Below are 57,368 nucleotides of genomic sequence, written 5' to 3' on the forward strand. Positions count from 1 at the left end.
CCCCCCCCCCCCCCCCCCCCCCCCCCCCCCCCCCCCCCCCCCCCCCCCCCCCCCCCCCCCCCCCCCGCGCCCCCCGCCGCTCGCTGCGCCCGCCGCTCGCTGCGCCCGTCGCCTGTCGCGTCCGCCTTGAGCTCGTCAGCTCACGCTGGCGGTGGCCAGCTTGATGCCGAAGCCGACAAACAACGCACCCACGCCGGTCGTAACCCCGGCCGCGAGTTTGCGGCGGCGCCGGAACTGGCCGGCCAGGAACTTACCTCCGAAGATCAGCGCGGTCAGGTAGAGCGAGCTGAAGAACTGCACCACCGCCCCGAGCACCAGGAACGACACGGCCGGATGCGAGTAGCCCGGCTGGACGAACTGGATGAAGAACGACACGAAGAACAGAATCGCCTTGGGGTTGAGCAGGCTGATCACGACCGCCCGCCGGAACGGATGGCGCAGCTCGGCTGCCCCAGCGCCGCCCCGAGCCTGCGGCGCGGCCGCTCCGGCGCCGCCCGTGACCCGCGGCGTGGCCGCTCCGGCGCTGCCCGTGACCTGCGGCGTGGCCGGTGCCGAGCGGCTCCGCAGCTTTTGCCAGGCCCCCCGGATGATGCCGAACCCGACCCAGAACAGGTAGGCGGCGCCCGCGTACTTGATGACCAGGAACAGCGGAGGGTAGGCGCGCAACAGCGATGCCACCCCCGCCGCGGACAGTGTCATCAGCACGGCGTCGCCGACGAACACCCCGGCCGCCGCCGTGTAGCCGGCCCGCACCCCACGGCGCGCACCGACCGACAGCACGAAGATCGAGTTTGGCCCCGGCAGCAGGATGATCGCCACGACACCCAGCACGTACGTCCAAAAATCGGTGATGCCCAGCACGGCGACGACTCTATGCGTTCGTCATGGCGGCCGAACCGCCGACGGCGAGCCGTTCGCGCAGCCGCGTCGCGGCGGCCGGCCACTCCTCGGACGTCATCGCGAACACCACGGTGTCGCGCCACGTGCCATCCGGCCGGAGCCGCTGCTTGCGGATCATGCCGTCCCGCGTCGCGCCTAGCCGGGCGATCGCCTGCTGGGATCGGTCGTTGCGAATGTCGGTGTACCAGAACACCTTCTCCGCGCCGAGCGTCTCGAAGGCGTGCTCCAGCAGCATCAGCTTGGCCTCCGTGTTCACCCCGGTGCGCCACCAGCGGCGGCCGACCACCGTGTGCCCGATGCCGAGCGAGCGGTTGACCGGGTCGATGTCGTGATAGCTGGTCAGGCCGATGACCGTGCCCGTGGCGGGCTCGATCTGCGCCCACGGCAGCTGGAAGCCGGCCCACTGGCGACGGTGCAGGTCATTGACGTGCTCGGCCATCTGCTCGTGGGTGCGCGGTGGCAGGGTCGGCAGGTAGCGCCACACCTCGTCGTCGGCGAGCGCGTCGAGCAGCCCGTCCACGTGCGCGTGGGCGAGCGGCTCGAGCCGGACGTGGCGGCCCTCGAGAACGACCGGCTTGACCCAGGGCGAACCGCCGCCGGGCAGGTACGCCGGGGGCGCGGCGGTGACGCCCAGGTCGGTCTGCGGCGGCCCGAAGGTGCGGGTCACCGGGAGCACGCCGGCCCAGTGGGGGAGCGAAAGGTCATCCGCCTCGTCGGCGACGCCATGCCCGCGCGCCTTCACCGCGGCCTCCTTCAGCGAGAGGGCCAGCACTGCGGTCTGGGCCAGCTCCTGCTTGCTCGGCGGGCGGCTGTCGGCGGCGCGGCCGGTGCCCACCTTGTCGGTGAGCGCGCTCATAGCGGCCAGCTTGGCGTCGGTGTCGGTGACCGGGCGAGCGACGCCGTGCACGACGACGGATCGGTAGTTGGCACTGTGGTTGGTCTGCGACCTCGCGTACACGATGCCGTCGAGGAGGGTGACGCTCACGCAGACCCGGACCCCGTCGCCTCGGGCCGTCAGGCCCATCCGGCCGCCGGAGGAGCCGTGCAGAAAGAGCGTGTCGCCGACGCGGACGTGCAGCGTGGGCAGCAGGCGAGGCTCGCCGTCGACGACGAACGCGACGGAACAGTCATACCCCTCGTCCAGGATGGCGTGGACGGCCTGGCGGTCGTAGGACATCCGGTTGCGGTAGCGGGTGGCGGTCGTGCGATCCGTCTGGGCGTAGGTGTCGGACATCCCGGCTCCTCGTGCTTGCCATCTGCTCTGTACTAGTACAGAATTTGTCTTGTGCCAGCACAGTATCAGGTCAGCGGCGACAGCGCCGCCTCTATTTCCGCCAGCATCGAGACCGGGGTCATGCGCGGCGAGTTCGTCTGGGGTGCTCCGCTGCCGCCGATCCGCGCTCTCGCCGGCGAGCTGAATGTCAGCCCCGCCACGGTGGCAAAGGCGTATCAGGAGCTGCGTCGCCGCGGCGTCGTCGAGGCCGACGGGCGGCGGGGCACGCGGGTCCGTGACCGCCCGCCAATCGCCGGCGTGCGCTCGGCGATGCGCCTGCCGATCCCCGAGGGCGTGCTCGATCTCTCCTCCGGCGAGCCCGACGTGCGACTCCTGCCACCGATCGGTCCCGCCCTGCGCCGCATCGCCGAGGAGAGTGGGCCGCCCCAGGGCTACGCGTCCGCGATCGCGATGCCCGAGCTGATCGACATCGCGCGGCCGCGACTCGCCGCCGACGGGGTGCCGATGGCCGGCGCCGCGATCGCCGCCACCTCGGGCACGCTCGACGCCATCGAGCGCCTGCTCACCGCCCACCTGCGGCCCGGCGACGCGGTCGCGGTGGAGGATCCGGGCTGGGCCAACCTGCTCGATCTGCTGGCCGCGCTCGGCATGCACGCTCTGCCGGTGACGATCGATCAGGAAGGGCCGTCCCCCGAGTCGCTGGCCACGGCGCTGCGCTCCGGCGCCCGGGCGGTCGTGGTTACCGTGCGCGCGCAAAATCCCACCGGCGCCTCCGTCTCCGCCGAGCGCGCGGACGACCTGCGCGAGGTGCTGGCCGGGCATCGTGACGTCCTGCTGATCGAGGACGATCACGCCGCCGAGCTCGCCGCCGCCCCGCTGCACTGCCTTGGCCCGGTCACCGCCGCGTGGGCGTTCATCCGCTCGGCCTCCAAGCCGTTCGGCCCCGACCTGCGCATCGCCGTGGTGGCCGGCGACGAGACCACGATCGCCCGGGTGGTCGGCCGCATGCGCCTCGGCACCGGCTGGGTGTCCACGGTTCTGCAGCGCCTGCTGCTGCGGCTCTGGCTCGACGACGAGGTGACGACCCTGGTGCGGACCGCGGCCGCGGGCTACGCCCAGCGACGCCGATCTCTCTGCGACGCACTCCAGCGACGGGGGGTCGTGGCCGAGGGTGCGACCGGCATAAACACGTGGGTACGCGTGGCCGACGAGACCCGCACGGTCGGCCTGCTGCGCGACGCCGGCTATGCGGTCGCGCCCGGCTCGCTCTTCCGGATCAACACGCCGCCCGGTGTCCGCATCACGATCAGCGCGCTGGACGAGTCCGAGATACCGGCCCTGGCCGACGCGGTGGCGACCGCCGCCCGCCCGGCCGGGTTCGTGACGCCGTCGCGATGACCGGTCGGGTCGAGGAGGTGGCCGTGGCGCAAGAATGAACAGTCCTCCGGGAGGGTGTCGCCGTTCGTGCTTCTCCCCGTTCGGGTAAAGCCGCCGTGCGTGCCTTCACCCGGTTCAGGTAAAGCCGCCGTGCGTGCCTTCACCCGGTTCGGGTAAAACGGTGGGATGCCAAGGACCGAGGCGCCGGTCGGCGCGCAGGAGTGGGTGCCGCCGCAACCGCGGAGCATCGCCGAGCTGAAGGCGGCCGCCGCCGGCTGCCAAGGCTGTGAGCTGTACGAACACGCGACGCAGACCGTCTTCGGCCGGGGCGCCGAGCACGCCCGCATCGTGTTCGTCGGCGAGCAGCCGGGCGATGTGGAGGATCAGCACGGCCTGCCGTTCGTCGGGCCGGCCGGTCGGCTCCTGCGCGAAGCGGTCGACGACGCCGGCATCGACCCGGCCGACCTCTACATCACGAACGCCGTGAAGCACTTCCGGTTCGAGCTGCGCGGCAAGCGGCGGATCCACCAGACGCCCGGCCCGGCGCACATCGTCGCCTGCCGGCCCTGGGTCGTTGCCGAGTTCGCGCTGCTCGAGCCCGAGCTGGTGGTGCTGCTCGGGGCGACCGCGGGCAAGGCGCTGCTCGGCCCGTCGTTCCGGGTCACCCAGCAGCGCGGCCGCCTGCTGCCGTGGCCGGCCTCGGCCCAGCATCCGGAGGACTTCCCGGTTGCCGAGATCCAGGCGATGGCCACCATCCACCCGTCCGCGGTGCTGCGGGCCGACAACCGCGATATCGCGTACGGCGGACTGGTCGACGACCTCAAGGTCGCCGCGGCAGCGGTGTACCGGTAGCTGAGTAGGCTCGTGAGGTGCGATTGACGGACTTCTGGGCGCGGCTCGATCAGGCATTCGGCAGGACCTATGCGCGGAGCATGGCGGCCGATCACTCCTTCGCCGAGCTCGGGGACCGGACGATCGATCGGGCCATCGCGGACGGTATCGATACGGCCACTATCTGGCGGGCCGTGGTGGCGGCGTATCCCGATCGGGTGCCTTCCCGCCTGCGCTGATCAAAATTTCGTACGCTTGTTCTGGCGTGTCGCTTCGATCTAGTACAGGTGTTCGGCTATTGTCCACACCGGCCCGGTCATCCACAGCTCACGGCAGGGCGGCGGATTTTTGTCATACCCACCGCCTACCTTGTAGCCCGTGGTGAATAGAGGCTCATCGGCGAAGACGCCTGCAAAGTCGAATACAGGGGTGGCGGACATGGTGGCAGGACCCGACCGAGACAAAGCGCTCGATCTGGCACTGGCTCAGATCGACAAGCAGTTCGGCAAGGGCTCGGTGATGCGGCTCGGGGAGCGGCCGGTCGTGCAGACCGCCATCATCCCGACCGGCTCCATCGCCCTCGATGTGGCGCTCGGCGTCGGCGGCCTGCCGCGTGGCCGGGTCATCGAGGTCTACGGGCCGGAGTCCAGCGGTAAAACGACGGTCGCCCTGCACGCGGTGGCCAACGCGCAGCGCAACGGCGGCATCGCGGCGTTCATCGACGCCGAGCACGCGCTCGACCCGGACTACGCAAAGGCGCTCGGCGTCGACACCGATGCCCTGCTGGTTTCCCAGCCCGACACGGGTGAGCAGGCGCTCGAGATCGCCGACATGCTGATCCGCTCCGGCGCGCTCGATGTCATCGTCATCGACTCGGTGGCCGCGCTCGTGCCGCGCGCCGAGATCGAGGGCGAGATGGGCGACAGCCACGTCGGCCTTCAGGCCCGCCTGATGAGCCAGGCGCTCCGCAAGATCACCGGCGTGCTCAACAACTCCGGCACCACCGCGATCTTCATCAACCAGCTCCGCGAGAAGATCGGCGTCATGTTCGGCTCGCCCGAGACGACGACCGGTGGCCGCGCGCTGAAGTTCTACGCGTCCGTGCGTCTCGACGTGCGCCGCATCGAGAGCCTGAAGGACGGCACCGACGTCGTCGGTAACCGCACCCGGGTCAAGGTCGTGAAGAACAAGGTGGCGGCCCCGTTCAAGCAGGCCGAGTTCGACATCATGTACGGCAAGGGCATCTCCCGGGAGGGCTCGCTCATCGACGTCGGTGTCGAGCAGAGCATCATCCGCAAGTCCGGCGCCTGGTACACGTACGACGGCGACCAGCTCGGCCAGGGCAAGGAGAAGGCGCGGGAGTTCCTCAAGGAGAACCCGGACGTCGCCGCCGAGATCGAGAAGAAGATCCTGGAGAAGCTCGGCGTCGGCCAGACCACGGGCGACGCGGCCGGCGGCCCCGAGCTGCCCCCGGTCGATTTCTGATCGCGGATTCCCGATCGAGGTGACGCCAGATGGCCGGTCGGCGCGGCGCGCGGTCCGGGCGCGGGTGGGATGCCCTCCCTCCTCGCCCACCGCGCCACCCACCCGATGAGCACCCGCCCGGCGGGGCCGTCGACGGCGAGGCGGAACGCGGCAACGTTCCCGCCCGCCGTCGCCGACCCTCGCCGGGCGGCTACCCCGCCGCGCCCGGCGAGACCCTCTGGGGTGCGCCCGTCCGTGGCGAGACTGTCCGGGGTGCGCCCGTCCGTGGTGAGGGCGTCCGGGGTGTGCCGGGTCGGGGCGAGATCGCTCGGAGTGTGCCCGAGCAGAGCGAGTCGGAGCGGGCACGGGAGATCTGTCTGCGGCAGCTGTCGGCCCGGCCACGCACCCGAGCCGAGTTGGCGAAGGCGCTCACCCGCGGGCAGATCTCCGCAGAGGTGATCGACGAGGTCCTCGACCGCTATGACGAGGTCGGGATCATCGACGATGCCGCGTTCGCCCGAGCGTGGGTCTCCAGCCGGCATCACGGCCGCGGGCTCGCCCGCCGGGCACTGGCGAACGAGCTTCGGCAGCGTGGCGTCGACACCGAGGTGGCGAGCGAGGCACTCGAGACCCTCGACGACGAGGCGGAGGCCGCGACCGCCCGGGCCCTGGTGGATCGGAAGCTGCGCTCGGCCGCCGGCCCGCCCGAGGCCGTCTTCCGCCGGCTCGTCGGGATGCTGGCGCGCAAGGGCTACCCGCCCGGCGTGGCGATCCGCGCGGTCAAGGACGCGCTGGCCGCCCGGGATGCCGAGGCCGCCGAGTTCGCCGACCAGATCGACCCCGACGCCCTGGCCGACGAGGCCGGCGACCCGTCGTAGCCGGACCGCCGCTTGGTCGGCGGGCGTGACGGCGGCCCGTTGTGGCCGGACGACCGTTTGGTCGGCGGGCGTGACGGCGGCCCGTTGTGGCCGGACGACCGTTTGGTCGGCGGGCGTGACGGCGGCCCGTTGTGGCCGGACGACCGTTTGGTCGGCGGACGTGACGGCGGCCCGTTGTGGCCGGACGACCGTTTGGTCGGCGGACGTGACGGCGGCCCGTTGTGGCCGGATCGCCGCATGGTCGGCCGATGAGGGCGATGCTGCCTGCGGCGGGAAGTGGCGAGCTGCTGCGCCCATCCTGACCTGCGTTGCAGGCCCTATCAGCCATCCATGGTCGGCGATGATGGAGATCGACACTCGCCACTGGCTGCTAGCGTGAGGTGCCGTGACCGAGGACTCGCGGAACCACATGCGGGGCTACGGTTCCTTCCCGGAGGGTGCCGAGCCGACCGAGGAGATCGCCACGTTCGGCGATCCGTCGGCCGAGGTGCCCACGTCAAGGTCGTCCGCCCCCAGCATCCCCAGCCAGCAGCCGACCCCCGCGGCAGCCCGGCCTTCCCATCCGTGGAGCGCCCCGCCGCCGGCCTTTGCCCGCTCCAACGTCTCCCACGCCGAGCGTCCCGCGCCTGCCGCACCTCCCGTGCCGCCTGCGGCCGCCGTGCCGCCTGCGGCCGCCGTGCCGCCTGCGGCCGCCGCGCCGTCCGCGCATGCCGTGCCGCCGCCCGCGCTTGCCGTGCCGCGCGCGGCCGCCGTGCCGCCCGCGATGCCGCCTGCGCCCGCCGCGCCGCCCGCGCCGCCTGCGCCCGCGCCCGCCGCGCCGCCCGCGCTCGCGCATGCCGTGCCTCCCGCGCATGCCGGGCCGCCCTTGCGGGTTGAGCCGTCCTCGCGGGCGCAGCCGCTCGCCGGCGTCAGCTCTCCCGTCCGGCGTCCGCTCTACGGTGGAGTGCGTCCCACGACCATCGAGCCGCCTGCCGTCAGCGGCCCCGAGCCGTGGCACGACGAGCCCGCGTCATTCCCGCGCGAAGAGGATCCGGACCTCGATGCCCAGTTCGGCGGGGATCCGGCTCCTCAGGCCGCCGCCGAGCCGCACGACGAATACCCGGTCTGGCCGGCGAGCGTGGAGAAGCCGGACGGCCACCCGCCCGTGCCGCAGGCTGCGCGGTCTGCCCCACCGTGGAACGCCGCGGCCACCGACTGGCCGGACGAGGCCCCCTCCTACCCGGGCGGCCGTCCCGAGGCGGCGGCCGAGGAGACTGCCTACCCCGCGGCCGCCCCGTCCGGCCCGTTCTTCGCCCCGACAAGACCCGACGTCGATGGTGAGTGGGCCCCCGAGGCGCCGTCCGCCCCCAGCGGCGAGTGGTTGCCCACCCCCGGCGATGAGTGGCCTGCCGATCCCGGGCAGGCGACAGGTGGTGAGTGGTCCGCCGATCCCGGGCGGCCCCCGAGCGACGAGTGGTCCGCCGGCCCGGGCCAAGCGCCCAGCACTGGACGGCCACCAAACCCGGAACATGACCATCCCCACACCGACGACCGCCGCCACCTCCGCGACCGCCACGGCCTCCCCGCCTCCCCCTCCAGGCGTATCGCTCCCACCCCCTCCGACCCGCCTCCGACCCGCCTCTTCGCCGGCCTTCTGATCGGCCTGCTCGCAGGCCTCCTACTCTTCGGCACCGCGGGTTGGTTCGCCGGCCGCGCCACCGCCTCCCGCCCGACCCGCCCCTCACCCACCCCGGCAGGGGCGACGACGGCACCCGCCCTGGGCCTCTTCGAGCGGACCCAAGCCACCCTCAACGCCGCCCACTTCAAAGGCACCGCCCTCGCCCCGCTAGCCCAGCCCTGGTTGCCCCACCTGGCCAACTGCGCGAAGGCGACCCCGGCCCAGGCCGACGGCGAGAAGGCGCGAGTTCGTTGCACCATCGACGGCATGAGCGCCTTCTTCGTCGAGTATCGATCGACCGCCGAGCGGGACAAGGCGCGTGGCGCACTGCAGCCCCAGGTCCGCGACGCAAGCACCCTCGCGCCGGGTGCCAAAACGCCCGGCAAAACGCCGGGCAAAACGCCGGGCAAAACGCCGGGCGACACCGCGGGCAAGACCCCGGGCAAGACCGCCGACGGCAACTACGTTGAGTACGCATACCGCCTCACCGAGGGTGGCGTCACAAGGACCGTCGCCGGGATCTGGTGGGATGACGCGCAAAGGCCCATCGCCGCCTATCTCCTGGCGTACTGGAAAGATGGTCTGGGCGAGCGCTGGGAACCGATGCGAGATCTCTGGTCCCGGTACGCCTGAAATGCCCATCCCGTTCGTGAGCTGCGCGTAAGCGGGTCTGTGCCCTAAGTCCCATCCGGGGCGAAATCATGGATCCTTGACCGAAGTGGCACTCGCGACCTAGCCTCGCGTTACACAAGGTGTGCTCGACCATCGCATGCAACACGCACAACATAGATCGCATTACATTACGGCATCACTTGTGACCTGCACCGTCACCGATCGGGAGCCACCCGAACGACGACGGAGGGTCACCGAAGAGAACTTGAGACCAGGCGTGCCAACCGATCGGCATGTCGCGGTTCGATGTTTCCTGCATTCTTCCAGCCTTGGTCGGGCATCCCGCAGACAGCCCGCGCGCACACAATGCGCCGGGCGGCGAAGGGAGACGCGGCGAGATGACCGCCCTGGACTGGGTGCTGGTGGTGGCGATCGTCGTGCTCGGTGCCCTGGTGGTGACCGGGCTGGTGCTCGGCGCCCGCGCGTTGCGCCAGCTGCAGACCCAGCGGGCCGATGCTCAGGAGCGTGAGGACCAGGCCGTCGGCGCCGCCGAGGCCAAGGTCGCCGACGCGAACGCCAAGGCCGCGACCGTACGCGCCGAGGCTGCCGCCGCCAAGGCCGAGGCCTCCGCCGCCCGCGCCGAGGCCCGCCGGGTCCTCGAGGCCGCGCACAGCGAGGCCGACACGATCCTCGAGCACGCCCACCGCCAGGCCGAGTCGGACGCCGAGCAGGTCCGCGCCGCCGCACGCCGCTCCGGCGAGCGTGAGGTCGCCCTGCTCAACGCCACCGCGAAGGAGCAGGCCGCCGAGGTCGAGCGCCGGGCCGCCCGGATCGACGAGCGGGAGCGCCTGCACGGCGACGAGGTGGAGCGCCTGGTCGAACGGGAGCGCCGGCTGGCCGCCCAGGACGCCGATCTCGCCGGCCGGGAAAACGCTCTCTCCACCCGCGAGGCGGAGCTGACCGGCGCCGAGGAGCAGAAGCGCCGCGAGCTGGAGCGGATCGCGAAGCTGACCGCCGACGCGGCCCGCGCCGAGCTGGTCGAGAGCATCGAGGCCCAGGCCAAGCGGGAAGCCGCGATCATGGTGCGGGACATCGAGAACGAGGCGAAGAGCACCGCGGACACCCGGGCCCGCCGGATCGTGGTCGACGCCATTCAGCGGATCGCCAGCGAGCAGACCGCGGAGAGCGTGGTCAGCGTCCTGCACCTGCCCAGCGACGAGATGAAGGGCCGGATCATCGGCCGCGAGGGCCGCAACATCCGCGCGTTCGAGTCGGTCACCGGCGTCAATCTGATCATCGACGACACCCCGGAGGCGGTCCTTCTCTCCTGTTTCGATCCGGTCCGCCGCGAGGTCGGCCGGCTCACCCTGGAGAAGCTGGTCCTCGACGGCCGCATCCACCCGCACCGCATCGAGGAGGTCTTCGACAGCGCGAAGAACGAGGTGGAGCTGCTCTGCGACCGGGCCGCCGAGGAGGCGCTGGTCGATGTCGGGATCACCAACATCCACCCGGAGCTGGCCAAGCTGCTCGGCCGGCTGCGGTACCGCACCAGCTACGGCCAGAACGTGCTCAAGCACCTCGTCGAGACCGCCCACATCGCCGGGATCATGGCGGCCGAGCTGGGTCTCGACATCCCGTCGATCAAGCGGGCGGCGTTCCTGCACGACATCGGCAAGGCGTTGACCCACGAGGTGGAGGGCAGCCACGCGCTGATCGGCGCCGACCTGGCTCGCAAGTACGGCGAGTCGGAGGACGTGGTCCACGCGATCGAGGCGCACCACAACGAGGTTCCGCCGCAGACCATCGAGGCGGTGCTGACCCAGGCGTCGGACGCCTGCTCCGGTGGGCGGCCGGGCGCTCGGCGGGAGAGCCTCGAGGCGTACGTGAAGAGGCTGGAGCGCATCGAGGAGATCGCGGCCGGCAAGGTCGGCGTGGAGAAGGTCTTCGCCATGCAGGCCGGCCGGGAGATCCGCGTCATGGTCCGCCCGGACGACATCGACGACATCGGCGCCGCCGTGCTCGCCCGCGACGTGGCGAAGCAGATCGAGGAGGAGCTGACCTACCCCGGCCAGATCCGCGTCACGGTCGTTCGCGAATCCCGGGTCACCGAGCTGGCACGCTAGGCGTTTCGCTCACGCCGGGTGCGGTGCTTCGCGCTTTTGCCGTACGCGGCGCAGCAGTGCCACGCCGGGAATGACGGCCAACGCGGCGCAGACAACCCTGCCCAGCGGCCGGACGCCCGATCAAGGGCGCTTGACGCCGTGCCCAGCGGCCGGACGCCCGATCAGGCGCCCGCCTCCCCGGCCGCCCCGGCCAGCACCGCGGGTGCCGGCTTGGTCGGCCGCGCCGTCCGGCCGCTGCGCCGGGAGCGCCGGGCCAGCCAGGCCGCCACCGCGGTCAGCGTCGCGTTGATCGTGATGTAGATGATCGCGGCGACGATCGCCGCCTGCAGCACGTTGCCGAAGTTGGCCGCCAGGTTGTTCACGCCCAGCTGCAGCAGCTCGCTGTAGGAGATGATGTAGCCGAGCGCGGTGTCCTTGACCAGCACCACGAGCTGGCTGACGATCACCGGGAGCATCGCGCGGGCCGCCTGCGGGATCAGGATCTGGCCCATCACCTGGCCCTTGCGCATGCCGATCGCGTACGCGGCCTCGCTCTGCCCGATCGGCACCGCGCGCACCCCGGCGCGGAACGCCTCGGCCAGCACCGATCCGTTGTAGAGGGTCAGCGCGATGACCACCGCCCAGAAGTTCGACATCGGCTGCTGGGTCACGAACGGGATCCCGAAGAAGATGAAGAACATCATCAGCAGCAGGGGTACGGCCCGGAAGAACTCGACCACGACCCCGGCCGGGATGCGCAGCCACCAGTGCTCGGAGAGCCGGCCGACCGCGAAGATCACCCCGAACGCCAGCGACAGCGCCATCGCGACGACCGCCGCGGCGAGCGTGTTCTTCAAGCCGGGCAGGATGTAGCCGGTCCAGGTGCTGGCCTGGGTGAACGGCTTCCACAGCAGGGCGGACCACTGACCCTTGTCGTCGAACTTCGTGTAGATCCAGTACAGCAGCGCGAGCAGCAGCACGCTGAAGACGACCGTGAGGATCCGGTTGCGGGCCTGGGCCCGCGGCCCGGGGTGGTCGTAGAGAACGGCGTCGGTGTTCACCGCTTCACCGCCAGTCGGTTGGCCAGCCAGCCGAAGCCGTAGCCGGTGGGGATCAGCACGACGGCGAAGGTGCCCGCAAAGACGAAGAAGATCGTGAAGACCACGTTGCCGTTGTCGTTGATCAGTTGCTTCATGGCGCTCGACGCCTCCATGACCCCGATCGTCCCGACGATCGTCGCGTTCTTGGTGAGCGCGATGAAGATGCTGCCGAGCGGCGCGACCACCGCCCGCGCGGCCTGCGGCAGGACGATCAACGACAGCGTCTGGCGGAAGGTCATCCCGATCGCGCGGGCCGCCTCGGCCTGCCCGGCCGGAACCGTGTTGATACCGGAGCGGATCGCCTCGCAGACGAACGCCGCCGTGTACACCGACAGTCCGATCACGCCGAGCCAGAAGTTGTTCAGGTCGATGTCGTTCGACGCGGTGAAGCCGAGCGTCGAGTACAGCCCGAAGTAGCAGAAGAAGATGATCAGGGTCAGCGGGGTGTTCCGGAAGATGTTCACCCAGGTCGCGCCGAAGCCGCGGAGCACCGGCACCGGCGACACCCGCATCGCGGCCAGCAGCGTGCCGAGCACCAACGCGCAGACCGACGAGGCCAGCGTGAGCTTCAGGATCCAGAGGAACCCGGTCACGTAGAGGTCCCGATTCGTTGGATCGGAAAAAACGCCCATCGTCACCCCAAAAAGGGCGGGGCCGGATCACCCGGCCCCACCGCCAATTGACCTCAGGAACAGTTGGTGAGCTTGGAGGTGTCCAGCTCGGGCGCCGGCTTGCCGCTCTTGCCGAGCGTGTCCTCCCAGGCCTTCTTGTACGACCCGTCGGCCGCCGCGGCCTTCAGGATGTCGTTGATCTTGTTGCAGCCCGCGGTGTCGTCCTTCTTCAGGCCGATGCCGTACGGCTCGGTGCTGAACGGCTTGCCGACCACCTTGAACTTGCCCGCGTACTGCTCCTGCGCGGCGTACCCGGCCAGGATGATGTCGTCGGTGGTCACCGCGTCGACCTGGCCGCCGGCGAGCGCCGTCACGCACTTCGAGTACGAGTCGAACAGCTGCAGCTGAGCGTCCTTGTAGTCGCTCTTGATGCGCTTCGCCGGGGTCGAGCCGCTCACCGAGCAGACCTTCTTGCCGGCCAGCGACTCCGGCCCGGTGATCGTCGAGTTGACCGGCACCAGCAGGTCCTGCCCGGCGATGTAGTACGGGCCGCCGAAGTTGACCTTCTGCTTGCGCTCGTCGTTGATCGTGTAGGTCGCCACCACGATGTCGACCTGCCCCTGCTGGATGTACGGCTCACGGTTGGCCGACACCGTCGTCTTCCAGGTGATGCCGCTCTCCGGCACGCCCAGGCCCTTAGCGATGATCTTCGCGATCTCGATGTCGAAGCCGGAGTACGTGCTGCCGGTCTGCAGGCCCAGGCCCGGCTGGTCGGCCTTGACGCCGAAGGTCAGCTTGCCGCTCGACGCCTTGGCGACGACCCCCGAGGTGCCGGGGCTGCTGCCGCTGCTGCCTCCGGAGTTGTTGGAGTTGCTCCCGCCACATGCGGCCCCGGCGAGCACCAAGGCCATGGCTCCGCACGTCACTGCCAATCGGGTGATGCGCATCATTACGCTCCTCGAAATAGTTTCCTGCGTTGGGACGAAAGGTGTTCGCACCGTCAATGCGTAAGGATTTTGGAAAGGAAGTCTTTGGCCCTGTCGCTTTTCGGACTCGCGAAGAACTCGGCCGGCGGCGCCTCTTCCACGAGTTGACCATCGGCCATGAACACCACCCGGTTGGCGGCGTGCCGCGCGAATCCCATCTCGTGCGTGACCACCACCATCGTCATCCCGTCGCGGGCCAGCGACGTCATCACGTCGAGCACCTCGCCCACCATCTCGGGATCGAGCGCGCTGGTCGGCTCGTCGAAAAGGAGCGCCTTCGGTTGCATCGCAAGGGCCCGGGCAATCGCCACGCGCTGTTGCTGACCACCGGAGAGCTGGGCCGGATATTTGTCCGCCTGATTGGCGATGCCGACCCGCTCGAGGAGCGCCATGGCCCGGTCGTGAACTTCGACGGATTTCTCCCTACGCACCTTGACGGGCCCGATCATGACGTTCTGCAGGATTGTCTTGTGCGCGAAGAGATTGAAAGACTGAAATACCATGCCGACCTCGCTGCGTAGTCGCGCGAGGGCCCGGCCCTCGGCCGGGAGCGGTCGGCCATCGAAGGTGATGGTGCCCGAGTTGATCGGCTCAAGTCGATTGATCGCCCGGCACAGCGTAGACTTGCCGGAGCCGGAGGGTCCGATCACGACGACCACCTCGCCGCGTGCGACGGAAAGATTCACATCGTCGAGCACGTGCAGCGGGCCGAACCATTTGTTGACGTTCTCGAGCACGATGAGGGCATCGTCGGACACTGTTGAACCCCGTCCGTTCGTTGCGGATCACCCGGATGGGCACACTCTAAGTGGACCGTAGTATCGGTTCGCGCCGAGAATGGTCACGGAGCGGTAACTTAGCGGATGAGGGGCCCGCGCATTGTCCACGATGTTCGGTATGGCTGACGGGGATCCGACACCCGGTCTGTGGAGCTGGTCCATCGGAAATCGAATTGACCCCGATCGAGTCCGAGGGGCGCTGGCCGGCGCCCTGGAGCGGTCGGTCGTCCCGCTGGGCCACCAGGGCGTGCTCTGCGACGTCTACCACGTCGGCGGCGACTTCCCCACGCTGGTCGACGTCTTCGTCGCCCCGGCCGGCTTCGCCGAGGCCACCTGCGCCAGCGCCGTCTCGGTCCGGCTGGGCGAGGCCGTCCTGCTGCCCGACGACACCCTCAATCCCACCCGGTACGTGCTCGCCGAGCCGGACGGCACCCTGCGCCCCGTGCATGTCGACGAGGTGGAGACCGACGACGGCCCCGAACGGCGGCACGTCCGCCCGTGCACCGGCGTCGACCCGGCCTGCTCGCTCGGTCCCGGCTGCGGCAGCTCACATTTCAAGCCCGCCGCCGGTTAGCAGTACCCTGTTCAATTGCCATGACTACCGAATTCGAGGGCACCCCGCGCACGTACGACGTGCGCACGTACGGCTGCCAGATGAACGTGCACGACAGCGAGCGCATCTCCGGTCTGATGGAGGATGCGGGCTACGTGCGTGCCGCCGATCCGGACGCGGCCGACGTCGTGGTCTTCAACACCTGCGCGGTGCGCGAGAACGCCGACAACCGCCTCTACGGCAACCTCGGCCACCTGCGCCCCACCAAGCTCAAGCACCCCGGCATGCAGATCGCCGTCGGTGGCTGCCTTGCGCAGAAGGACCGCGGCGACATCGTCAAGAAGGCGCCCTGGGTCGACGTGGTCTTCGGCACCCACAACATCGGCTCGCTGCCCGCACTGCTCGAGCGCGCCCGGCACAACGAGGAGGCCGAGGTCGAGATCCTCGAGTCGCTCGAGGTGTTCCCGTCGACGCTGCCGAGCAAGCGCGAGTCGACCTACGCCGGCTGGGTGTCGATCTCGGTCGGCTGCAACAACACCTGCACGTTCTGCATCGTCCCGGCGCTGCGCGGCAAGGAGAAGGACCGTCGCCCCGGCGAGATCCTGGCCGAGGTCAGGGCCCTGGTGGCCGAGGGCGTCCTCGAGGTGACACTGCTCGGGCAGAACGTCAACTCGTACGGCGTCGAGTTCGGCGACCGGCTCGCCTTCGGCAAGCTCCTGCGGGCCGCCGGCGAGGTCGAGGGTCTTGAGCGGGTGCGCTTCACCAGCCCGCACCCGAAGGACTTCACCGACGACGTGATCGCCGCGATGGCCGAGACGCCGAACGTGTGCCACTCGCTGCACATGCCGCTGCAGTCCGGCTCCGACCGGGTGCTCAAGGCGATGCGCCGCAGCTACCGCCAGGAGAAATATCTCGGGATCATCGACCAGGTCCGGGCCGCCATGCCCGACGCGGCGATCACCACCGACATCATCGTCGGCTTCCCCGGCGAGACCGAGGAAGACTTCGAGCAAACCCTTGCGGTCGTACGCGAGGCCCGCTTCTCCAGCGCGTTCACCTTCCAATACTCGATCCGCCCCGGCACGCCCGCGGCGACCATGGCCGACCAGATCCCCAAGGCGGTCGTCCAGGACCGCTACAACCGGTTGATCGCCGAGCTGGAGGCGATCACCTGGGCCGAGAACAAAAAGCTGGTGGGCGAGAAGGTCGAGGTCCTGGTGGCCGTCGGCGAGGGGCGCAAGGACGAGCGCACCGGCCGGCTGAGCGGCCGCGCCCGGGACGGCCGCCTGGTCCATTTCGCGACCGGCGACCTGGCCCCGCGCCCCGGCGACATCGTCGAGACGGTGGTCACCTACGCGGCACCGCACCACCTCAACGCCGACGGCAGCCCGCTGTCGCACCGCCGCACCCGGGCCGGCGACGCCTACGAGGCCGGCCGGGTGCCGCGCCTCAAGGGTGTCTCGCTCGGCCTGCCCACGGTCGGGGTGCCCGCCCCGCTGCCCGCCACCACCGGGGGCTGCGCGCTCTGAGCCGCCGCCCGCAGGTGGCTCAGCAGGGCCGCGGTCGCGGGTGGGTCCGGGGGCTCGCCGTGCACGGCGGCCACCACCCGGCGCGAGGAGGCGGGTAGCGGCATCGTGCGTACCCGCGGATCTTGGTGTGCCGTCAGGGCCAGCGCCGGGAGCGTGGTCACGCCGAGACCGGCCGCCACGAGGCGCTGCACGGCCACGTAGTCGTCGGTCGTGTAGCGAATGTCCGGCACGAAGCCCTCGGCCGCCGCCGCCCGCAGCAACTGCCCGCGGCAGCGCTCGCAGCCGCCGATCCACGGCCGGTCCCGGTGGTCGGCGAGCCGGTCCCCGGGCCACTCCGGCGGCGTGACCAGGTACAACGGTTCGTCCAGCAGCACCTCGTGGCGCAGCCCCGCCAGATCGGGCGTCGGTTCGTCCGGGTGCGTGAACAGCAACACCACCTCGACCTCGCCACTGCGCAACAGGCGTACCCCCTCGGGCGGCTCGGCCTCCCGGAAGCGCAGGTCGACCTCGGGGTGGGCGGCCGCGAAGCCGGCCGCCGCGAGCGGCACGAAGGTGCCGAGAGCCGACGGGAACGCCGCCAGCCGCACCCGCCCGCGGCGCAGCCCGTCGTAGGCCGCCAGCTCCTCCTCGGCCGCGTCGAGCCGCCCCAGGATCTCCTCCGCGCGGGCCGCCAGCATCCGCCCGGCCTCGGTCAGCCGGATGCCGCGCCCGGCCCGCTGCACGAGCCGGCTGCCCGTCTCGGCCTCCAGCCGTTGCAGGTGATGGCTCACCGACGGCTGGGCATAGTGCAGCGCCTGGGCCGCCGCGGTGACCGACCCGTGCCGGGCGACCGCGGCCAGCACCCGCAGCCGGGTGACGTCGAGCATCGCCCGAACCTATCAGTATCGTTGATAGGTTTCCGGAGACATTGCCATTGGACCTATGTGCCACGGGCCCTCGATGATCGGCGGCATGGAGCTCACCATCGACGACGTGCGCGCGGCCCGCGAGGTCGTCCGTCGCCACCTGCCGCCCACCCCGATGTGGTCGTACCCGGTCCTGAACGCGACGGCCGGCGCGACTGTCCTGGTCAAGCACGAGAACACCCAGCCCACCGGCGCCTTCAAGGTCCGTGGCGGGCTGGTGCTGATCGCCGCCCTGGACGGCCGCCCCACGGTCACCTACTCGACCGGCAACCACGCCCAGTCGATGGCGTACGCGAGCCACGTCGCCGGCGCCGAGTGCACGGTCGTGATGCCGGTCGGCGCCAACCCGGCCAAGGTCGCCGCCGTCCAGGCCTGGGGCGCCGAGGTGATCCTGACCGGCGCGAGCCTCGCCGACTGCGAGCGACACGCCACCGCGCTGGCCGCCTCGACCGGCGCCGCCCTGGTCAGCCCCGGCGACACCCCGTCGCTGATCGCCGGCGTGGGCACCCTCTACCTGGAGATCCTGGAGGCCCGCCCCGACCTGGACGCGATCGTCGTACCGGTCGGCAGCGGCTCGGGCGCCGCGGCCGCGACGATCGTGGCCCGCGCCCTGGCCCCGGACTGCGCCGTCATCGCCGTCCAGTCGACCGCGTCCCCGGCGGCCCACCACGCGTGGCGCTCCGGCACCCGCTCGACCCGCCCCAACCGCACCCGCGTCGAGGGACTGGCAACGGGCCGCTCGTACGACCTGCCCCAGCGCCACCTGAGCGCGTCGCTGACCGACTTCCTGCTGGTCACCGACGACCGGATAGCCGAGGCCCAGCGTCTGCTGGCAACCCAGGCCCACACCCTCGCCGAGGGCGCCGGCGCCGCCCCGCTGGCCGCCCTCCTGGCCAACCCTGACCGCTTCGCGGGCCGCGACATCGCCATCGTCTGCACGGGCGGCAACGCCTCCCCGCAGGAGCTGGCCATGGTGGGCGGCTGTTAGACGTGCACCACGGCAATCCGCTGACTCTTGGGCCGGTCCGGCTCCTCCACCAGCCTGCCCAGGTCGTCCGGGTCGCTCGTCAACAGCACGACCGGGCGAGCCAGCTCCCGTGCCGTCGCGGCTACCATCGCGTCGATGGCGTATCGATGCCCGGACAACCCGGTCGCGCCGAGCAACTCCCCGGCACGGCGGCCCAGTTCGGCGCTCACCGGCAGCACCGTGATGCGCGACAGCACCCGGTGCACGGGTGCGTCCCGGGGCCCGCCGCGGAGCACCTCCGTCAGGGTGGCGGCACTGACCACCACCCGAGCGCCACGCTCAACCGCACTCAGCAGATAGGCGCGCGCCCTTTGGTCGCCGGCCGCAAGCTTGACCAGACCCTCGCTGTCCAGGACGAGGGAGCCGCCGGCGCCTAATGCTCGTCGGGCCACGAAGTCTTCGCCTCGGCCAGTGCGTCTTCGGCGACCGGGCCGTGCTCCGCCTCCAGAATCTCGGCAAGCTCCTCGACGAGGTCGAGCTCGAGCCGGCGGGCGACCGCCTCGGTCACGTACTGACTGAACTCGCCGGGTCCCACCCGCTGTTGCACCGCGGCGGTGAGGTCCTCGGGCATCGACACGCTGACCTTGCGAGCCTTGCCGACCAGCCGAAGGCCCTCGGCCGGCCGGCCGGCCAGGAGTCTCTCGATGGCGGCACGCTCGGCGGCCGAAATCTCGCCACCACGAGTCGGCGGCAACGGCTCAGCAGTCACGCAACCATGCTACCGCTGGTAGTAAGGATCCCGCGACCAAGTCTTGGTCAGTTGGCCTGCTCGGCGAGGGCGAGGAACTGCTTCTTCGAGGAGAGCGCCTGCTCCGCCTCCTTGATCCGCCGGGAGTCGCCGGCGGCCTGGGCGCGGGCCAGTTTCTCCTCCGCCTCGGCCACCTGCTCGCGCATCTGCTGCAGCAGCGGGTTGTCCTGCGGGGTGGTCTTGCGCCACGCCGAGTCCATCGCGACCCGGATGCGCTCCTCCGCGGCCCGCCAGCGGCGGTCCAGCGAGGCGGCCGTCTCGCGCGGCACGCGGCCGGCGTCGTGCCAGGCGGCCTGGGCGTCGCGCAGCTTGTTCTGGGCGGCGCGCGGGTCGGCGTCGACGTCCACGGCCTCCAGGTCGGTCAGGATCGCCTGCTTCTTCTCGAGGTTGCCCTTGTACTCGGCGTCACGGGCGGAGAAGACCTCGCTACGCCGGGTGAAGAAGCTGTCCTGGGCGGCCCGGAACCGCTCCCAGAGGCGCTGCTCGGCCTCCTTCGCGGCGCGCGGCGCGGCTTTCCACTCGGTCATGAGCTCCTTGAGCCGGTTCGCCGTGGTCGACCACTCGGTCGACTCGGCGAGGCTCTCGGCCTCCTTGACCAGCTCCTCCTTGGCCGTCTGCGCCTGCTTGCGCTGGCCGTCGAGGGCGGCGAAGTGGGCGCCGCGACGGCGGGTGAAGCCGTCCCGGGCGGCGGCGAAGCGCTTCCACAGCTCGCCGTCGGTCTTCTTGTCGACGCCGCGGATCGTCTTCCACTCGTCGAGGATCTCCTTGAGGCGGTCGCCGGCGGTCTTCCAGCCGGTGGCGTCGGCGGCGATCGCCTCCGCCTCCTCGACCAGGGCGGTCTTGCGGGCCAGCGCCTCGCCGCGGGCGGCCTCGCGGGCCGCGCGGGCCTCGCCGGCCTTCTCGTCGGCGACGCCGGCCAGCCGGTCGAGCCGGGCCGCGAGGCCGTCGATGTCGCCGACCACGTGCGCCTCATCGAGCTGGGTGCGCAGCCGCTTCACGGTGGCCAGCGCGTGCGGCGCGTCCGCGGCGCCGGACTTGAGGCGTGCCTCGACCAGGTCGACCTCGGTGACCAGATCGGCGAATCGCCGGGCGAAGTGGGCCAGTCCCTCTTCGGGGGTGCCCGCCTGCCAGGAGCCGACCACGCGATCGCCCTCCGCGGTCTTCACGTACACGGTGCCGTCGGCATCCACGCGCCCGAAGGCCGTCCAGTCGTTCATAACCCGTCCCTCAAGTCTCCCGGTAGTCGCGACCCGGAAGGGCCGGCGACCGCCGCCACAGCGCAGCCGAACACCGAAGCTCTCATCGGCATTCTTTCTCGCGCATTGTCACAGGTCCAACCCGGTTATGGGGAAGCGCCCACCGATGACCGTGACATAACAGTGTCCTACGGTTGCTCCGTGCCGTTCGAATTGGTCCCCCGTGTCGTCACTGTCGTGGGGCCGACCGCGGCGGGCAAGTCGTCGCTGAGCATCGCTCTCGCCCACGCGCTGGGCGGTGAGGTGGTGAATGCCGACTCGATGCAGCTCTATCGGGGGATGGACATCGGCACCGCCAAACTGACCGTCGAGGAGCGCGAGGGTGTGCCGCACCACCTGCTCGACATCTGGGACGTGACGGTCCCGGCGGCGGTGGCGGAATATCAGGCGCTGGCCCGCGCGGCGATCGACGACATCCTGGCCCGGGGGCGGGTGCCGCTGCTGGTCGGCGGCTCGGGCCTGTACATCCGGGCGGTGCTCGAGGAGTTCGAGTTTCCCGGCACGGATCCGGAGGTGCGGGCGCGGCTCGAGGCGGAACTGGCGGCGAACGGTCCGGCGCCGCTGTTCGAGCGCCTGACGCACTGGGATCCGGTCGCCGCCGCGACCATTCTTCCCTCCAACGGGCGGCGGATCGTGCGCGCCCTGGAGGTGATCGAGCTGACCGGCAAGCCGTTCACCGCGACGCTGCCGCAGCCGATCCCGCACTACCCGTCGCTGCAGATCGGCGTCGACCGGGCGACCGAGGTCCTGGACGAGCGGATCGCCCGGCGGGTGGAAACGATGTGGGCCGCGGGGCTGGTGGCCGAGGTGCGCGGGTTGCTTCCGGCGGGCTTGCGGGACGGGCGTACGGCGAGCCGCGCGCTCGGCTACCAGCAGGCGCTGGCCCAGCTCGACGGCGAGCTCACCGAGGCGGAGGCGAAGGCCGCCACGGTTCAGGGCACCCGCCGCTTCGTGCGCCGGCAGCGGTCCTGGTTCAAGCGCGATCCGGCGATCCACTGGCTGGACGGGGCGTCGGACACACTCGTGGCGGACGCTCTCGCGCTTGCGGGATAATCACGGTGCTTTTTCCTCAACGAACCCGCGGCGGAAACCTCAGATGATTTTTACCAAAGGCCACGGCGCCGGCAACGACTTCGTCATCGTCCCCGACCCGGACGGCGCTCTGCTGCTGACTCCCGAGCGGGTCGCGCGGCTGTGCGACCGCCGTTTCGGCATCGGCGCGGACGGGGTGCTGCGGGTCGTGCGCGCCGCGAAGGACGAGGACGGCGCCGCTTTCGCCGCGGACGCCGAGTGGTTCATGGATTACCGCAACAGCGACGGCTCGGTCGCCGAGATGTGCGGCAACGGCGTGCGCGTCTTCGCGCGGTACCTGATGGCGAGCGGGCTCGCCAAACCCGGCCCGGCGGGCTTGCCGATCGCGACGCGAGCCGGCGTCGTGGTCGCGCTCGTCGAGGGCGACGAGATCAGGGTGCACATGCCAACCCCGCGGGTGTACGCGGCGAGCACCGCGACCGTGGGCCCGCTGACCTTCCCGGGCATGGTCGTGGACTGCGGCAACCCGCATCTGGTCTGCGGGCTGCACGACGGTCTGGAGCTCTCGTCGCTGGACCTGTCGGAGCAGCCCGACTTCGACCCGGCGCTGTTCCCCGCGGGGGTGAACGTCGAGTTCGTGGTCATGGCCGCGCCGATCGACGGCGTCGACCTGCACGTCGGGATGCGGGTCTACGAGCGCGGCTCGGGCGAGACGCTGGCCTGCGGCTCGGGCGCGCTCGCGGTCGGCGCGTCGGCCCTGCGCGACGCGGGCCTGGCGGCCGGCGTGGTGGCGGTCGACCTGCCCGGCGGGCGCCTGACCGTGACGCACGACGAGGCCGGCCGCTGGTGGCTGGCCGGCCCCGCGGTCCTGGTGGCCAACGGCGAGGTCCTCGACTGACGCGTGTCCGAGCGCCCGTCCCGACTCGTACCCGAAATGTGCTTTTAGAAGGTTTCCTCCGGTGCCCCGGCCAGGTCGGCCTCCGGCATGGCGGCCGGGTTGTGCGGGGTCGGCGTGCCGCGGACGACCGTGCGGATGGCGGCGGCGACGGCCGGCGTGACCCTGGGGTCGAAGACGCTGGGGATGATGACCGTCGGGTTGATCTTGTCGTCGCCGACGACGTCCGCGATGGCGCGCGCGGCGGCCAGCGCCATCTCCTCGGTGAACTCCTCGGCGCTGGCGTCCAGCATGCCGCGGAAGACGCCGGGGAAGGCCAGCACGTTGTTGATCTGGTTGGGCTGGTCGGAGCGGCCGGTGGCGACGACGGCGGCGTGCTTGCGGGCCTCCCGGGGGTCGACCTCGGGGTCCGGGTTGGCCAGTGCGAAGACGATCGCGCGGTCCGCCATCTTCGCGATGTCGTCGCCGGTGAGCAGGTTGGGCGCGCTCACCCCGATGAAGACGTCCGCGCCGGCGATCGCGCCCGCCAGGTCGCCCGCGTAGTTGGACCGGTTGGTGTTCTCCGCCAGCCAGTGCCAGGTCGGCGTGAGGTCCGGCATGCCGCGGTGCAGCGCGCCCTTCCGGTCGTACGCGATGATGTCGCCCACGCCCTGCCGGAGCAGCAGCTTCATGATCGCCGTACCGGCCGCCCCGGCGCCGGACACGACCACGCGCACGTCCTCGAGGTGCTTGCCGACCACCCGCAGCGCGTTGGTGAGCGCGGCCAGCACGCAGATCGCGGTGCCGTGCTGATCGTCGTGGAAGACCGGGATGTCCAGCTGCGCGCGCAGCCGCTCCTCGATCTCGAAGCAGCGCGGCGCGGCGATGTCCTCGAGGTTGATCCCGCCGTACGCGGGCGCGATCGCCTTGACGATCTTGACGATCTCGTCGGTGTCCTGGGTGTCGAGCACCACCGGCCACGCGTCCACCCCGCCGAAGCGCTTGAACAGCGCCGCCTTGCCCTCCATCACCGGCATCGCCGCGGCCGGCCCGATGTTGCCCAGGCCGAGCACCGCCGAGCCGTCGCTGACCACCGCGACCGTGTTGCGCTTGATGGTGAGCCGCCGGGCGTCGGCCGGGTTCTCGGCGATCGCCATGCAGACCCGGGCCACGCCGGGGGTGTACGCCCGGGACAACTCGTCACGGTTGCGCAGCGCGACCTTCGAGCTCACCTCGATCTTGCCGCCGAGGTGCAGCAGGAACGTACGGTCGGAGACCTTCCGGACATCGACGCCGTCCAGCTCCTCCAGCGTCTTGACGACCTGGTCGGCGTGGCTGGAGTCGGCCGTGTCGCAGGTCAGGTCGACCAGCACGCTGGCCGGGTCGGAGTCGACGACGTCGAGTGCCGTCACGATCGCCCCGGCCTCCCCGACGCAGGTCGTGAGGCGGCCGATCGACGAGGCGTCCGCGGTAACGGCGATGCGGATCGTGATCGAGAATCCTGCGCTGGGCAGGCGGGTGGTCACCACGGTGTGTCCTCCGGCGTCGACGGGTGATACCCCGCATTGTTGCTCTTCCGGAATACCCGCTTCCAATCCGGTGGTTACCCCTGAGTCAGACACTTGTCTTCAACCTGCGGCCTGGTTATGTGGATGCGCCTACCAGCGCAACGTGCCACCATCGGGCCGAGGAGGTCACTTTTTTGCGAAACACTTACCAGGCTCCCGTCCTCGACGAGCTCGAGGCGGACCCCACGACCGGCGAGCTCGAGCTCGAGGAGCGGCATTCGCTGCGACGCGTCGCCGGGCTCTCCACCGAGCTCACCGACATCACCGAGGTCGAGTATCGGCAGCTCCGGCTCGAGCGGGTGGTCCTGGTCGGGGTCTGGACCGAGGGCACCATCGCGGACGCGGAGAACTCGCTGACCGAGCTGGCCGCACTCGCCGAGACCGCCGGTTCGCAGGTGCTCGAGGGGCTCATCCAGCGCCGTGGCCGGCCCGACGCGGCCACCTTCATCGGCCGGGGCAAGGTCGACGAGCTGCGCGACGTGGTGCTCTCGACCGGCGCCGACACGGTGATCTGCGACGGCGAGCTGTCCCCGTCCCAGCTGCGCAACCTCGAGCAGCAGACCAAGGTCAAGGTCGTCGACCGTACGGCGCTGATCCTCGACATCTTCGCCCAGCACGCGAAGAGCAAAGAGGGCAAGGCGCAGGTCGAGCTGGCCCAGCTGCAATACCTCTTGCCGCGTCTGCGCGGTTGGGGCGAGACGCTCTCCCGCCAGTCCGGTGGCTCCGGTCGCGGTGGCGGCGCGGGCGGCGGCGTGGGTCTGCGCGGTCCCGGTGAGACCAAGCTCGAGACCGACCGCCGGCGGATCAACCAGCGCATCGCCCGCCTCCGGCGGGAGATCAAGGCCATGCGGACCGTACGCCAGACCAAGCGCGCGCGCCGGCATGCCAGCGGCGTCCCGGCGGTGGCCATCGCCGGCTACACGAACGCCGGCAAGTCCAGCCTGCTCAACCGCCTCACGCAGGCCGGCGTGCTGGTGGAGAACGCGCTGTTCGCCACCCTCGACCCGACCACCCGGCGCACCGCCGCCGAGGACGGCCGGGTGTTCACCCTCTCCGACACGGTCGGCTTCGTCCGGCACCTGCCGCACCACATCGTCGAGGCGTTCCGCTCGACGCTCGAGGAGGTGGCGGAGGCCGACCTGGTCGTGCACGTGGTCGACGGCGCGCACCCCGACCCGGAGGGTCAGGTCAGCGCCGTGCGCGAGGTGCTGGGCGAGGTGGGCGCCGACCGGATCCCCGAGCTGCTGGTGATCAACAAGGTGGACGCCGCCGACGAGGAGAGCCTGCTGCGGCTCAAGCGCACCTGGCCGGATGCGGTGTTCGTCTCGGCGCACAGCGGCGTCGGGATCGGCGAGCTGCACGCGGCGATCGCGCAGCGGCTGCCGCGCCCGGCCGTCGACCTGCGGGTCATCCTTCCGTATGACCGAGGTGACCTGGTCGCCCGAATTCACCGGTCCGGTCAGGTGCTCAACACCCGCTACACGGACGACGGCACCGAGTTGCAGGTTCGGGTGAACGAGCAGCTCGCTGCCGAGCTGGAGTCGTTTCGCGACGGAGAGTTGATGCGCTGACCAGCGCTGATCCATGCGTCACACCGGGACGCGACGCCGCATGCGACACTGATCGGATGCGGCGTCTCGTCTTTCCGGTCATCGCGGCCGTCGGCCTGGTGATGGTCGGTCCGTCCAGCGCGTTCGCGGACGACCCGGCACCGACCGTCAGCGTCCCCGCGACGCCGGGCAAGAAGCTGTGCAAGGTGACCGACACTCAGCTCGACGAGCTGTCCGGCATGGTGGCGACCGCGAACGGCTTTGTCGTGATCGACGACGGGTCGAACGAGTCCGCCCACAAGAAGGTCTTCTTCCTCGACACCAAGTGCCAGGTGAAAAACCGGGTGCCGTACAGCGGCGCCGGGCCCCGCGACACCGAGGACATGATCCTCTCGCCGGACAAGAAGACGCTGTGGATCGCCGACATCGGCGACAACGACTACAACAAGGACGACGGCCGGCGCGGCCGGGTCGCCGTGTGGAAGATGCCGCTCGACGGCTCCAAGCGGCCGACGCTCTACCGGCTGCAGTACCCGGAGGGCGACTTTCACGACGCCGAGGCGCTGCTGCTCACCGGCAACAACACCCCGCTGATCGTGACCAAGGAGATCGACCGCCCGGCCGGCCTGTACGAGCCCGCGAGCGCCCTGGTGGCCGGCAGCGAGCAGGGTGTCCCGCTGAAGAAGGTGGGGACGCTGACCGTCTCGGCGACCGAGACCCCCGCGAACCCGCTCGGCCGGATCGGCAACAAGACCATCGTCGGCGGTGCCATCGCCCCCGGCGGCGGCAAGGTCGTGCTGCGCACCTACACCGACGCGCTGGAGTGGGACGTCAGCGGCGGCGACGTGCTCGCCGCCCTCAAGAACAAGCCGCGGACGACCGGCCTGCCGAACGAGACGCAGGGCGAGGCGATCACCTACAGCGCCGACGGCAAGTACTTCTACACCGTGTCCGACATGTCCGGTAACCACGACGCGGCGAACTACATCCTCCAGTACACGCCGGCCACCACGATCGGGACCGAGAAGAAGGCCTCGGGCTCGTCCGCCGGTGCCGGCAAGGCCTGGTACGCCGACCTCACGGTCAACAACATCATGTACACGGTCGGCGCGGTCGGCCTGCTCGGCCTGCTGCTGGTCGGCGCCGGGGTGCTCGGCATCGTCCGGCACCGCCGCCGGCTCGCCGACCTGCCCCCGTCGGTCGAGCTGGACAGCCCGGCCGGCGACCCGGAGACCGAGCTCATCGGCGTCGGCGGCGCGCAGCAGGGCGGCGTCTACGGCGGCGCCCGGTCCGGTTCGGCCGCCGGCGTCTACGGCGGCCCGGGCGCTTCCGGCCAGCGTGGCGGCCCGGTCTACGGCAGCGGCGGTCCGCAGTACGGCCGCCCGCAGCCGGGCGGCCAGCGTGTGCCGGGCGGGGGCCAGCGCGGTCCGGGTGGTGGCCAGGGCGGCGCGGGTGGTGGCCAGGGCGGCCCGGGCGGTGGCCAGGGCGGCCAGGGCGGTGGCCAGGGCCGGCCGTCGCAGGTGCCGCGCCCGCAACAGCCCGGCGTGTATGGCGGTCAGGGCGGCAGCGGTCAGCAGTTCGGCCAGCCGCGCGGGCCGCAGCAGGGCCAGCGGCCGCAGCGGCCGGCCGGTCCGCCGCCGGGTGGCGGTCAGCAGCCTCGCCCGCAGCAGGGCCAGCGCCCGCCGCAGGGTAGTGGGCGGCCGTCGGGCACCTACGGTCAGCCGGGCGGCCGCGGCGACGGCTACGCCGACCGCGACGGTCGCTTCGACGGCCCGAGCTACCGCCGCTGACCCTCCCTCGAGCTGAGCGAGGAACCACAGCCGGCGCTGGGCGAACGACCCGGGAGCAGAGCGTCTCCGGGCCGGTGGCGCGAGCATGTCGACCAGGCGGCCGGCGGCCCCGGAAGCGCGGGCGGCCCCACGAGCGCGGCGGTCCCGTGGGCGCGGCGGTCCCGTGGGCGCGGCGGTCCCGTGGGCGCGGCGATCGCGTGAGCGCGGCCGTCCCGTGGGCGCGGCGATCGCGTGAGCGCGGCCGTCCCGTGGGCGCGGCGGCGTACCCCGGTGCCCGCTCCGGCCGCCTCCTGGTCGCCAAGGCGGCGCGGACGCTGGTCGGCGGTCGCCACCATGGGTCGGGAGCGGCGCGCCTGACATCGGTGTGTACGAAAGGCCTGGCCGGCAGGCCTGGCCTTTCGTTGTGCTCGGCCACCCAGGACAGCCCGGCGGCGGGGGACGGCCCGGTGGTGCAGTGACGCCGTCCGGCTCGCCGGGGACTTGTCTGGATTCGTACGATATAGGTCTTCAAACCCGCCGGAGGACCGCCACGACCTTGCCCATGATGGTGGCGTCGTCGCCGGGGATCGGGTCGAAGGCGGGGTTGGCGGGCATGAGCCAGACGTGGCCGTCGCGCTGGCGGTAGCTCTTGACGGTGGCCTCGCCGTCGATCATGGCGGCCACGATGTCGCCGGCGACGGCGGTGGGCTGCTGGCGCACGACCACCCAGTCGCCGTTGCAGATCGCGGCGTCGATCATCGACTCGCCCTTGACCTCGAGCATGAAGACGTCGCCCTCGCCGACCAGCTCGCGCGGCAGCGGGAAGAACTCCTCCACCGCCTGCTCGGCCAGGATCGGACCGCCGGCGGCGATGCGGCCGACCAGCGGGACGTAGGCCGGCTGGGGACGCGCGCTGCGCACCGTCTCGTCGTCGACCAGCTCGCTCGGCGAGCGCACGTCGACGGCGCGCGGACGGTTCGGGTCGCGGCGCAGGAAGCCCTTGGTCTCCAGGGCCTTCAGCTGGTAGGCCACGCTGGACGGGGAGACCAGGCCGACCGCCTCGCCGATCTCGCGCACGCTGGGCGGGTAGCCGTAGCGCTCCACCCAGTCGCGGATGAACTCGAGGATGCGCCGCTGCCGGGCGGTCAGGTCGGCGGTCACCAGGTCGGGGAAGTGGCTGACCACGGGCGTGACCGACCGCAGCTGCGGCGCGTCGATGCCGCGGGGCCGGCCCGGCGCCCGGCGGTGTGACGCGGACTCGGGCTTGGTCATCTGCTGTTGTTGCCGGCTCGTCCGGTCGTCGGTCGACACGTCCGCCCTCCCTGTCGGCCAAGTGCCTGATCGGCACGTGGTGCGCTCGCGGTGCCGGCGCGCAACGCCGTGGGGATGGCGTTCGCCCGGCTGACCCCTCTTGTCGGAAAACCGTAGTGGTGGGGTCCGACATATTCAAACATCTGTACGACATTCACTTCGGCGTGTCGCGCTCGGAAGCTCGACTTCCGTACGTGTGTTCTGGTAAACCGTCGTACGGGCGTTCGATCGAACGAGTGTCCTAACCGTTGATCTTGGGGGTCTGTGATGGTCGCGCATACCTTCCGGCGGGCCGAGCCGCCACTGCGTCTGACCCGCCGCGGCCGGGCCGTGGTGCTGACGCTGCTGGCGCTGGTCGCCTGCGCCGCGAGCGCCGTGTTGTTCACCACGGCGTCCCGGGCCGCCGGTGACCCCGCCACCCCGGCCCCTACGATCACTGTCCGGTCCGGCGACACGCTGTGGACGATCGCGGCCGCGGTCCGGCCCGGCCGTGACGTCCGCGATGCCGTGGGCGAGCTGCGCCGGCTCAACCATTTGACCGGCAACGATCTCCAGCCCGGCCAGGTGCTCACCCTTCCGCGCACGTGATCATGCGATGAACCCTGCGGTGATCTTGTAAGAACGGGACGAAGAGCGGCGCTCGGTAGTCGGCGGTACACCGCACGTGTTGAGTCCGAAAATACGGCGCGTCGGCACATCGCTGAACTTGCGTCCGCGTCCGCCGGGGCATAGCGTCTACCCCAACATCTAGTAGTTACAAGGGTGTAAGTCATCCACAGGTTGGGGTTTGACCCCCTGGTTATCCACAGGCCGTCCACGGCGGCGCGATGAAAATGACCATCGCGACGTCGCGTTTCGGCATGCCCGGAGACGCCGTGGGAGCAGGCTCCGGAGGGAGATCGACGTGCGCTGCCCGTACTGTCGCCATGCCGATTCGCGCGTGGTCGACTCGCGTGAGGCCGATGACGGGGCGCTGATCCGGCGCCGTCGCTCGTGCCCCGAGTGCGGCAAGCGCTTCACCACGGTGGAGGAGGCGGTTCTCGCCGTGGTCAAGCGCAGCGGCGTCACCGAGCCCTTCAGCCGGACGAAAATCATGAGCGGGGTCCGCAAGGCCTGTCAGGGCCGTCCCGTCGACGAGGACGCGATCGCCAAGCTCGCGCAACGCGTCGAGGAGACCGTCCGGGCCAAGGGTGCGGCCGAGATCCCGAGTCACGAGGTGGGGCTGGCAATCCTCACCCCGCTGCGGGAGCTCGACCAGGTGGCTTACCTCCGGTTCGCCAGCGTGTACAAGTCCTTCGACTCGCTCGACGAGTTCGAGAAGGAAATCGCCTCGCTGCGCGAGAACCAGAACAACTGACGACGAAGTTCCATCGAGGGGGAGCAGTATGGCCGGGGACGGCATCACAGCAGGACGGCAGCGCAGCCGGACGAACGGCAGCGCGGCCGGCGGGGGGCTGCGGGTCGAGCGGGTCTGGACGACCGAGGGCGTCCACCCGTACGACGAGGTCGAGTGGGAGCGCCGGGACGTCGTCATGACGAACTGGCGGGACGGCTCGATCAACTTCGAGCAGAAGGGCGTCGAGTTCCCCGCGTTCTGGAGCGTGAACGCGGCGAACATCGTCACCACCAAGTACTTCCGGGGCGCCGTCGGCACGCCGGAGCGGGAGTGGTCGCTCAGGCAGCTCATCGACCGCGTCGTCCACACGTACCGCAAGGCCGGCGAGAAGCACGGCTACTTCGCCACCAAGGCGGATGCCGAGCTCTTCGACCACGAGCTGACCTGGATGCTGCTGCACCAGGTGTTCAGCTTCAACTCGCCGGTGTGGTTCAACGTCGGCACCCAGTCGCCGCAGCAGGTCAGCGCCTGCTTCATCCTGTCGGTCGACGACTCGATGGACTCCATCCTGGACTGGTACAAGGAGGAGGGGCTGATCTTCAAGGGCGGCTCCGGCTCCGGCGTCAACCTCTCCCGCATCCGCTCGTCCAAGGAACTGCTGTCGTCCGGGGGGACCGCCAGCGGACCGGTGAGCTTCATGCGCGGCGCCGACGCGAGCGCCGGGACGATCAAGTCGGGCGGCGCCACCCGGCGCGCGGCCAAGATGGTCATCCTCGACGTCGACCACCCGGACGTCGAGGAGTTCGTCTGGACCAAGGCGCGCGAGGAAAACAAGATCCGCGCGCTGCGGGACGCCGGCTTCGACATGGACCTCGGCGGCGCCGACATCGTGTCCGTGCAGTACCAGAACGCCAACAACTCGGTCCGGGTCTCCGACGAGTTCATGCGGGCGTACGAGGAGGGCACCGACTTCGCGCTACGCGGCCGGCTGGACGGCGAGGAGATCGAGCGGATCGACGCCAAGAAGCTGTTCCGCGACATCGCCACCGCCGCGTGGGAGTGCGCCGACCCGGGCCTGCAGTACGACGACACCATCAACGACTGGCACACCAACCCCGAGACCGGCCGGATCACCGCGTCCAACCCGTGCTCGGAGTACATGTCGCTGGACGACTCGTCGTGCAACCTGGCGTCGCTCAACCTCATGAAGTTCCTCCAGGCCGACGGCGGCTTCCAGGTGGAGAAGTTCGTCAAGAGCGTCGAGTTCATCATCACCGCGATGGAGATCTCGATCGCGTTCGCCGACTTCCCGACCGAGAAGATCGGCATCACCACCCGCGCCTACCGCCAGCTCGGCATCGGGTACGCGAACATCGGCGCGCTGCTGATGGCCTCGGGCCTGCCGTACGACTCGGAGGCCGGCCGCAGCGTCGCCGCCGCGATCACCTCGCTGATGACGGGTACGGCGTACCGCCGCTCCGCCGAGATCGCGGGCGTCGTCGGCGCGTACGAGGGTTACGCCCGCAACGCCGAGGCGCACAAGCGCGTCATGCGCAAGCACGCCGCCGCCAACGACGAGATCAAGTCGACCAACCTGGTCGCCACCTCGATCGTCAAGGAGGCCACCAAGCAGTGGCAGAGCGGCCTCAAGATCGGTGAGAAGAACGGCTGGCGCAACGCCCAGGCGTCGGTGCTCGCCCCCACCGGCACCATCGGCCTGATGATGGACTGCGACACCACCGGCATCGAGCCCGACCTGGCCCTCGTCAAGTTCAAGAAGCTGGTCGGCGGCGGCTCGATGCAGATCGTCAACCAGACCGTGCCGCGCGCGCTGCGCAGCCTCGGCTACCCCGAGGAGCAGGTCGAGGCGATCGTCGAGCACATCTCCGAGCACGGCAACGTCGTCGACGCTCCCGGCCTCAAGCCGGAGCACTACGCGGTCTTCGACTGCGCCATGGGCGACCGGGCGATCGCGCCGATGGGCCACGTGCGGATGATGGCGGCCGTCCAGCCGTTCATCTCGGGCGCCATCTCCAAGACGGTCAACATGCCCGAGTCGGCGACCGTCGAGGAGATCGAGAACATCCACTACCAGGGCTGGAAGCTCGGCCTGAAGGCGCTGGCGATCTACCGCGACAACTGCAAAGTCGGTCAACCTCTTTCTGTTGCGAAGAAGTCTGTTGACGCTAACGCACCAGTGGTGACGTCGGTCGAGGCCGTTCCGACCGCCGAGGTGGAGAAGGTCGTCGAGAAGATCGTCGAGTACCGCCCGGTCCGCAAGCGGCTGCCGAAGAAGCGGCCGTCGGAGACCGTGTCGTTCTCGGTCGGCGGCGCCGAGGGTTACCTCACCGCGTCGTCCTACCCCGACGACGGCCTCGGCGAGGTCTTCCTCAAGATGTCGAAGCAGGGCTCGACCCTGGCCGGCGTCATGGACGCCTTCTCGGTGGCGATCTCGATCGGCCTGCAGTACGGCGTGCCGCTCGAGACGTTCGTCGGCAAGTTCACCAACATGCGCTTCGAGCCGGCCGGCATGACCGACGACCCGGACGTCCGCATGGCGGCGTCGGTGATGGACTACATCTTCCGACGCCTCGCGCTGGACTTCCTGCCCTACGACACCCGAGCCGACCTGGGCATCTTCACGGCTAAGGAACGAGCCGCCCAGGTGCAGGCGGAGGCGGCGGCCGAGGCCGCAGCGGCGTCCGCCGATCTGGCCGGCATGGCCGTGTCGGCACCGGTGTCCGCGCCGGTCGGCGCGGCTTCCTCGGACGCGCCGGCCCCGGCCGCCTCACCCGCCGACACGGAGAGGGCGGTGCCGGTCTCGATCGGCTCGTCGACCGAGCTGCTGGAAGTGGTGACGGGACAGGCGGCGGACGCGCCGCTGTGCTTCACGTGCGGCACCAAGATGCGCCGCGCGGGCAGCTGCTACGTCTGCGAGGGCTGCGGCTCGACCTCCGGCTGCAGCTGAAGCCCTCCGCTATCGCATCGGATGCAACATAGCGGGAAGCAAGGATAAGCAGTGAAATAGCAGGAAGGGCGGTCTCGGAGTGATCCGGGGCCGCCCTTTGCGTGTCCCACCAAGCAATGACAGCTCTCGTAGGCGCAGGAGGCGCGTGTTCCCGTGCAATGGCCCGCTTGGTGCGTCCAGGTTCAGGCTGCCACTGCCGTCAATGCAACACCCGTGATGAGCACCAGGACCGGAAGTGCGAACCAGAACCGCTGGGTGCTGCCGGTGACGGCGCGGCTCCACCGGTAGAGCCGACTGGCCTCGTGCGAGCGGTCCGACTCCTCGAGCAGATCCTCGATGCCGGGTTCCGGGCCGGTGAGGAATTCGGCGTCGAGGACGTCTCGCAGACGCATGGCACGGCGCCGATTGCGCTCGTGCAGCTCGGTGTAGGACGCGGCAAATCCGAGACCGAGCAGGCCAACACACACCACCCCAAGGCACAGCGCGAGGTCCGACGACCGCACGTGCCCGTCGGCCGAGATCGCCGCGATCAGCAGCGAAGCGATGACGATCATGAAGTTGACCACGTTGGAGCGCAGCGTCTCTGCATGCCGGGAGTGCAGCCGCAGATCGGCGTACATCCCCCAGAGGATGTCCTTTCTGGCCTTGGCGGTGTCGGACAGCTGATCAGGCATTGCGCTCCTTCGATGGGATCGGGGTCTTCAGCCTATTTAGTTGATCACGCACGGCACATAGATTGACGACAGTGCGTCAGCGACACCGGGGGAGGCGAGCATGCGGGGCGAACTCGTCGAACCGGAGCGGTGGAAAGAGGGCCTGGACGAGGATGGTCGGGCACGTGTCGATGAAGTCACGCGGGCGCTCCGAGGCCAGTCGTACAGCCTGGTCTTCAAGGAGTGGTTCGGCTCCGGGCGCAGCGGAAGCCCGGTGGCCCGCGTCCAGCGTCGGAAGAGGCATGGCCATGACGATCAAGTCATTCTGAAGTTCTGCGCGTCGGCGGATCGTGCTGACCGACTGGCCGAGGCGTGGGACGAGCGAGACCCGTTCTGCCGGAAACATCTGGCGGCAACGGAGGATCCACCGCTACCGCTCACGGGCGACAGACTCATCGTGTTCATGCATGTCGCCGGCGACAAGCTCTCCCGGTACGAGGCGTTGGCAAAGTTGCGAGAGGACCGCGACTTTCATCGGCGGTGCGGTGTCGTCGTCCGTTCTGTGATCGCCGACTGGAACCGGTCAGGCATCAAGGTGCGAGACCGAACCGTCGGGCAGGTCGTCGCGGCCATCGTCGGGCCGCGAGCGCAAGACGTGCGCTCGTGGACGCCATCGAGGCCGCTGAGCGACGACCCGAGATCCTTTCTACACGGGGAACACGCCGACCTGGTCCTGGACGTGCATATCGGTAAGGCCCACGGGGATCTGAGCGCCCGCAACATCCTGCTGCAGGCTCATCCGGCGCCTGCCGCTGATTTCTGGCTGATCGACTACGATCACTTCGCCGCCGACGCGCCACTGGCCAACGATCCGATGCACCTGCTCGTGGCGTTGGCACTGGACGATTTCGCGGAGGTGAGCAACCGCGGGCGCGAATACATCGATGCCATGGTGAACCCCTACGGTCCGCCCTCCCGCCGGATCAGCGAGTTTCACGACATCAGCCGTGCGATCTACGACGCTGTCGGTTCCGGCCTCTCGGCAACCAGCGGCCTGGGCGATTCGTGGGAACCGCAGTGCCTGGTCGGCCTCATCGGAGCGGCTCTGGTTCATCTGGGACGCAAGCTCCATCTGGAAGCCGGCTCCCCGGGCAGGGCGCAGGAACGCGAGCGGGAGGCGAAACAGTGGTGTTTCGAACTGGCGGCGGCCGCCGCCACGCGACTTCTCGCCGAGTACGGTCACGCGTTGAGCCCGGCCCGTCCCGCCGATGCGAGCCCGTCCGCGCAACAGCCACCGGCTCTCGTCGGTCGGAGCGCGGGCCAGTCCGGTGACCCGGGCATCGCCACGGTAGATCTGCTCGGGCGTGAGGACCAGCACCGAAGGCTGCGGACTCGTCTGGCCACTGGCCCGTTCGGCATGGTCGTGGTGCGGGGCCGTCCGGGGATGGGCAAGACCAAGTTGCTCGACGTGACACTCCAGGCGCTGCAGAACGGCGACGCCAACGAGCGCAGCGTGCACATCCGAAAGTACCTCGCGTCGCGGGACCGGCGGCTGGACGTGCGCACCCTGATCGACCTGATCGGCGGCGAGCCGTTACCGGGCAGGCCGGCGGTGGGCAGGTCGTCGCTGGCGCGGCTCGAGGCCGTGCTCGATGACCTCGGCGGCCCACCGGTGGTCGTGGCGGTCGACTCCGCGGAGAGTCTGCTGGATCCGCGCAGCCGGGTGCTGGCCGACTGGGACCTCGACGAAGCGTTCGCGATGCTCAGCGATGAGCCGGATCGCCGGATCTCGATCGTGCTCGCGACGCAGCAGGACCCGGTCTCGCCGTCCGGCTTCGGGTGGCCGGAAGTCGACGAACCGATCGTGGTGGGTCGAGTCGGGTTGCCGCAGTTCCTGACCTTCCTACGCACCCGCGATTACAACGGGATGCTCGAACTCGACGCGCTACCGGGTGACCAGCAACGGAAGCTGTGGCAGCGTCTGCAGGGCAACCCGCGCCTGGGTGAGTTGGTCTGCGCGATCGTCTGCGGCAGCGCGGTCGACCTGCAGACCATCGTCGACGGATTGCCGCGCGACGTCGAGGATGCGGTGGCATCGCACATCACCGGACTGCTGATGGAAACGGTCGACGATTGGCGGCGCGACGTCCTGCACGCGGTCGCGGCGTTCGGCACCGCCGTGCCGTCCTCCGCGATCGCGGACCTGCTGGCCGGCACGTGGTCCCTGACTCAGGTGACACGGGCGGTGAAGTCTCTGCAGCAAGCGCAGGTTCTGCGCTGGACCAGCGGTGGCGACGTCTTCCTGCCGTGCACTGACGCCGGGACCATCCTGTCGCGCCTGCCAGCCACCGAGGGGCGAAGACTACGGGTTCGAGCGGCGAACACGCTCTACGGCCTGCGTGCGTCCGCGCCGCGGACCGTGGAGGACCTGAGGATCCCGCTCGCGGAAGTCGAGGCGCTGATCGCCGGAGGCGAGCTCGTCGCGGCACACAGCGTGATCAATGAGATCGACAAGGTGCTGCGGGTCTGGAACTGTAGCCATCTGCTGCTGCAACAGCGCCTGACGGTCCGCGACGAGCTGGAGCATCCCGAGGACCGGCTGTCCAACGAGAATGCCATCGCGAGCATCTACTACACCAGCGGTCGGCTCGAGGAAGCCGACGAGGTATACGGCAACGCTTTGAAACTAGCCCACCAACACGGCAGGGCCACCGACGCAGTCGCATTGCACAACAATCTCGGCCTGCTGAATCTTGCCGCGAGCCGGACAGGACGCGCAGAGGCAGAGTTCACCTACGCCCACCAGGAGGCGCTCGCGGCGGGTGATCGGGCGGGGCGCGCCGGAGCGCTGGAGGGCCTGGCGTACTGCCGCCGCCGGCACGGCGACTACGAGGGCGCCGTCGCCCAGGCCCGGGCCGCGTTGGACCTGCCCGGGATCGCCGACGATCGGCGGCTCACGATCATCTTGCGGCTGGTGCGCTGGTACGCCGAGCTTGCCGACCTCGACGCCGCCCGGACCTGGCTGGCCTCAGCCACACAGATGGCCACCGAGCGCCACGAGGACGCACTGATCGCGGCCTGCCTGGAGAGCGAAGCAGATCTGCTTCTGGGCGCCCACCTCGAGGGCGGATCCGTCGACGAGGCGGTGCGTCTCGCCCACGACGCCGTCGACCTCGCACTGCGGTTGGAGAACGCGTCCGTCCTGCGCCGGGCCCGCACGACGCTGTGCGTCGCGCATCTGCGGCAGGGCAACTTCCAGGAGGCGGCGCGGCAGATCAGGCGGGCCTCCCACTACCGCAGGCCGCAGCAGCCGATGGCCGTGCTGGCCCTACTGGCGCTGGCCACCCGGCTCACCGAACCTGCTGGTGCTTCGGAGTGGTTCGACCGGCTGCTTGCCACGACCACCGAACGTCTGAAAGACGATCCCGAGACCTTCTCCACAAGAGACTTCGAGGCCTTCGCGCGCTGCGGCCGTCTGCTCGAGCGGCGCGACACCCTCGACGCGGCGATGGAAGCCATCAGCGGCGACAACCAGGAACGAGTTCATGCGAAGGCTCGTGGGCTGACGGATCGGTTGCAGTTTCTCCTGCGGACGCTCGATGCGTCGGGCACGCCGCCAGGGCAGCTGGCACCCGTCATTGCCCGGCTCGGCGGAGACTAAAGCCAGCCCCATTCCCGGGCCCGCATGATTGCCTCCACCCGGCTGCCGGCTCCCATCTGCCGGTACAGCGCCCTCAGCAGCCGGAACATCGCCCGCTCCGAATAGCCGCTCTGCGCGGCGACTTGGGCCACCGTCCTGCCCGCGGCAAGCTCGCGAAGCCACTCTGCACCGGCCGTCGGCACGGGCGTTGTGCCGGCTGCCGAGCCCAGCACGGCGGTCATCACCACCGCAGGCATCACCGACTGCCCGTCGAGCGTGGCCTCGACGGTTCGCCGCAGCAACGGCGCGGCCGCGTCACGCGGTAACACCGAGCGGGCGCCGCTGCGGATCGCCCTGGGACCCAGGATCGCCGGGACGCCGTCGATCAGGCCGATCACGGCCGGTGGCTCGGGCACCTCACATAGGCGAGTGAGCAGACGCCAATCCGCTTCATGGGCCAGGGTCAGCAGCACCAGGGCGGAACTGCGCCGCGACGCCCACGCCACCGGATCGTCAGGGGTGTCGACCGCATGGCCATCGACGGACAGGATCGCCGTGACGCCGTGCCGGAACATCGGCAACGGGTCGACGACCGCGACGCGGACGGCCACCGCAGGGGAGTCCTCTCTGCCGGCGGATCTCGCTCTGGACCAGGATCATCCCGCACCGGCCCCCAACGCGACGGGCACGGCGGGGTGCCGCCAGAAGACGGCAGGAGCCTGCCAAGGGATCTGTCGTGGACCCGCGCCAGCGCCGTTTCCTAGCGTCGTGAGTATCGGACGGCACGAGGCGGAGGTGCTCATGGCCTACTACGGCGACCCGTTTCTCCCTCAGCCCCACCCGATCGAGTCGGCGTCACTGGCGGAGCTTGCCGCTGGCATGACTGCGCCGCCCACCGTCGAAGCCGCAGAGCTGGTACGGCGAATCACCACCCGGTATCCACAGTGGGATCCGTCGCGGATCAGCGCCACGATCCGGGCCGAGACCAATCGGCACGACATCACCATCCCGCAGATCGCCTGGGTCATGCTGAAAGTACGCGAGATGAGCCCGACGTACAGGAGCGACGGTGCTCCGTACCGTGCGCCGGACGCACCGTACGAGTGACGCCGAGCCGTTTCCGCAAACTTGGTGCTCGAGATGCGCGACGTACTGGTGCACGCCCATGGCCGTGAGCCGAGTGGCCGTTCCGCCTGGTCTGGCAGCACGCCGAGGTGGCCCAAAGCCATCTGGCTGCCAGGTTCGACCAACGCCGAGGATCAAAATCGAGGTCGAGTCGCGGTGATCGGCGCGACGGCCGGGTGCTGGGCGCTTCCCTCGGACCGCGGAGAAGACGGGACCTTCGACCCGTCGTGGCGGGAAACATGGTCCTGATCAGCGACTGTCGTCGGTCGGAGACTGATCCCGTACACATCAGAACGATCTTCGAGGTGCGCCATGCGACGCAGGACTTTCGACATCATCCTCACCGCCGTGGGCGGGGTGCTCGCGGTGGGCCTCCTCGTCGCCGGTGGCCTCCTGACCTGGGGCTACCACTTCGCGAACCAGACGGTGCACGACCAGCTGGCCGCCCAGCAGATCTTCTTCCCGCCCAAGGGCAGCGAGGCCCTCGCCTCGCCGGAGATCGGACCCTACCTCAACCAGTACGCCGGCCAGCAGCTCACCACCGGCGCGCAGGCCGAGGCGTACGCCGACCACTTCATCAAGGTGCACCTCGCCGAGGTCGCCGGCGGCAAGACCTACGCGCAGGTCAGCAGCGAGGCGCAGAAGAACCCGACCGATCAGCAGCTGCAGCAGCAGGTGCAGACCCTGTTCCGCGGCGAGACGCTGCGCGGCATGCTGCTGAACGCGTACGCCTTCTGGAAGTTCGGTCAGATCGCCTTGTACGCGGCGATCGCCAGCTTCATCGGCGCCGCGGCCCTGCTCGTGCTGACCGGCCTCGGCTACCGGCACGCCCGCCGGGTGGCCCCGGAGGAGCAGGTGTTCGAGAAGACCCCGGTCGCCGCCTAGACCGTATCGCCGGCCCGGCCGCTGTTTGTCAGCGGCCGGGTTTCGTCTGTTTAGGCTGCGGCATGCACATCGACGGGGTACTCGAGCCGATCAACGGGGTCATCTTCGATTTCCACGGCACGCTGGTCGGAGGCGGCGACGCCGGACGGTGGATCGACGCCGCCCTTCGCCGTCTGACCGAGGACGGGACGGCGAAGCCGGACCTGAGCGCCGACCAGATCGCGGGCCTGCGCGAGCATCTCGACCAGATCTGGCAGCACGCCCACACCATCGACCCCGGGAGCGAGCGCGACCTCAGCCAGGCGCGTCATTGGGACGTCTTCCACCGGACTGTCGCGCTGTGCCCCGGCGTCAAGCCCGATCTGATCGCTGCGCTGTACGCGGTGATGCCGGATCAGTGGGTGCTCTTCGACGATGCCCAGCCGGTGCTTCGGGCGCTGAGATCGCGCGGCATCCGGATCGTGGTGTTGTCGAACGTCGGGCTGGACATTCGTCCCCTGCTCGATCGGGCCGGTGTCGGTGGGCTGCTCGACGGCGTGCTGCTCTCCTTCGAGGTCGGCCTGGTCAAGCCCGACCCGGCGATCTACGCCCGCGCGCTCGACCTGCTCGACGTCCCGGGCAGCCAGACCCTGATGGTCGGCGACAGCCCTCGCGACGACGTCGGGGGAGTGCCTTTGCAGATTCGAACGCTGATCCTGCCCCGGACGACGGGCCCGGTGCACGGCCTGGGCATGGTCCTGCGAATGGTCAACGGGGGGGAATGAGCCCGGCCACCGCGGTGGACTCGCGGACCACGAGGCGGCCCGGCTGGCGGATCACGCCCGAGTGGCGGTCACCGTCCAGCGCCGCGAACAGGTGCCGGACCGCCGTCGTGCCCAGCTGCTCCAGGTTCAGGTCCACAGTGGTCAGCGGCGGCCGGCACTCGGTGGCGATGACCTCCCAGTTGTCGTAGCCGACGATCGCCACGTCCTCCGGGACGGTGCGGCCCAGATCGCGCAGGGCCTCGGTCACCCCCGACGCGATCTGGTCGCTGCCGCAGAAGATGGCGTCCACGTCGGGGTGCGAGGCGAGCAACCGGGCGGTGGCGTGCCGGCCCCACCGCTGCGACCACTGCCCGAACAGTGCCTCCCCGACCAGCGGCAGCCCGGCGGCATCCAGCACCTCGGTCAGCGCCGCGGCGCGGTCGCGGGCCGCGCGGTACCCCGGGTCGCCGGTGATGTGGGCGATCCTTTTCCGGCCCAGGCTGACCAGGTGCTCGGCGGCCAGCCGCGCGCCGCCGGCGTCGTCGGCCACCACCGACAGGTCGTCCGGGTCGTCCGATTCGCAGTACGCGTAGACGACCGGGACTGGGATCTCCTTGGTCAGCGAGGGGCGGACCTCGTTCGAGTCGCCGAGGATGATGAAGCCGTCCACCTGGCGGGCCAGCAGCGTACGGATGTAGTGCCGCCGCCGGATCGCGTCGCCGCGGGCGTCGCAGAGCAGGACGCTCATCTGTTCGTTGCCCAGCGCGTTCTCGGCGCCGAGCAGCACCGGGATGGCGAACCGGGCCGCCGACAGCTCGTCGGTGAGCAGACCGACCGTACGCGTGTTGCCGGAGATCAGGCTGCGGGCCAGCACGTTGGGCTGGAAGGACAGCTCCTCGGCGGCCTGCAGCACCCGTTGCCGAGTGCCGGGGGCGACCTCGTCCCGCTCGTTGAGCGCCTTGGAGGCGGTCGCCACCGAGACCCCGGCCCGCTTGGCGACGTCCGTGAGCGTCACCTGCGCGCGTTTCCTGGGCACCGGGCTCCTCCCGAAATGTTTTCGGCAGCATAGCAGGCCTGACCCGAAAGTCGCCGTTGACACTGCAGAGCGGGGCCTGACACCATTCCCGAAAAGGTTTTCGAAAATTTCGGAGGTGGGTCCACGGCTGCCAGTACTTCCAGGACGCGGTGCCGGTGCGCAACGGGGAGGTCTTCCACGGCCACGTCGTCCGCGCGCTGTACCTCGCCGCCGGCGCCGTCGACGTGGCGGTCGAGACCGGCGACGACGAGTTGCTGGAGGCGGTGGCCCGGCAGTTCGAGCGGACGCTCGCGCGCCGTACCCACCTCACCGGCGGGATGGGCTCCCGGCACCTGGACGAGAGCTACGGCGAGGACTTCGTGCTGCCTCCGGACCGAGCCTATTCGGAGACGTGCGCCGGCGTCGCCACGATCATGCTGGCTCAGCGGCTGCTGCTGGCCACCGGCGACCTGCGGTACGGCGACATCGTGGACCGGGTGCTGCACAACGTGATCGCCACCGCGGTCGCCGACGACGGCCGGTCGTTCTTCTACGCGCACACGCTGCACCAGCGAGTCGCCACCGAAGTGGTGTCCCAGGACAGGGTGCAGCTGCGCTTCGGCGGCGGCGCCCGCGCGCCCTGGTTCGAGGTGTCCTGCTGCCTCAACAACGTGGCCCGGCTGGTCGCCTCGCTCGGCACCTACTTCGCCACCGAGGACCCGGGCGGCGTGCAGTTGCACCAGTACGCGCCGATGCGGGTCGAGGCCGGCGGCATGGTGCTGGACGTCGACACCGCCTATCCGGACGCCGGCGTGGTCACCGTGACCGTGGTCGAGGCACCGCCGACCCCGCGCACGCTGACCTTCCGGATCCCGGAGTGGGCCACCGGCCCCGAGAGCGTGCATCGGCGCGTGTTCAAGAAACAGGAACAGATCCGCCTGGAGCTGCCGATGCGTCCACGATGGACGTTTCCCGACCCGCGGGTCGACGCGCTGCGCGGCTGCGCGGCCGTCGAGGTGGGCCCGGTCGTGCTCTGCGCCGAGTCGATCGACCAGGAGGACGGCGTCCGCCTCGACGAGATCCAGGTCGACACGTCGGTCGCCCCCGAGGTCGGCGCGGTCAAGGGGCATCGCACCCACCCGGCCGATACCGGACGGCCGTACCAGAGTCGCCGCGCCGCCGCCGAACGCCCCGATCCGGTCGTGATCCCGCTGCTCCCGTACCACCGGTGGGCCCGTCGCGGCCCGTCCACGATGCGCGTCTGGTTGCCCGCCGACCCGTTTGAAAGGGTAAGCCGAACCGTTTGAAAGAGTAAGCGGTCGATGGCAGGGTGACCGGCGTGGGTTTTGACGAGTCGGCGCGAGTCGAGGCGCATCTCGAGGCCACGCCGGAGCAGGTCTGGCAGGCGCTCACCGACGCCGGGGCGTTGGCCGCCTGGTATTGGCCGCAGTCGGTGCGACCGGCGGCCACCTCCGATCCCGTGGTGGGCGGCCGGTTCGGGATCTACGCCGACGGGATGGGGTTTTCGGGGACATATGTCGAGCTTGATCGGCCACGCCGGATCGTGCAGGTGTGGCGCTGGACCGGGGACGATCGGGACAGCCGGGTCACCATCGAGCTGACTCCGGCGGGCGACGGCACCGACCTGGTCGTCGTGCACGACCGGATCGACGCCGCCACCGCGGTGGACTATCGGGCCGGCTGGCAGAGTTGCCTCGACCGGCTGCCTGGCTATCTCGCTAACGGCTCCCCGACAGGAAATCGGTGATCAGACCGGCCAGGACGGCCGGCTGCTCGACCACCATCGCGTGCGACGCGTCCGCGAGCGAGAGGTAACGCGGGTGGCCGGCGGCCGCGGCCTGGTCCACGAGGTAGCGCCGGTGGGCCGCGTAGAGCTCCGCGAACGGCTCCTGCTCGGGCAGGTCGCGGGTCGGCAGCACGAGCAGCTCCGGGCAGGTCGTGGCGGCGTAGACCGGGCCCAGGTCCAGCTCGTTCATCAGCGTGCGTAGCTGCGACGTGGTGGCCGCGGACGGGCGGGTCGAGGTCTCGCCGTTCTCGTGCACCAGGTTGCGGCGGAAGCCCTCGATCCACACCTTCTCGTTCGCGCCCATGTCGCGAGCGGTCATCTGTTGCCGCTCGACCAGGTCGGGCAGCTGGTCGGCCGGGATCACCGCGCCCGCCAGCGCCTGGGCCCGGTCGAAGATCGCGTGCAGCCGGGCCAGCTCGGCCGCCGCCTTCTCCGGGTCCAGGCCGGGCAGGTGCTCGGGCCGGGTCGGCGGCGGGTTGCCGTCGAGGCTCACCACGCCGGGCGCCTCGGGGTGCCGCTGTCCCCAGAGCGCGGCCAGCATGCCGCCGAGCGAGTGGCCGACCACCGCGGGCCGGTCCAGCTCCAGCTGCACGCAGACCGCGGCCAGATCGCCGAGCGCCGCGTCCCAGGTCCAGACGCCGTCGCCGGAACGGCCGTGGCCGCGCAGATCCATCGTGACTACTCGGTGGTGCGGGCGAAGCGCGCGGGCCAGCGTGGTCATGTGGGCGAGGTTGCCGCCGGCGCCGTGCAGGAGCAGCAGCGGCGGGGCGTCGCCGCCGAAGTCGCGGACCGCGAGCGGAAGCTCCCCGGCATCGATCAGGCGGTCGTTGATCACGGTGTCTCCTCGGGTTCCTGGATCGGCTCGCCGTTAATCGTTACAGAGAGTATGCCTTCGGTGCCTGACTCCGACTTTCGTCCGATCGCCGCGCAAAGTACGGTATGCCCCGAAACTCTCGGGAGGGATCACTCGTGCGCTCGCGTTTTGTCGTGCTCGGCGCCGCCTTGCTGCTCGGCCTGGCCGCCTGCGACAACCGCGCCGACGCCGACGACAGTGACACGCTGCCCTCGGTCGGGCTGGCCGAGCAGCCCGCGGCCTCGGCCGGTGGCGCGTGCATCCTGTGGGGCTACGACTTCATCGAATCCAAGATCGGCGTGACCTTCGACGTGGCCGCCTCCGACCAGGTCGACGACACCTCCACCTGCGTGGTGCAGACGGTCGGCAGCGACTGGCCCGACCTGGCACTCTCCGTGGTGGAGAGCACCCAGGCCGACGCCTCGCTCTTCCTCGCCGAGCTCAAGCCGAAGAAGGCGACCACGCTCAAGGGTCTGGGCAAGGCCGCCTATCGCCTCAACACGGCGGCTACGGGCGGGCACGGGCCGACCGTGGAGATCGGCTGGCTCAGCGAGGCGAAGCAGCTGCAGACGCTGCGCTTCACCTTCGCCAAGACCGCCAAGCCCGCCGACGTGACGGCGATGAACAACAACCTGCTCGCCCTCGCGAAGGCGATGGACACCACCGCCGGCTAGCGGTGGGGCGCTGCGGTCAGCGCGCCGCGATGTCAGCGTGCGGCCACGAAGACCCGCGACGCCACCTCGCGCGGCAGCCGGATCTTGTCGCCGGAGCGGTCGATCGTCACGGCGTCGCGCTCCTGCGCCACGGTCACCGTCGTGCCCGGGTCGATGCCGGCCGCGTGCAACTGGCGCAGCACGTCGGCGTTGGTCTGCACGCTCTCGCAGATGCGGCGCACCACGACGCTGCCGGTCAGCCCCGGGAACGCCAGGTTGCGCTCGCCCGGGCCGGGCACGCTGCTCTCGTCGGACTCGCCGTCGGGCTGGCCGAGCTTGTCGAGGCCGGGGATCGGATTTCCGTACGGCGAGCGGGTCGGCCGGTTGAGCAGCTCGTAGACCTTGCGCTCGACCTGGTCGCTCATGACGTGCTCCCAGCGGCAGGCCTCCTCGTGGGCCTCCTCGTAGGGCATGCCGATGACGTTGACCAGCAGCAGCTCGGCGAGACGGTGCTTGCGCATGACGGCGACCGCGGCGACCCGGCCGGCCCCGGTCAGCACCAGGTGGCGGTCGCCCTCGACGGTGAGCAGACCGTCGCGCTCCATCCGGGCCACCGTCTGGCTCACCGTCGGACCGCTCTGGTGCAGGCGCTCGGCGATGCGCGCACGCAGCGGCGGGACACCCTCCTCCTCGAGCTCGAGGATGGTGCGGAGATACATCTCCGTCGTATCAACAAGATCATTCACGGTGCGCCCCTCCCAGCTGCAAATATTACCCTGTTAACGGAGGGTGATGGACCGGCCGAAACGGGCACGGCGAAAAGTCTCGGTGCGCGTGGCAGCATGACGTCATGGCAGACCGGACGACCGCCGTGGTGTGGGACGAAGCCCTGCTCGAGTACGACATGGGCGACCATCCGCTCAATCCGGTGCGGGTCGCCCTGACCATGGCGCTCGCCCGCGAGCTGGGTGTCCTCGACCGCCCCGGGGTGCGGATGATCACACCGCGGCCGGCCACCGACGACCAGCTCACCCGGGTGCACCGGGCCGACTATCTCGACGCCGTCCGGCTCGCCCCGAGCGATCCGTTCTTCCGCGGCTGGGGTCTCAACACCCCCGACAACCCCGTGTTCGACGGCATGCACGAGGCGTCCGCGCGGATCTGCGGCGCGAGCATCGCGGCGGTCGACGCCGTGTGGGACGGCACGGCGACCCGCGCCGTCAACGTGGCCGGCGGGCTGCACCACGCGATGGCGGCCCGGGCGTCCGGCTTCTGCGTCTACAACGACCCCGCGGTCGCGATCGCCCGGCTGCTCGACCGCGGTGCCCAGCGGGTCGCGTATGTGGACGTCGACGTCCACCATGGCGACGGCGTGCAGGCCGCCTTCTACGACGACCCGCGGGTGCTCACGGTCAGCCTGCACGAGTCGCCGCTCGCGCTCTTCCCGGGCACCGGGTTCGCCGACGAGGTCGGCGGGCCGGACGCCCAGGGCGCGGCGGTGAATGTGCCGTTGCCGCCCGGCACCTCCGACGCCGGCTGGCTGCGTGCCTTCCATGCGATCGTGCCGTCGGTGGTCCGCGCCTTCGCCCCCGAGATCATCTTCAGCCAGTGCGGTGCCGACGCCCACCGTCTCGACCCGCTGGCCGACCTGCGGCTGTCGGTCGACGGCCAGCGCGCGGCGTACGTGGCGATGAGCGCCCTGGCCGACGAGCTGTGCGACGGCCGCTGGGTGGCCACCGGTGGCGGGGGGTATGCGCTGGTCGAGGTCGTCCCGCGGGCCTGGACCCATCTGCTGGCGGTGGCCACCGGTGAGCCGCTCGACCCGGCCACCCGGACGCCGCCGGCCTGGCGAAAGTTCGCGACCGAGCGCTGCCCCGGCCGCGCGGTGCCCGAGGCGATGACCGACGGCACCGACCCGCCGGTCGAGCGGTGGGAGCCGGGCACCACGCCGGACGCGGTCGACCGGGCCATCCTGGCCACCCGGACGGCCGTGTTCCCGCTGCACGGCCTCGACCCGCACGACCCCCGCGACTAGAGGAGCCGTCGTGGAGAAAAGCGCAGACGTCCTGCTCTCCGACGGGTCGGCCGCCCACCTGCGGCAGATCCGGCCGGACGACGCATCGGCCATAGTGGAGTTCCACTCCCAACTGAGCGAGCGCACCCGGTATCTGCGCTACTTCTCGCCCTACCCGCGCATCCCCGAGCGCGACCTCGAGCGGTTCGTCAACGTCGACCACCGGGACCGCGAGGCGTTCATCCTGGTCAGCGGCCCGCGCATCATGGCGGTCGGGCGCTACGAACGCCTCGGCCACGACTCGCCCGAGGCCGAGGTCGCGCTGGTGGTGGAGGACGCGCACCAGGGCCGGGGCATCGGCTCGGTGCTGCTCGAGCACCTCGCCGACGCCGCCCGGGACAACGGGATCACCCGCTTCGTCGCCGAGGTCCTGCCGGAGAACGGCGGCATGCTGCGGGTGTTCAGCGACTTCGGCTACCTGATCCAGCGGCGCTACGCGGACGGCGTGGTGCACCTCGAGTTCCCGATCGAGCCGACCGAGAAGTCCCGGCAGGTGCAGGAGGCGCGGGAACAGCGAACCGAGGCACGCTCGATCGCCCGGCTGCTCGCGCCGCGGGCGGTGGCCGTCTACGGCGCCAGCGCCAGCGGGCAGGGCATCGGCGCCGCGATGCTCGGCCACCTGCGCGACGGCGGTTACACCGGGACGATCGTGCCGGTCCACCGCCGGGCGACCCGGGTGGCCGGCCTCCCGGCGTACCGATCGGCCACCGAGGCCACCGAGGCCGGCGTCGCGGTCGACCTGGCGCTGATCGCGGTCCCGCCGGAGGCGGTGGGCGACGCGATCGAGGACGCGGCGGCGAGCGGCGCGGGCGGGATCGTGGTCGTCTCGGCCGGCTTCGCCGAGGCCGGCGCGGACGGCGCCGCGGCCCAGCGTGCGCTGGTGGAACGCGCGCACGACGCGGGGTTGCGCGTGGTGGGGCCGAACAGCATGGGGATCGCCAACGCCGACCCGGCCGTACGCCTGAATGCCACGCTCGCGCCGTCGCTGCCCGGCGCGGGACGGGTCGGCTTCTTCAGCCAGAGCGGGGCGTTCGGTGTGGCCCTGCTCGCCGAGGCCGACCGGCGCGGGCTGGGCCTGTCCAGCTTCGTCTCGGCCGGCAACCGGGCCGACGTCTCCGGCAACGACCTGCTGCAGTACTGGCAGGACGATCCCGGCACCGACGTGGTGCTGCTCTACCTGGAGACCTTCGGCAACCCGCGCAAGTTCGCCCGGCTCGCCCGCCGCATGTCCCGGGTCAAGCCGGTGGTCGCGGTGGCCTCGGCGACCCGTCCGCAGGGCCTGGCCGGCGACCTGCCGACGCCCGATGCGAACGCGGTGACCGCGCTGTTCGCCCGGTCCGGCGTGATCCGGGTCGACACCGTGTCGGAGTTGTTCGACGTGGGCATGCTGCTCGCCCATCAACCGCTGCCGGCCGGGCGCCGGGTGGCCGTGGTCGGCAACTCCTCGGCGCTGTCCCAGCTCGCGGTGGCGGCCTGCCGGGCGGCGGGGCTGGTCGTCGCCGAGGGTTATCCGCACGACATCAGCCCGCAGGCCGGCGCGCACGACTTCGCCGACGCGCTGGCCGAGGCGGCCGTCGACGACCGGGCCGACGCGCTGGTCGTGGTCTTCGCCCCGCCGCTGCCGGGCCAGCTTCCCGACGAGGATGCCGACTTCGCGGCGGCGTTGGCCGGCGTGGCGCTGGCCGGCGAGAAGCCGACCGTCGCCACGTTCCTGCTCGGCAACCTCCCGCCGCGGGTACCGGCGTACCCGTCGGTGGAGGAGGCGGTGCGGGCGCTGGCCCGGGTGGCCACGTACGCGGACTGGCTGCGGCGCCCGCCCGGGGTGACGCCGGCGCTGCCCAGGGTCGACCCGTCGGCGGTCGACCTCGACGGGCCGCCCGCCCAGCTGCTCGCGGCCTACGGCATCGACGTGGTGCCGTCCACTCTGGCCACCTCGGTCGAGTCGGCGATCGCGGCGGCCGAGACCCTGGGGTACCCGGTGGCGCTCAAGGCGGCCAGGGGCTCGCTGCGGCACCGCATTGACCTGGGCGCGGTGCGGCTGGCGCTGGCCGACGAGGGGGACGTGCGGGCGGCGTACGGCGATCTGTCCGCCAGGTTCGGGCCGTACGTGCTGGTGCAGACGATGGTCGCGCCCGGCGTCGCCACGATGATCGAGGTGGTCGAGGACCCGGCCTTCGGTCCGGTGGTCGGCTTCGGGCTCGGCGGCGTGGCCGGCGAGCTGCTCGGCGACCTCGCGTGGCGGGCGGCGCCGCTGACCGACCGCGCGGCCGAGGCCCTGGTCGACGAGCCACGGGCGGCGCCGCTGCTGCACGGGTACCGCGGGTCTGCCCCGGTCGACCGCGCGGCGCTGATCGACCTGCTGCTGCGCGTGGGTCGCCTGGCCGACGAGCAGCCGCGGCTGTGGTCGCTGATGCTCAACCCGGTGCTGGCCCGGCCCGACGGCATCTCGGTCCTGCATGTCGCCACCGAGCTCGGCCCGCCCGCGCCCCGGCCGGACACCGGCCCGCGACGTCTCTACAACGCGTCTTGAGAGAATGCCCGCCATGCGGGCATTGGTGCAGACCGTGAGCCGGGCGAGTGTGACGGTTGACGACGAGGTCGTCGGGCAGATCGAGGACGGCCTGCTGGTGCTGGTCGGCGTGACGCATGACGACACCGCGGCCAAGGCGGCCGAGTTGGCACGTAAGACCTACGAGCTGCGCATTCTGGACGATGAAGCGTCCGCTTCCGACGTGGCCGCGCCGCTGCTGGTGATCAGCCAGTTCACGCTCTACGGCGACGGGCGCAAGGGGCGGCGGCCCACGTGGAGCGCCGCAGCCCCCGCCGACCTGGCGGAGCCGCTGGTCGATGCGTATGTCGAGGCGCTGCGTGGACGCGGTGCGACGGTGCAGTCCGGCCGGTTCCGGGCGCACATGCTCGTGGAGAGCGTCAACGTGGGGCCGCGGACCCTGCTGCTGGAAATCTAGAAGTACAGGCCGCGTCGCTGGGCGGACTGCCGCAGCCAGTTGTCCAGCTGACCGGCCCAGTCCACCTGGTCGGCGGTCTGGTAGTCGACGTCGAACTTGCCGAACGCGTCGTGGCCCTCGCCGAACAGGCCGCCGCGTTTGTCGATCTCGAGGACCACCTGGAGGAGCTCCGGCGTGGCGATGAAGGTCAGCTCGAGTTGGTTGATGCCGGTCGCGTAGGCCGGCGGCGGGTAGAACTCGATCTCCTGATAGAACGGGAGCCGCTGCTCGACGCCGTAGACGCGGCCGCGCTCGACGTCCGCCCGGCTGAACCGGAAGCCCAGCCGCAGCAACGCGTCGAGCACGAGCTCCTGCGCGGGCAGCGGGTGCACGGCGACCGCGTCGAGATCCGACTTGTCGACGGCGCGTGCCACCTCGAGCTCGGTGGTCAGCCCCATGGTCATCCCGTGCAGTCGCTGGCCGTAGACCTCGGTGATCGGCGTCTCCCACGGCACGTCGAAGCGGAACGGCACGTCGTAGCGCGCCTGCGGGTCGAGCCGGAACGAGCCGGTCAGCCGCTGCCGCTGGAACTCCTGGTCGGTGTTGTACTCGGCGTCGCCGGTCTCCACCTCGACCCGGGTGATCAGGCCGACGGCCAGATACTCCACGTCGACCGCGTGATCACCGCCGGCGACGCGCACCTGACCCTCGAGGTAGCCGCCCGGCCGGCAGTTCGGGTTGACGAGCTCCGTCTCGACCGACGGGCCGCCCACACCCATCGCCCGCAACATTCGTCTGAAGACCATGAACCGATCCCTCCCGGACGGCGTGTGAAGGACAGCATCGACGTAACACAATTACCCAGATCCGGCATTCCACCCACCTGTCGGCTTGGCGACGTCAGGGTTCTCCCTGATTCATGCCACCCGGACGCTTGCCTCACCTCCGCTTAACGCGTCCCGGGCCAAGCTATCGATCACCGGCACGAATGCGGCTGGGAACGCACGAGACGGTTATCAGCGGGGAGGGGACTGAAAGGTGGTCCTGCAGATGAAGGCGTCGGAGTCAGCGGCGGCGGTTACCGCCGACAACATCATGACCGACGGTGTCGAGCTCCTGACCGATTTGGACGCGACGGACGAGCGCGGCGTTTCCGCCGACCTGGTGCGGGCCTACTTGAACGGCATCGGGCGGACCCGCCTGCTGACCGCGGTCGAGGAGGTCGAGCTTTCCAAGCGCATCGAGGCCGGGCTGTACGCGGAGGAGAAGTTGCCGGAGGCCGGCGACGACCTCGCTCCGCTTCTCGAGATCATCATCACCGAGGGCAAGGCCGCGAAGAACCACCTGCTCGAGGCCAACCTGCGGCTCGTGGTCAGCATCGCCAAGCGGTACACCGGCCGGGGTATGGCGTTCCTGGATCTGATCCAGGAGGGCAACCTGGGCCTGATCCGCGCGGTGGAGAAGTTCGACTACACCAAGGGCTACAAGTTCTCCACGTACGCGACCTGGTGGATCCGGCAGGCGATCACCCGTGCGATGGCCGACCAGGCCCGCACGATCCGCATCCCGGTGCACATGGTCGAGCAGGTCAACCGCATGGTCCGGGCCCGCCGCGACCTGGCCGCCACGCTCGGCCGCGAGCCGAGCATCGCCGAGATCGCCAAGGCGATGAGCGTGCCCGAGTTCCAGGTCATCGAGCTGATCTCGTACGACCGCGAGCCGGTCAGCCTCGACCAGGCCGTCGGCGAGGACGGCGAGAGCGCCCTCGGCGACTTCGTGGCCGCGGTCGACGCCGGCAACCCGGCCAACAACATCGGCCAGGGCGAGCTGCGCAACGAGGTGGAGATCGTCCTCGCCACCCTCTCCGAGCGCGAGTCCGCCGTGATCCGCCTGCGCTTCGGCCTCGACGACGGCCGCCAGCGCACCCTCGACGAGGTGGGCCGCGAGTTCGGGCTCTCCCGCGAGCGGATCCGCCAGATCGAAAAGGTGACAATGCTCAAGCTCCGCGACCCGGAGCGCGCCTCCCGCCTGGAGGCCTACGCCGGCTGACCGGTGTTCCACTGCACAACCGCCCGGCGGGAACCTTCCCCGCCGGGCGGTCGGCTTTGAGGCGCCCTCCTCGCCGGGCGGTCGGCTTCTTGACGACCTTCCCCGCCTGACGGTCCGCGTTGCGGTGTTCTTGCCGGCCGGGCAGTCGGCTTTGTGGTGACCTTCCCCATTTGGCGGTCCGCTTTGCCTTGGTCTTGCTGGCCGGTGGTCAGCTTTGTGGCGACCTTCCCGCCGCCGCACGGTTCGCTTTGCGATGACTTCCTCCCCGAGGTCTGCTTTGCGATGGTTGGTCCTACCGCTGGTCTTGCGTTGCGTTGAGGCTGCCTCCCGCGTTGCGTTGAGGCTGCCTCCCGCGTTGCGTTGAGGCTGCCTCCCGCGCTGCTTACTTCTCGGCGCAGGACCCCTGCTACGACAGTTCCCGAATCGGCTCGAAGCGGGCCAGCCTCGCCCGTGCCGGAAGCACGCTCGCGGCGAGAGCGAGCAGCAGGCAGGCGGACACCGTGATCGCCCCGGTCTGCCACGGGACGGTCATGGTCACGGCGTTCCCGGTCTGCGCTCGGAGACCGGCCGTGCTGCCCCAGAGCGCAAGAACCGCGGCCGCCGCACCGAGCGTCGCGCCGATCGCGACGACCAGGGCGGACTCGCCGGCGATCGCGAGCAGAACCTGCTGTGGCGTGGCACCGGCAAGTCGCAGAAGCCGGTAGTCGGGTGCGCGGCGGGCGGTGGCCATGAACAGTGTGTTGGCGACGGCGAGCGCGCCGTACCCGACGGACACCCCGATCAACAGCATCGTGAAGACCCAGACGAGCCGATCGTCCTCAGCGTCGGCCTGCCGGGCGTAGGTGCCGACGTCGACGACCCGGGCGCCCATCGCGGCCGCTGTGCCCGCTGGCGGCATGCCTGTCGCGGCTGCTCTGCCTGCTGGTGGCGTGCCTGTCGCGGCTGCTCTGCCTGCTGGTGGCGTGCCTGTCGCGGCTGCTCTGCCTGCTGGTGGCGTGCCTGTCGCGGCTGCTCTGCCTGCTGGTGGCGTGGCTGTCGCGGCTGCCGCGCGCGTTGGCGCCGTGCCTTGTGGTTCCGTGACTGTCGGCGCTCCGCCTGGTAGTGGCAGGGCTGCGGCCAGCGCCGAGGGATCGTGCTCGCGGACTGTATGCCGGCCGACCACCAGTTCGGCCGGCAGCACATTGTCCGGAGCGACGCCGGCTACCCGCAGCGGCGTCTGCACCCCGTCGGCGAACGTCACCTCGAGCGTGTCATTAAGCCCCACCCGCAGCTGCGAGGCGCGCGACGCGTTCACCACTACGCTGTGCGGCGCCCCCAGCGCTCGCGCCGCCGCGGGGCTGGACGTCGCCGCGGGATCGACACCGATGGCGGCCACCACCGTGTCGTTCAGATAGACCATGGTCTGCAGCGGAGCGGTCGGAGCGGCGGCGTCGGTCAGCCCGGGCGTGCCGTCTGGCACCAGCACCGAGCCGGTTCGTGCTGCCTCGGCCCGTCGACCGGCGTAGGCGTCCGCCGAGGTCTGCACGTTTCCGGCGATGAACACGGCGAACGCCATGGTCAGCAAGACCGGCGCCGCGGTCGAGGCGGTGCGCCGGGCGCCGGCCAGGGCGCTCTCCCTCATCACCATGCCGACCGGCCCACGCGACGGGCGCAGCAGGACCCGCACGAACAGGGGGACAGCCGCCGGGGCGAGGGCGGTCGCGCCGACCACCAGCGCCATCGCCGCGGCCAGCGCGAGTGTGCCGAGATCGGCGAGGTCGTCAGTCACCGTGGTGGCCACGCCCGCGACCAGGCCCGCGGCCGTGAAGAACAGGCCCACAATCCAACGCGACCGGGACATCGGCCGCGTCTCGACCTCCGCCTGTCGTAGTGCCTCGAGCGGTCCGACCCGGGCCGCCCGGCGAGCGGCGGTCAGCGAACCGGCAACCGCGATCAGCGGGCCGGCCAGGAGGCCTGCCACGATCGGGCCGAGGTGTGCGCCGACGGCGAAGGACGCCGGCTCGAACCCCACGGCGACCAGGACCCGACCCACCAGCGGAGCCAGGAGGAGGCCCAGGACCGTCCCGGCCAGGCCCGCGACGGCGCCGATGGTCCCGGCCTCGCGCATCACCGATCGCCCCACCTGCCGAGGAGTGGCACCGGTCGCGCGCAGCAGCCCGATCTCGCGCCTTCGCTGGTGGACGGTGAGCGCCGTGGTCGAGGCGATCACGAAGACGCAGGCGAAGGCCGACAGGGCCGCCATGGCGCTGAGCACCTGTAGGCCGATCCAGCGGGTGCGGGCGTCGGCGCGTGGCTCGAGATCGCCCAGCGCGGTGCCGTGCAGCACAGTTGCCCCAGCGGCAACCGCGCGGACCTCGGCCGGGTCGGGATGTCCGGTGAGTCCGATCAACCGGACACCTGGCGCGAGGTGAGCCGCGGTCGCGTCCGAGACGTAGAGCCGTTCGGCCTCGATCAGGCCGGTAACTGTCCACTGACTCGGCCCGGTCGCGGTGAGGATTGTCACCGTACCGCCGACCGCAACTTTCCATTTCCTGGATACGACCGCCTCGTGGTCGGCTCGGGCGGGGCGGCCGGCGACCAGACTGTCGAGGGCCAAGGCGGCACTTGCCCAGCCGTGCGCCTCCTTGGCAGCGGCGAGCGGTGTGCTGCCGAATGCCGGCTGCGCATAGAAACTGCGGTCGGGGATCGCCGCGGTGACGCCCGGGATCGTGGCCAAACGCGCGGTCAGCGTGGCTGTCTCGGCGGACGACCAGGGGCGGGACTCCGGGAACGGGTCGGCCGGAGTGGTCATGCCCGGACTTCGTACGGCCACGGCGATCGCCGCGTAGCGGTCGGGCATCCGGGGCTTGGCCGACGCGAGCAGGGTCAGGGTGAGGGCGACGGCCGCCGTACCGAAAAGGACCGCGACGAAGGCGCCCAGCCGATCGCGCGTCAGCATGTCGCCTCCACCATGGCCATGCGGGTCGCGATCGATTCGGCGGAAGCGGCGTCGAGCCGGTCGATCAGACGCCCGTCGGCCAACAGGAGCACCTGGTCGGCCACCGCGGCCGCGACCGGGTCGTGAGTGACCATCACGACGGTCTGCCCGCGCTCGTCGACCAGGCCACGGAGCAGCGCAAGCACCTGGCGAGAGGTCTGAGCGTCGAGCGCGCCGGTCGGCTCGTCGGCGAAGAGTACGGCCGGGGCCGTCACCAGCGCGCGGGCGATCGCCACCCGTTGCTGCTGGCCGCCGGAGAGCTGAGCTGGACGATGATGGGCGCGATCCGCGAGCCCCACCTGCGCGAGGGCGCTGTCGAGCTCGGCCGGGTCGACGCGGCGGCCGGCGAGCCGGGCGGGAAGAGCAACGTTCTGCCCGGCGGTGAGCGACGAGATTAGGTTGAACGCCTGGAAGACGAAGCCCACGCGGTCACGGCGCAGGACGGTCAGGCCGGTCTCATCGAGCCGGGTCAGGGACACGCCGTCGAGCATGACCTCGCCGGAGCTCGGCCGGTCCAGTCCGGCGGCGCAGTGCAGCAGGGTGGACTTGCCGGAGCCGGAGGGGCCCATGACGGCCGTAAAGGTGCCGGCTGGCAGATCGAGCGTGACCCCATCGAGCGCCGGGACCAGGTCGGAGCCGGCGCGATATTCCTTGCGCAGATCGCGGAGCGAGACCATCGGTGTCGTCATGGCCACCGAGGATTGCGGCCGGGGACCCCGGATGTCGTCAGACCCAGGTCCACATTCGGAGATCGCAAATATCGGACCGTGGTCCGACGCGCAACGCGGCTCGCCTCGTTAGTGTCGCGGCATGACGACCGCCGAGCCCTCCGTGATTCTCCGCGGACTTAGTCGCGGTCAGCTGCTCGCCTTCGACGCATTGCTGGCATTGGCGGTCGCGGTGCTCGGTTGGCTCGCGGCCCGCGAGACGCCGCTCCCCCCGCGGCCGATCTGGCATGAGCCGGGCTGGCTCTCGGTGGCCACCGGGGTTCTGCTCGCGGTTCCGCTGGTGGTGCGCCGGTTGTGGCCCGAGCCAACGGCTTGGGCGGCGCTCGCGGTGGTCACGGCCGCTATGGGCAGTGGCGTGATTCCTGAGTACGCGGGCGTTGTTCCCCTGGCCGTGCTGGCCCTTGTCCTCTACACCGTGGGCACCGATGTCGCGGTGCCCCGCTCGGTGCGGCTGGTGTTGGTCAGCCTTGCACTGGCCGGGGTGGCGTTCGGATGGGCCGCACGCCAACCGTTCGAGGTCTTCCTCATCCTGTGGGCGATCGGTGCATGCTGGACGGTCGGGCTCGCCGTGCGCGAGCGCCGTGCCTACGTGGTCCGCAGTGCGGCGCAGGCCACGGAGCTGGCGCTGGGGCAGGAGCGGCTGCGCATCGCGCGCGACCTGCACGACATCGTGGCGCACAACATGAGCGTGATCGCGGTGCGTGCTACGGTCGCCGACCACATCGCCGACGACCAGCCGCGGGAGATGCGCGAGTCGCTGCGAGTCATCGCGGCCACCAGCCGGGACGCGCTGGTCGAGCTGCGCCGGGCGCTCGGGACGCTGCGGGCCGAGGCGGTGGTCGCGCCGACGCCAGGGCTTGCCGATCTCGGCAGCCTGGTCGAGTCCGCACGGTCCGCGAACCTTGTGGTGGACCTCGAGGTGCGGGGCGATCCGGAGGTGCCGGAGGGCGTCGGGGTGGCGGTCTTCCGGATGGTGCAGGAGGCGCTCACCAACGTCATCAAGCACGCCCGGGCGGCGACGTGCCGGGTCGACATCGACATTGGGCCGGGTGTGTTGCGACTCCAGGTGACCGACGACGGCTCGGCCGGGCCGAAGGGGAACGGGCAGGGGCAAGGGTTGATCGGCATGCGTGAACGGGCTGCGTTGTTCGGTGGCGACCTCGCCGCTGGCCCTTCGCCGACCGGCGGCTGGGCAGTGGCCACGACGTTGCGGTACGCCCTATGACCGACGACGAGATGCGAGGCGCCATGGCGGGCGGCGCTGCGGCGGGCGATGGGGCGCGCGGGGCTGCGGCGCGCGATGAAGTGCGCGGGGTCGGGGCGGGCGACGAGGTGTGCGCTTTCCAGGCGGGCGATGAGGTGCGCGGGGTCGGGGCGGGCGATGAGGTGCGCGGGGTTGAGATGCGGGGTGACCAGGCCTGCGGCGACGTGTGTGGCGCTGTGAGCTGGGGCGATTCGGCGGGCGCGGTTCAGGACGTGGTGCGAGTGGCGCTGGCGGATGACCATGCGCTGTTGCGGGCAAGCTTCCGGTTGCTGATCGACCACACGGCCGGGCTGTCGTGTGTCGGCGAGGCTGCTACCGGACGAGAGGCGGTCGAGGTCGCTCATCGGGCGAAGCCGGACGTGATCCTGATGGATGTTCGGATGCCCGAGATGAGTGGTATTGAGGCGACCCAGGAGATTTGTCGTGCGACATCCGGGTTGAACACGCGGGTGATCGTTCTGACCACCTTCGATCTTGATGAGTATGTGTTCGGGGCGATCCGTGCCGGCGCGAGCGGGTTCCTGTTGAAGGAGGTCATGCCGGACGAGCTGATCCGGGCGATCCGGGTGGTGGCGGCGGGGGAGGCGTTGCTGACGCCGGCGGCTACCCGTCGGCTGATTACGGCCTATGTCTCGCAGCCGGAACGGCAGGTCAGCCAGCTGCCGGACATTACGGCCCGCGAGCGGGAGGTGCTGGAGCTGATCGCGCGTGGACGGTCCAACGAGGAGATAGCCGCCGGATTGCACGTCAGTATCGGGACCGTCAAGTCCCACATCAGCCGACTCTTGACCAAGCTCAACGCTCGTGACCGGGCGCAGTTGGTGGTCGCCGCCTACGAGGCCGGCCTGCGCTGACCGATGAAATCCTCTCGGCCGGCCGACCGCTCACCTCGATCATCGCCCGGTCGGCGGGCAGCCACGGGGCGGCGCTGGCTGGGTTGGCCGCGGGCCTGGGTCGCCGCGTCAGGGTTGCGAGCCGGCCCCTGGCACTGAGGTCGAGG

General features: G+C 70.7%; 50 protein-coding genes and 1 pseudogene. 31 read left to right on the forward strand and 20 right to left on the reverse strand.

Features of this window, described 5'->3' with window-relative positions; genetic code table 11:
- Positions 1-135: 135 nt before the first annotated feature.
- Positions 136-861 carry a leucine efflux protein LeuE gene (gene leuE, locus ODJ79_RS40275; RefSeq protein WP_263028971.1) on the reverse strand — a complete coding sequence of 242 codons (726 nt, stop codon included), beginning with the start codon at positions 859-861 and terminating at the stop codon, positions 136-138.
- A 10-nt stretch (positions 862-871) separates the two neighbouring features.
- Positions 872-2,134, reverse strand: coding sequence for a bifunctional pyridoxamine 5'-phosphate oxidase family protein/GNAT family N-acetyltransferase (locus ODJ79_RS40280; protein WP_263028972.1), 1,263 nt, complete (start codon positions 2,132-2,134; stop codon positions 872-874).
- A gap of 51 nt (positions 2,135-2,185) precedes the next feature.
- Here ODJ79_RS40280 and ODJ79_RS40285 point away from each other — a divergent pair, with 51 nt between their 5' ends.
- From ODJ79_RS40285 to rny, 7 genes are all read left to right on the forward strand, one after another.
- Complete coding sequence (locus tag ODJ79_RS40285) at positions 2,186-3,532, forward strand: aminotransferase class I/II-fold pyridoxal phosphate-dependent enzyme (protein ID WP_263028973.1); 1,347 nt, start codon at positions 2,186-2,188, stop codon at positions 3,530-3,532.
- A 165-nt stretch (positions 3,533-3,697) separates the two neighbouring features.
- The gene (locus ODJ79_RS40290; protein WP_263028974.1) at positions 3,698-4,363 is read left to right on the forward strand and encodes a UdgX family uracil-DNA binding protein; all 666 of its coding nucleotides are present in this window, start codon (positions 3,698-3,700) and stop codon (positions 4,361-4,363) included.
- Positions 4,364-4,380: 17 nt separating this feature from the next.
- Positions 4,381-4,581, forward strand: a complete 201-nt coding sequence (locus ODJ79_RS40295) for a DUF3046 domain-containing protein (protein WP_263028975.1) — start codon at positions 4,381-4,383, stop codon at positions 4,579-4,581.
- Positions 4,582-4,780: 199 nt separating this feature from the next.
- On the forward strand, positions 4,781-5,827 hold the full coding sequence (gene recA, locus ODJ79_RS40300) for a recombinase RecA (RefSeq protein WP_263028976.1): 1,047 nt from the start codon (positions 4,781-4,783) through the stop codon (positions 5,825-5,827).
- Positions 5,828-5,856: 29 nt separating this feature from the next.
- On the forward strand, positions 5,857-6,684 hold the full coding sequence (locus tag ODJ79_RS40305) for a regulatory protein RecX (RefSeq protein WP_263028977.1): 828 nt from the start codon (positions 5,857-5,859) through the stop codon (positions 6,682-6,684).
- A gap of 385 nt (positions 6,685-7,069) precedes the next feature.
- Positions 7,070-8,974 (forward strand): hypothetical protein, encoded by a 1,905-nt coding sequence (locus ODJ79_RS40310; protein WP_263028978.1) that lies wholly within the window; start codon positions 7,070-7,072, stop codon positions 8,972-8,974.
- A 377-nt stretch (positions 8,975-9,351) separates the two neighbouring features.
- Entirely contained in the window at positions 9,352-11,076 is a 1,725-nt protein-coding gene (gene rny, locus ODJ79_RS40315; RefSeq protein WP_263028979.1) for a ribonuclease Y, read from the forward strand.
- Positions 11,077-11,237: 161 nt separating this feature from the next.
- Here the strand turns inward: rny and ODJ79_RS40320 are convergent, their stop codons facing one another.
- Genes ODJ79_RS40320 through ODJ79_RS40335 form a run of 4 tightly spaced genes read right to left on the reverse strand, consistent with a single transcriptional unit; the run spans position 11,238 to position 14,510 of the window.
- Entirely contained in the window at positions 11,238-12,116 is an 879-nt protein-coding gene (locus tag ODJ79_RS40320; protein ID WP_263028980.1) for an amino acid ABC transporter permease, read from the reverse strand.
- Complete coding sequence (locus ODJ79_RS40325) at positions 12,113-12,787, reverse strand: amino acid ABC transporter permease (RefSeq protein ID WP_263028981.1); 675 nt, start codon at positions 12,785-12,787, stop codon at positions 12,113-12,115. The genes ODJ79_RS40320 and ODJ79_RS40325 overlap by 4 nt, the downstream gene beginning before the upstream one ends.
- 53 nt (positions 12,788-12,840) lie before the next feature.
- A complete protein-coding gene (locus tag ODJ79_RS40330; RefSeq protein ID WP_411267419.1) occupies positions 12,841-13,713 on the reverse strand; it encodes a glutamate ABC transporter substrate-binding protein in 873 nt (290 codons plus the stop codon).
- 53 nt (positions 13,714-13,766) lie between these two features.
- On the reverse strand, positions 13,767-14,510 hold the full coding sequence (locus tag ODJ79_RS40335; RefSeq protein WP_263028983.1) for an amino acid ABC transporter ATP-binding protein: 744 nt from the start codon (positions 14,508-14,510) through the stop codon (positions 13,767-13,769).
- A 139-nt stretch (positions 14,511-14,649) separates the two neighbouring features.
- Between ODJ79_RS40335 and ODJ79_RS40340 the strand changes: the two genes are divergently transcribed.
- A complete protein-coding gene (locus tag ODJ79_RS40340) occupies positions 14,650-15,105 on the forward strand; it encodes a hypothetical protein (RefSeq protein ID WP_263028984.1) in 456 nt (151 codons plus the stop codon).
- 20 nt (positions 15,106-15,125) lie between these two features.
- Positions 15,126-16,613, forward strand: coding sequence for a tRNA (N6-isopentenyl adenosine(37)-C2)-methylthiotransferase MiaB (gene miaB, locus ODJ79_RS40345; protein WP_263028985.1), 1,488 nt, complete (start codon positions 15,126-15,128; stop codon positions 16,611-16,613).
- Here the strand turns inward: miaB and ODJ79_RS40350 are convergent.
- On the reverse strand, positions 16,508-17,479 hold the full coding sequence (locus tag ODJ79_RS40350) for a LysR family transcriptional regulator (RefSeq protein WP_263028986.1): 972 nt from the start codon (positions 17,477-17,479) through the stop codon (positions 16,508-16,510). The two genes, miaB and ODJ79_RS40350, sit on opposite strands and share 106 nt — an antisense overlap.
- An 85-nt stretch (positions 17,480-17,564) precedes the next feature.
- Between ODJ79_RS40350 and ODJ79_RS40355 the strand changes: the two genes are divergently transcribed.
- The gene (locus ODJ79_RS40355) at positions 17,565-18,506 is read left to right on the forward strand and encodes a threonine/serine dehydratase (RefSeq protein WP_263028987.1); all 942 of its coding nucleotides are present in this window, start codon (positions 17,565-17,567) and stop codon (positions 18,504-18,506) included.
- On the opposite strand, the gene ODJ79_RS40360 is transcribed toward ODJ79_RS40355, so the two are convergent.
- Genes ODJ79_RS40360 through ODJ79_RS40370 form a run of 3 tightly spaced genes read right to left on the reverse strand, consistent with a single transcriptional unit; the run spans position 18,503 to position 20,510 of the window.
- Positions 18,503-18,937: a type II toxin-antitoxin system VapC family toxin gene (locus tag ODJ79_RS40360; RefSeq protein ID WP_263028988.1), complete on the reverse strand. Its 435-nt coding sequence runs from the start codon at positions 18,935-18,937 to the stop codon at positions 18,503-18,505. The genes ODJ79_RS40355 and ODJ79_RS40360 overlap by 4 nt on opposite strands.
- Positions 18,919-19,254 carry a hypothetical protein gene (locus tag ODJ79_RS40365; RefSeq protein WP_263028989.1) on the reverse strand — a complete coding sequence of 112 codons (336 nt, stop codon included), beginning with the start codon at positions 19,252-19,254 and terminating at the stop codon, positions 18,919-18,921. The genes ODJ79_RS40360 and ODJ79_RS40365 overlap by 19 nt, the downstream gene beginning before the upstream one ends.
- Before the next feature lie 47 nt (positions 19,255-19,301).
- Entirely contained in the window at positions 19,302-20,510 is a 1,209-nt protein-coding gene (locus ODJ79_RS40370; protein WP_263028990.1) for a DUF349 domain-containing protein, read from the reverse strand.
- Between the two features lie 180 nt (positions 20,511-20,690).
- On the opposite strand from ODJ79_RS40370, the gene miaA reads away from it, so the two are divergent.
- Together miaA and dapF are read left to right on the forward strand one after the other, a co-directional pair.
- Positions 20,691-21,602 carry a tRNA (adenosine(37)-N6)-dimethylallyltransferase MiaA gene (miaA, locus tag ODJ79_RS40375; RefSeq protein WP_263028991.1) on the forward strand — a complete coding sequence of 304 codons (912 nt, stop codon included), beginning with the start codon at positions 20,691-20,693 and terminating at the stop codon, positions 21,600-21,602.
- Between the two features lie 43 nt (positions 21,603-21,645).
- Positions 21,646-22,479, forward strand: a complete 834-nt coding sequence (dapF, locus tag ODJ79_RS40380) for a diaminopimelate epimerase (protein WP_263028992.1) — start codon at positions 21,646-21,648, stop codon at positions 22,477-22,479.
- A gap of 44 nt (positions 22,480-22,523) precedes the next feature.
- On the opposite strand, the gene ODJ79_RS40385 is transcribed toward dapF, so the two are convergent.
- The gene (locus tag ODJ79_RS40385) at positions 22,524-23,984 is read right to left on the reverse strand and encodes an NAD-dependent malic enzyme (RefSeq protein WP_263028993.1); all 1,461 of its coding nucleotides are present in this window, start codon (positions 23,982-23,984) and stop codon (positions 22,524-22,526) included.
- Positions 23,985-24,157: 173 nt separating this feature from the next.
- Here ODJ79_RS40385 and hflX point away from each other — a divergent pair, with 173 nt between their 5' ends.
- Both hflX and ODJ79_RS40395 read left to right on the forward strand, forming a co-directional pair.
- Positions 24,158-25,594 (forward strand): GTPase HflX, encoded by a 1,437-nt coding sequence (hflX, locus tag ODJ79_RS40390; protein ID WP_263028994.1) that lies wholly within the window; start codon positions 24,158-24,160, stop codon positions 25,592-25,594.
- A 56-nt stretch (positions 25,595-25,650) separates the two neighbouring features.
- Positions 25,651-27,363 carry a hypothetical protein gene (locus tag ODJ79_RS40395; protein WP_263028995.1) on the forward strand — a complete coding sequence of 571 codons (1,713 nt, stop codon included), beginning with the start codon at positions 25,651-25,653 and terminating at the stop codon, positions 27,361-27,363.
- 507 nt (positions 27,364-27,870) lie between these two features.
- Here ODJ79_RS40395 and lexA read toward each other — a convergent pair.
- A complete protein-coding gene (gene lexA, locus ODJ79_RS40400) occupies positions 27,871-28,614 on the reverse strand; it encodes a transcriptional repressor LexA (protein WP_263029018.1) in 744 nt (247 codons plus the stop codon).
- Between the two features lie 306 nt (positions 28,615-28,920).
- On the opposite strand from lexA, the gene ODJ79_RS40405 reads away from it, so the two are divergent.
- The 3 genes from ODJ79_RS40405 to ODJ79_RS40415 all read left to right on the forward strand — a co-directional run bounded on the left by ODJ79_RS40405 (position 28,921) and on the right by ODJ79_RS40415 (position 32,957).
- Positions 28,921-29,241, forward strand: coding sequence for a LysM peptidoglycan-binding domain-containing protein (locus ODJ79_RS40405; RefSeq protein WP_263028996.1), 321 nt, complete (start codon positions 28,921-28,923; stop codon positions 29,239-29,241).
- 316 nt (positions 29,242-29,557) lie between these two features.
- Positions 29,558-30,010, forward strand: coding sequence for a transcriptional regulator NrdR (gene nrdR / locus ODJ79_RS40410; protein WP_263028997.1), 453 nt, complete (start codon positions 29,558-29,560; stop codon positions 30,008-30,010).
- A gap of 28 nt (positions 30,011-30,038) precedes the next feature.
- Entirely contained in the window at positions 30,039-32,957 is a 2,919-nt protein-coding gene (locus tag ODJ79_RS40415; RefSeq protein ID WP_263028998.1) for a vitamin B12-dependent ribonucleotide reductase, read from the forward strand.
- Positions 32,958-33,139: 182 nt separating this feature from the next.
- On the opposite strand, the gene ODJ79_RS40420 is transcribed toward ODJ79_RS40415, so the two are convergent.
- Positions 33,140-33,631 (reverse strand): hypothetical protein, encoded by a 492-nt coding sequence (locus ODJ79_RS40420; protein ID WP_263028999.1) that lies wholly within the window; start codon positions 33,629-33,631, stop codon positions 33,140-33,142.
- A gap of 100 nt (positions 33,632-33,731) precedes the next feature.
- Between ODJ79_RS40420 and ODJ79_RS40425 the strand changes: the two genes are divergently transcribed.
- Positions 33,732-37,271 carry a hypothetical protein gene (locus ODJ79_RS40425; RefSeq protein WP_263029000.1) on the forward strand — a complete coding sequence of 1,180 codons (3,540 nt, stop codon included), beginning with the start codon at positions 33,732-33,734 and terminating at the stop codon, positions 37,269-37,271.
- Here the strand turns inward: ODJ79_RS40425 and ODJ79_RS40430 are convergent.
- Positions 37,268-37,861, reverse strand: coding sequence for a DNA-binding response regulator (locus ODJ79_RS40430; protein ID WP_263029001.1), 594 nt, complete (start codon positions 37,859-37,861; stop codon positions 37,268-37,270). The two genes, ODJ79_RS40425 and ODJ79_RS40430, sit on opposite strands and share 4 nt — an antisense overlap.
- Positions 37,862-38,051: 190 nt before the next feature.
- Here ODJ79_RS40430 and ODJ79_RS40435 point away from each other — a divergent pair, with 190 nt between their 5' ends.
- From ODJ79_RS40435 to ODJ79_RS40445, 3 genes are all read left to right on the forward strand, one after another.
- Positions 38,052-38,357, forward strand: coding sequence for a hypothetical protein (locus ODJ79_RS40435; RefSeq protein ID WP_263029002.1), 306 nt, complete (start codon positions 38,052-38,054; stop codon positions 38,355-38,357).
- Positions 38,358-38,687: 330 nt separating this feature from the next.
- Positions 38,688-39,260 (forward strand): hypothetical protein, encoded by a 573-nt coding sequence (locus ODJ79_RS40440; RefSeq protein ID WP_263029003.1) that lies wholly within the window; start codon positions 38,688-38,690, stop codon positions 39,258-39,260.
- Positions 39,261-39,322: 62 nt separating this feature from the next.
- Positions 39,323-40,024 (forward strand): HAD family hydrolase, encoded by a 702-nt coding sequence (locus ODJ79_RS40445; RefSeq protein ID WP_263029004.1) that lies wholly within the window; start codon positions 39,323-39,325, stop codon positions 40,022-40,024.
- On the opposite strand, the gene ODJ79_RS40450 is transcribed toward ODJ79_RS40445, so the two are convergent.
- Positions 40,008-41,039: a LacI family DNA-binding transcriptional regulator gene (locus ODJ79_RS40450; protein ID WP_263029005.1), complete on the reverse strand. Its 1,032-nt coding sequence runs from the start codon at positions 41,037-41,039 to the stop codon at positions 40,008-40,010. The genes ODJ79_RS40445 and ODJ79_RS40450 overlap by 17 nt on opposite strands.
- A 137-nt stretch (positions 41,040-41,176) precedes the next feature.
- On the opposite strand from ODJ79_RS40450, the pseudogene ODJ79_RS47325 reads away from it, so the two are divergent.
- From ODJ79_RS47325 to ODJ79_RS40460, 3 genes and pseudogenes are all read left to right on the forward strand, one after another.
- A pseudogene (locus tag ODJ79_RS47325) lies at positions 41,177-41,899 on the forward strand (beta-L-arabinofuranosidase domain-containing protein); the annotation flags it as partial.
- A 30-nt stretch (positions 41,900-41,929) separates the two neighbouring features.
- Positions 41,930-42,325, forward strand: coding sequence for a hypothetical protein (locus tag ODJ79_RS47330; protein WP_411267420.1), 396 nt, complete (start codon positions 41,930-41,932; stop codon positions 42,323-42,325).
- 32 nt (positions 42,326-42,357) lie between these two features.
- Entirely contained in the window at positions 42,358-42,786 is a 429-nt protein-coding gene (locus ODJ79_RS40460) for an SRPBCC domain-containing protein (protein WP_263029006.1), read from the forward strand.
- Here the strand turns inward: ODJ79_RS40460 and ODJ79_RS40465 are convergent.
- Complete coding sequence (locus ODJ79_RS40465) at positions 42,758-43,660, reverse strand: alpha/beta fold hydrolase (RefSeq protein WP_263029007.1); 903 nt, start codon at positions 43,658-43,660, stop codon at positions 42,758-42,760. The two genes, ODJ79_RS40460 and ODJ79_RS40465, sit on opposite strands and share 29 nt — an antisense overlap.
- A 134-nt stretch (positions 43,661-43,794) precedes the next feature.
- Between ODJ79_RS40465 and ODJ79_RS40470 the strand changes: the two genes are divergently transcribed.
- Positions 43,795-44,352 carry a hypothetical protein gene (locus tag ODJ79_RS40470; RefSeq protein ID WP_263029008.1) on the forward strand — a complete coding sequence of 186 codons (558 nt, stop codon included), beginning with the start codon at positions 43,795-43,797 and terminating at the stop codon, positions 44,350-44,352.
- Between the two features lie 32 nt (positions 44,353-44,384).
- On the opposite strand, the gene ODJ79_RS40475 is transcribed toward ODJ79_RS40470, so the two are convergent.
- Complete coding sequence (locus ODJ79_RS40475; protein WP_263029009.1) at positions 44,385-45,077, reverse strand: metal-dependent transcriptional regulator; 693 nt, start codon at positions 45,075-45,077, stop codon at positions 44,385-44,387.
- A gap of 104 nt (positions 45,078-45,181) precedes the next feature.
- On the opposite strand from ODJ79_RS40475, the gene ODJ79_RS40480 reads away from it, so the two are divergent.
- From ODJ79_RS40480 to dtd, 3 genes are read left to right on the forward strand one after another with little or no spacing between them, the layout of a single operon-like run.
- The gene (locus tag ODJ79_RS40480; RefSeq protein WP_263029010.1) at positions 45,182-46,366 is read left to right on the forward strand and encodes an acetoin utilization protein AcuC; all 1,185 of its coding nucleotides are present in this window, start codon (positions 45,182-45,184) and stop codon (positions 46,364-46,366) included.
- A gap of 10 nt (positions 46,367-46,376) precedes the next feature.
- Positions 46,377-48,935 (forward strand): bifunctional GNAT family N-acetyltransferase/acetate--CoA ligase family protein, encoded by a 2,559-nt coding sequence (locus tag ODJ79_RS40485; RefSeq protein ID WP_263029011.1) that lies wholly within the window; start codon positions 46,377-46,379, stop codon positions 48,933-48,935.
- Between the two features lie 13 nt (positions 48,936-48,948).
- On the forward strand, positions 48,949-49,371 hold the full coding sequence (gene dtd / locus ODJ79_RS40490; RefSeq protein WP_263029012.1) for a D-aminoacyl-tRNA deacylase: 423 nt from the start codon (positions 48,949-48,951) through the stop codon (positions 49,369-49,371).
- Here the strand turns inward: dtd and ODJ79_RS40495 are convergent.
- Positions 49,368-50,156, reverse strand: coding sequence for a sporulation protein (locus ODJ79_RS40495; RefSeq protein WP_263029013.1), 789 nt, complete (start codon positions 50,154-50,156; stop codon positions 49,368-49,370). The genes dtd and ODJ79_RS40495 overlap by 4 nt on opposite strands.
- Positions 50,157-50,445: 289 nt before the next feature.
- Here ODJ79_RS40495 and sigB point away from each other — a divergent pair, with 289 nt between their 5' ends.
- A complete protein-coding gene (sigB, locus tag ODJ79_RS40500) occupies positions 50,446-51,399 on the forward strand; it encodes an RNA polymerase sigma factor SigB (RefSeq protein ID WP_411267421.1) in 954 nt (317 codons plus the stop codon).
- 406 nt (positions 51,400-51,805) lie between these two features.
- Here sigB and ODJ79_RS40505 read toward each other — a convergent pair whose 3' ends face one another.
- Together ODJ79_RS40505 and ODJ79_RS40510 are read right to left on the reverse strand one after the other, a co-directional pair.
- Entirely contained in the window at positions 51,806-54,337 is a 2,532-nt protein-coding gene (locus ODJ79_RS40505; RefSeq protein ID WP_263029015.1) for an ABC transporter permease, read from the reverse strand.
- Complete coding sequence (locus ODJ79_RS40510) at positions 54,331-55,065, reverse strand: ABC transporter ATP-binding protein (RefSeq protein ID WP_263029016.1); 735 nt, start codon at positions 55,063-55,065, stop codon at positions 54,331-54,333. Before ODJ79_RS40510 ends, ODJ79_RS40505 begins: the two co-directional genes overlap by 7 nt.
- Positions 55,066-55,186: 121 nt before the next feature.
- Here ODJ79_RS40510 and ODJ79_RS40515 point away from each other — a divergent pair, with 121 nt between their 5' ends.
- Positions 55,187-56,329, forward strand: coding sequence for a sensor histidine kinase (locus ODJ79_RS40515; protein WP_263029017.1), 1,143 nt, complete (start codon positions 55,187-55,189; stop codon positions 56,327-56,329).
- Positions 56,326-57,222 carry a response regulator transcription factor gene (locus ODJ79_RS40520; RefSeq protein WP_317620745.1) on the forward strand — a complete coding sequence of 299 codons (897 nt, stop codon included), beginning with the start codon at positions 56,326-56,328 and terminating at the stop codon, positions 57,220-57,222. The genes ODJ79_RS40515 and ODJ79_RS40520 overlap by 4 nt, the downstream gene beginning before the upstream one ends.
- Positions 57,223-57,368: the final 146 nt, after the last annotated feature.

This window comes from Actinoplanes sp. KI2 (assembly GCF_025630775.1).
GTDB lineage: Bacteria > Actinomycetota > Actinomycetes > Mycobacteriales > Micromonosporaceae > Actinoplanes.

Excerpts from the sequence above, each read along its gene's own strand:
- ODJ79_RS40280 (WP_263028972.1), bottom strand. The coding sequence starts at position 2,134 with ATGTCCGACACCTACGCCCAGACGGATCGCACGACCGCCACCCGCTAC.
- ODJ79_RS40290 (WP_263028974.1), top strand. The coding sequence starts at position 3,698 with ATGCCAAGGACCGAGGCGCCGGTCGGCGCGCAGGAGTGGGTGCCGCCG.
- recA (WP_263028976.1), top strand. The coding sequence starts at position 4,781 with ATGGTGGCAGGACCCGACCGAGACAAAGCGCTCGATCTGGCACTGGCT.
- ODJ79_RS40305 (WP_263028977.1), top strand. The coding sequence starts at position 5,857 with ATGGCCGGTCGGCGCGGCGCGCGGTCCGGGCGCGGGTGGGATGCCCTC.
- rny (WP_263028979.1), top strand. The coding sequence starts at position 9,352 with ATGACCGCCCTGGACTGGGTGCTGGTGGTGGCGATCGTCGTGCTCGGT.
- ODJ79_RS40325 (WP_263028981.1), bottom strand. The coding sequence starts at position 12,787 with ATGGGCGTTTTTTCCGATCCAACGAATCGGGACCTCTACGTGACCGGG.
- ODJ79_RS40330 (WP_411267419.1), bottom strand. The coding sequence starts at position 13,713 with ATGCGCATCACCCGATTGGCAGTGACGTGCGGAGCCATGGCCTTGGTG.
- ODJ79_RS40340 (WP_263028984.1), top strand. The coding sequence starts at position 14,650 with ATGGCTGACGGGGATCCGACACCCGGTCTGTGGAGCTGGTCCATCGGA.
- miaB (WP_263028985.1), top strand. The coding sequence starts at position 15,126 with ATGACTACCGAATTCGAGGGCACCCCGCGCACGTACGACGTGCGCACG.
- ODJ79_RS40350 (WP_263028986.1), bottom strand. The coding sequence starts at position 17,479 with ATGCTCGACGTCACCCGGCTGCGGGTGCTGGCCGCGGTCGCCCGGCAC.
- ODJ79_RS40355 (WP_263028987.1), top strand. The coding sequence starts at position 17,565 with ATGGAGCTCACCATCGACGACGTGCGCGCGGCCCGCGAGGTCGTCCGT.
- ODJ79_RS40370 (WP_263028990.1), bottom strand. The coding sequence starts at position 20,510 with ATGAACGACTGGACGGCCTTCGGGCGCGTGGATGCCGACGGCACCGTG.
- dapF (WP_263028992.1), top strand. The coding sequence starts at position 21,646 with ATGATTTTTACCAAAGGCCACGGCGCCGGCAACGACTTCGTCATCGTC.
- ODJ79_RS40395 (WP_263028995.1), top strand. The coding sequence starts at position 25,651 with ATGCGGCGTCTCGTCTTTCCGGTCATCGCGGCCGTCGGCCTGGTGATG.
- lexA (WP_263029018.1), bottom strand. The coding sequence starts at position 28,614 with ATGACCAAGCCCGAGTCCGCGTCACACCGCCGGGCGCCGGGCCGGCCC.
- ODJ79_RS40405 (WP_263028996.1), top strand. The coding sequence starts at position 28,921 with ATGGTCGCGCATACCTTCCGGCGGGCCGAGCCGCCACTGCGTCTGACC.
- ODJ79_RS40415 (WP_263028998.1), top strand. The coding sequence starts at position 30,039 with ATGGCCGGGGACGGCATCACAGCAGGACGGCAGCGCAGCCGGACGAAC.
- ODJ79_RS40420 (WP_263028999.1), bottom strand. The coding sequence starts at position 33,631 with ATGCCTGATCAGCTGTCCGACACCGCCAAGGCCAGAAAGGACATCCTC.
- ODJ79_RS40425 (WP_263029000.1), top strand. The coding sequence starts at position 33,732 with ATGCGGGGCGAACTCGTCGAACCGGAGCGGTGGAAAGAGGGCCTGGAC.
- ODJ79_RS40435 (WP_263029002.1), top strand. The coding sequence starts at position 38,052 with ATGGCCTACTACGGCGACCCGTTTCTCCCTCAGCCCCACCCGATCGAG.
- ODJ79_RS40440 (WP_263029003.1), top strand. The coding sequence starts at position 38,688 with ATGCGACGCAGGACTTTCGACATCATCCTCACCGCCGTGGGCGGGGTG.
- ODJ79_RS40445 (WP_263029004.1), top strand. The coding sequence starts at position 39,323 with ATGCACATCGACGGGGTACTCGAGCCGATCAACGGGGTCATCTTCGAT.
- ODJ79_RS40480 (WP_263029010.1), top strand. The coding sequence starts at position 45,182 with ATGGCAGACCGGACGACCGCCGTGGTGTGGGACGAAGCCCTGCTCGAG.
- dtd (WP_263029012.1), top strand. The coding sequence starts at position 48,949 with ATGCGGGCATTGGTGCAGACCGTGAGCCGGGCGAGTGTGACGGTTGAC.
- ODJ79_RS40495 (WP_263029013.1), bottom strand. The coding sequence starts at position 50,156 with ATGGTCTTCAGACGAATGTTGCGGGCGATGGGTGTGGGCGGCCCGTCG.
- sigB (WP_411267421.1), top strand. The coding sequence starts at position 50,446 with ATGACCGACGGTGTCGAGCTCCTGACCGATTTGGACGCGACGGACGAG.
- ODJ79_RS40505 (WP_263029015.1), bottom strand. The coding sequence starts at position 54,337 with ATGCTGACGCGCGATCGGCTGGGCGCCTTCGTCGCGGTCCTTTTCGGT.
- ODJ79_RS40510 (WP_263029016.1), bottom strand. The coding sequence starts at position 55,065 with ATGACGACACCGATGGTCTCGCTCCGCGATCTGCGCAAGGAATATCGC.
- ODJ79_RS40515 (WP_263029017.1), top strand. The coding sequence starts at position 55,187 with ATGACGACCGCCGAGCCCTCCGTGATTCTCCGCGGACTTAGTCGCGGT.
- ODJ79_RS40520 (WP_317620745.1), top strand. The coding sequence starts at position 56,326 with ATGACCGACGACGAGATGCGAGGCGCCATGGCGGGCGGCGCTGCGGCG.